The sequence below is a fragment of the Sphingomonas flavalba genome, assembly GCF_004796535.1.
Taxonomy (GTDB): Bacteria; Pseudomonadota; Alphaproteobacteria; order Sphingomonadales; family Sphingomonadaceae; genus Sphingomonas_L; species Sphingomonas_L flavalba.
In genome coordinates this window covers 57672-111892 of record NZ_SPHY01000004.1, presented here as the reverse complement: position 1 = coordinate 111892, position 54221 = coordinate 57672, and the positions used below count along the sequence as shown (strand labels likewise).

The window sequence follows — 54221 nt, the reverse complement described above, 5'->3', positions numbered from 1 at the left end:
TATGAGGCATCGCTTTGCCCACGGCTTCCTTGATCCATGCCGGCTGCACGGCGAAATTGGAGTTCATCAGACGAAGGCTGCTCAAGTCGGTTTCCTTGAACGTCGGATGGGTGATCAAGTCCTGCATGATGGTGACGAAACTGGGGTAGGCGATCGTCGCTTTCTCGCGCCCCAACATTTCCAGCGCGATCCCGGCTTCGAAGCGCGGGATTGTCATGTAGGCGCCGCCGGCGTCGAGGATCATCGTCATTGGCAGGATGCCGGCAATGTGGAAGATCGGCAGGGGGGACCACACTTTATCTCGCGACGACACACGATAGCGCACGCCAAGGTTGCGACTGTTGCCGACCTGAGCACGGTGGCTGATCAAGGCCCCCTTCGGATTGGCGGTCGTGCCCGACGTATAAAGGATCATGGCTGTATCGAGCGGATCGACCGCGTCGATACGTGCATCGACTGCTTCGTCCGAGATCGTGCGGCCTAGCGCGAGGGCAGCGTTTGCATTGAACAAATAGGGCGGCGCCGGTGGGTCGAGGCAGATAATGCTTTTCAGCAATGGTGCTTCGTCGAGAGCGAGCGCCTCCGGGTCATTTGCACGTTCGAGTGAAGGGAGAGCGGCAGTCAGTCGCTTACCGAAATCCAGGCTATCGGCAACGTGCCCGGTTGTGATGAGCAGAACCAGATCGGCATCCTGGATAAGGAAGCTTAGTTCACCGGCCTGGTAACGCGCATTGACGGGCACAGCGACGGCGCCGGCCATCATGATACCGAACAATATTGAAATGAAGTCTGGGCGGGTCGTCAACAGAATGCCGACGTTTTGGCCCGGCTGCACACCTTTTGCGATAAGCGCCTTGGCCCAGTTTCGGGCCGACTGATTAAGCTGCTGATAGCTGAGGCGGCTGTCGGGAAAAATCAACGCCTCGGCACTTGGTTGCTGCATCGCTGACGCCCTCAGCATGGCTCCCATAGTGTATATCGGCGTGCTCACCCTTGTCTCTCCCATACCGCGGCACCTGTGCTTTGTGCTTAAACGCGAGAACACGCCATCGGTCAGGCCGTCCGGCCATTCCGACGCACGCGTTAAAAACAATCGTACATGTTTTTTTATTTGGCTCAAGCGGCGGTGAAGGTAAGGAGGACGAATAGAAGGTCATAGTGCCAGGGAGAAAGGCATGGGTGCGCTGGACGGGAAGGTTGCGATCGTTATCGGTGCCGCTGGCGAAGGCAATATGGGCCAGACGATCGCCCGTCGATTCGCGGCGGAAGGCGCGACGCTGGTAGTCGCCGGTCGCGATCGGCAGGCGCTTGATGTGCTCGCGGGCGAATTGAATGGTGCTGCGGTGGCCTGCGACATCACCGATGAAGGCGATCTGGCCAGTCTGGCGCAAGTCGCGGTCGACCGCTTCGGTGGGATCGACATCGCGGTGAACGCGACCGGCTGGGGTTTGCTCAAACCCTTTCTCGACACGACGAAAGCGGAGATCGAGAGGATTACGGCCCTGCAGTTCACCGGCGCGATATTATTCTACCAGGCGATGCTGCGGGCAATGCGGGACGGTGGTGTGCTGATCCAGATCTCGTCGGCGACGGCGACGATCATGCTTGAGGATCATGCGGCCTATATGGGGACCAAGGCCGGAGCCGATCATGTCATACGCTGCATCGCCAACGAGTTCGGGCGACGGGGCATTCGCGCCAATTCGATCGCGCCGGGATTTACCATTACCCCGATGACGGCGAAGGCAGCGCGCAACCCGGCGATCATAGAAGCGTTCACGAAGGAGTATCCTCTCGGGCGGGTCGGCACGAGCGAGGATATCGCCGATGCCGCGGTGTGGCTGGCGTCCGATGGTTGCTTCGTCAGCGGGCAGGTGATCCAGGTGAATGGCGGCCTTACCCTGCGGCGCAATCCCACCAACGCCGAAATCGGCGCGGCGGTGAAGGCGGCGCGGCTGGCAGCCGAAGGCGGCAGCTAGGGCGATCGTGCGAGGCAGGCGCGCATCGCGTCAACGGCGCGACGGGCGCGGTCGAGCGCGCTGATCCCTGCCTTGCGCGCCGCGGTCTGGGGGACTTCCGCCTCGATGACGGCCTGAGGGGAGATCGGGCGGAGGATGTCGGCGAGGGGAAATTCACCGGTGCCCGGAAGCAGGCGTTCGCGCACGGCTTCGACCCAACCTTCCTGGTGGGTTATCAGGGGTCCATCGCAGAGCTGAACGTAGGTTATCAGGTCGGCGGCGTCGGCGACGCAGGCGACGTCCGCGCCGTTGCGCATCAGGTGGAGGGCGTCGAGCGCCACCGATCCGCAGCCGGCCTCGCGGATTATTTCGACTGCGGAACGAATATCCTTGACCGCCGAGAAGGCGTTGAATTCAAGCCCGCCGACGATGCCGTAGCGATCGGCGAAGGCGCAGAAGGCGGCGACCCGGCGGGCGGCGGCGGCGCGATCCTCACAATCGTGGATGTGGATCGTCGCACGGGTGGCGCCGAGCGCCGCGCCCATCTCCAGCCCGGCGGCGAAACGATCGAGATCGCCGTCGCGGTCGAGCGGAAATACTTCGAGATTGCAGACGCCGACCCCGGCCGCGGCGAGCGCGTCGGCGAGCGCCGGCACGTCCGCGGGGGCGACGCACGGGAACTTGCCGACCAGCTGTTCCGGCAGGTGCGTGAACAAGGTGACGTGCGCGCAGCCGACCGTGCCGGCGATCTCCGCCAGGGCGCGATGGGGCACGTCGATGACGGTCAGATGGTGCAGCGAGAGCGGGGGCATCGGCCGTCCTCTCAATAAAAAGTCAATCGTGATTGTTTTTATGTGCGGCTGTGATAGGAGGTTGTCAATCAGGAGCGGAAGATGAAGCTGAACGAGCAAGCCATCGATCTTGTCCATGAAAGGATGGAGTACGAACGCAGCCGCAAGGCGCCGCCGCCGGACTTCCCGGCTTTGCCGGACATTCCCGGCTCACGCTACGTCGACAAGCTGTTCCTGGCGCTTGAGCGGGAACGGATGTGGAAGCGGGCGTGGCTGTTCGCCGGCCATACCGACCAGCTTCCGAATCCGGGAAGCTGGTTCGTCACCCGCAATACCGGGTCACCCATCCTGGTCGTCCGTGACCTGAAGGGCGAGGTTCGCGCCTATTACAACACTTGCCGCCATCGCGGCGCGCCGCTGGTGACCGAGGAGTCCGGCGAAGCGCGCGGGTTCGTCTGCGGCTATCACGGCTGGAGCTACACGCTGGAAGGCGCGCTGACCGCGGTGCGCGACAAGCGCGATTTCGTCGGTCTCGATTTTTCCTGCCGTTCGCTGGTCGCGGTGCGCTGCGAGCGGTTGGGCAACCTGATCTTCATCAACGAGGACCCGGAGGCATTGCCGCTGCGCGAGCATATCGGGCCGATGGCCGACGAGCTGGAGCAGTACGAGCTGGACAAGCTGCGCTGGGTCGATTCGCGTAGCTACGAGGTCGAGTGCAACGTCAAGGTTCTGATCGACGCGTTTCTGGAAGTCTATCACATCAAGTCGATCCACCAGAACACGGTGGACCGCTTCCTCGACCATCGCGGCATGGTCGTGACCTTGTGGCCGAACGGGCATAGCCGGATGCTGACCCCGAACAGCCGGCCCGACTGGCGTGATCCGGGCACGATCAACATGCCCAAGATCCAGAGCATCACGTCGGTGCCGGCCAACAACAACGTCAGCTACCATATCTACCCCAACTTCGTGATGCCGGCGTCCGACAGCGGTATTCCGCTGCTGCAGTTCTGGCCGATAACGAAGACCCGGACCCGGGTGGTGTCGAGCTGGATCGCGCCGGATTACGACCCGGAAAACCCCGACCCGCTGTGGGAGACCCGCCTCGCCAACTGGGAGCGCATCCTTTACGAGGACCTGCAATACGCGCCGCAGATCCAGGAGTCGCTGCAGAGTCCCGGCTTCCAGGGGATGCCGCTCAACTACCAGGAGCGGCGCATCTACCACTGGCACGAGGAGCTGGACCGGCGGATCGGACTGAACCAGGTGCCGCCGGAACAGCGGGTGGCGCAGGTGCTGCACGATCAGGTGGTGCGCGCGTGACGCCACGGGTGGGCGCCGGCGCGGCGGCCCTGCCGCATGGCTGACGCCGGCGGGGTCGACGATCCCGCCACCGAACGCCGGATGATGTTCGCGTTCGAGACGGTCGGCGCCGATCGTTTCCGCCTGCCCCCGGTGCCGAGCCGCCTGTTGCGCCTGTATGGCGGGCAGGTGATCGCGCAGGCGCTGGCGGCGGTGCAGCGCACGGCGCCGCCCGGTCGGCCGGTCCATAGCTGCCACGCCTATTTCGTCAGCGCCGGCGACAGCGCCCGGCCGATCGACTTCATCGTCAGCCGCGATCGCGACGGCCGCAGCTTTTCCGCCCGCCGGGTGGCGGTGGAGCAGGACGGCCGGCTGATCCTGAGTATGGCGGCGTCGCTGCACGCCATTGAGGCGGGCGCGCAACACCAGTTCGCGATGCCGGAGGTGGCGCCACCGGAAAGCCTGCGGCCGATGGAAGACGCCATCGCGGCGTTCGGCGACACGCTGCCCCGGCGGCACTGGCCGTTCTGGCGGCGCGAACAGATGATCGACTGGCGCCCGGTCGAGCCGTTCCGGATCATGAACGGGCCGCCGGAGCCGTCGCCGCGCCATTTCTGGCTGCGGCTGAAGGCGCCGCTGGGCGACGACCCGGCGGAGCATCAGCGCTTCCTGGCCTATGCGTCGGATCTGCACATCCTTCACGCCGGGCTGGCGCCGCTCGGCATCGGCTGGGCCGATCCCTATCTGCAGACCGCCAGCCTCGATCATGCGATCTGGTTTCACGACCGTTTCCGGGTTGACGAGTGGCTGCTCTATGCGCTCGACAGTCCGGCGGCGGGCCATGCCCGCGCGCTGGGGCGCGGCAACGTCTTCGCGCGCGACGGCCGGCTGGTGGCGACCGTGGCGCAGCAGGGCCTGATCCGGGTTCGCACGGAGCTGCAGGACGAAAAACTCTGACGCCGAGCGGGAGCGAACATGGCCGAGACCCCCTTTGCCGCGGCAACGCCGCATCGCTGCTTCGAGGATCTGAGCGTCGGCGAATATCGCGCTTCCCGCGAGAAGCGGGTGACGCGCGACGAGATACTGGCGTTCGCGCGGACCTATGACCCGCAATGGTTCCATGCCGATCCGGAACGGGCGAAGCAGTCGGTGTTCGGCGAGCTGGTCGCCAGCGGCATCCATGTGCTGGCGCTGTGGCGGCAGCTGGACCACGAGATCAATTCGGACATCGATTTCGTGTGCGGCGTCGGGTGGGACGAACTGCGCCTGAAGCGCGCGATCCGCGCCGGAGACATCATCCATGTTACCTCGGAGATCGTCGACCTGCGCCCGTCGACGACCAGCGCCGACCGGGGCACGGCACTGACCCGCTATGCGGTGGTGACGCAGGACGGCGAGGAAGCGGTGACCTTCACCAGCATCAACCTGGTCTACACCCGCGAAGGGCGGGCAAGAGCCGCCGGCTGAACCCGCGCCGCCGCAACCCGATCGGGACAAAGAGAAAAGGGGGATTCCCGCTTACGCAGGAATGACGAGGGGGGGCGGATGCCGGAAGCGCGGCCCTTCCCTTCATTCCTAGCGGCGCCGTGGCGATCCGCGCGGGTGGTTCCCGTGGAATGGCTTCGCCGCCTGCCGGGCCGTGTCGCGCGCCGTTTCGCAGGGGCGCGATGCTGCCTGAAGCGGACAAGCTCCCGACCCCGATGCCATTGGAATGCCCCCATCGTCATTGCGAGCGAAGCGAAGCAATCCGGGGCGGTTTCACGCGCCCTGTGGATTGCCGCGTCACTGCGCTCCTCGCAATGACGATCCATCATGCTTTAGCGGCGCTGGTCGAAGCGACGGCCGAGCATGGCGCCGGCGATGTTGACCTTCTGGATGTCGATGGCGCCGCCGGCGATGCCCCAGCCCCAACTGTCACGTAGGCGCCGTTCCATCGGAAATTCCTTCGAATAGCCATAGGCGCCCATCAGTTGCAGGGCATCGCCCGCCACCTCGCGCGCGATGGTGTTGGCGAAGCATTTGCCGACCGAGCTGTCGAGGACCGACGGCAGACCTTCCTCCGCGTTGGCGGCGGCGCGCCAGATAAGCAGGCGTGCCGCGTCGCATTTCATCTGCATTTCCGCGAGCTTCAACTGGACGGCCTGGAATTCGGCGATCGGCTTGCCGAATTGCTTGCGTTCCTGGACATAGACGCAGACGTCTTCCAGCGCGCCGGAAGCCTGGCCGAGCGCCATCGTCGCGTTGCCGCAGCGTTCCAGGTCGAACGCCTCCATCAACTGCTTGAAGCCGCCGGCGGGGACGATGATGTTGCCGACCGGGACCGCGCAGTCGTCGAAGTTGAGATCCGACGACGGGATGCCCCGAAAGCCCATCAACTGTTCGGGCGGGCCGAAGCTGAGACCCGGCGCGCCCTTTTCGACGAGGACCGCGCCGATGCCCTTCGCGCCGGGCGCATCCGACAGCCGGCAATAGACGACATAGGCGTCGGCATGACCGCCGCCCGAACACCAGCGCTTGGTGCCGTTGAGGACAACCGTGTCGCCGGAAATGACGCCCTTGGTCTTGAGATCGGTCAGCGCGCTGCCCGCGTCCGGTTCCGACATCGATACGGCGACGACCATATCGCCGGCGCAAACCGCGGGCACGATACGCTTCCTGAGCGCGTCGGGCGCAAAATGCTCGATAGCGCGCACCGGGCCGACCGACGATTCGAAGATCGGGAAGCCGACCGCCGATGATATCTTGGCGAATTCCTCCAGAACAATCAGTGCCTCGATATTGCCGAGGCCAAGGCCGCCAAGCTCCGTCGACACGTTGATGCCGAGAAAACCCTGCGCGGCATAGCGGTGGATGAGTTCGCGACTGGGCGGCCGGTTGTCGCGCTCCAGTTCCGCTGCGATGGCCGGCAGTTCGGCGCGCGCGAATTGGCGGGCGGCGGCCTGAAGCTCGCGCTGGTCGGATGTAAGCGTGAAGTGCAAGTCGGTCCCCCTCGGGCTAAAGCAGTTCAGGCTGCTCGATGAGTGCTGCGAGCGCCACCATGAAGCGGCCTGCGTCGGCGCCGTCGATGGCGCGATGGTCGCACGACAGCGACAGGTGCAGGACCGGCACGATCCGGATGGCGCCATCGTCGTCGATCGGTTCCGGCCGAGCGGTGCCGACGGCGAGAATGGCGCCTTGCGGCGGGTTGATGATCGCGTCGAACTGTTCGACCCCGAAGCCGCCGAGATTGGACAGCGAGAAGCTGCCGCCGGTAAACTCCTCCAGCTTCAGCGTGCCGGCCCGGGCACGCTGAGCAAGCGCCGCCATCGTCGCGGAAATATCCGCCAGGCTGCGTTGATCAGCGGCAGTGACGATCGGCGTGACCAGGCCGCGCTCGGTCGCCACCGCGACGGCGATGTCGGCGGAGGCGAAGCGGTGGATTTCGGTGCCATGAACCTGGATGTTCAGCCGTGGCACCTCGCGCAGCGCAAGCGCGCAGGCCTTCACCAGATAATCGTTGACGCTCGGCCGCTGGCCCTGGACGGCGGCGCGCAACGCCAGCAACCGGTCTGCCCTGACGCGGCGGCGGACATAGAAATGCGGGATCGTGCTCTTCGCTTCGGTCAGTCGGCGCGCGATGGTGCGGCGCATCGACGACATCGGCGTGACGGTGATCTCGCCGGGCGCGGGCGGGGGGGGCGCTGCGTCCGCAAGGCGGGCGAGCACGTCCGCCTTGCGAATGCGGCCGCGTGGGCCGGTGCCGGTGATCTCGTCCAGCGCGACCGCGTGGAGGGTCGCCAGGCGCCTGGCCATCGGTGACGCGAAGGCGGTTCCGCCTGGCGACAGCGGATAGGGGCCGGCCAAGTGCGGCTCCGTCGGTGCTCTGGCCGCCTGATCGACATCCTGCGCGGTGATGCGGCCACCGCGCCCGGAGCCGCTGATCCCGGTCACGTCGACACCGGCATCGGCGGCGCGGGCGCGAGCGGCGGGGCTGATCGCGACGTCATCGGGTACGGGCGGCGGCGCCGGCGTGGCTGCTGGCGCGGGGACAGGGGCGGGGGAGGGGACGGGAGTGTCGGGCTCGAAGCTGGAGTCTGCCGGCTTGAACGCGGCGACGACCGCGTCGATTTCCGCCGCGCTCGCCTCTCCGCCATCGCTGAGCACGGCGAGCAGTGTGCCGACGGGATAGGTCTCACCCGCCTTGGCGATGATGCGGACGAAGCGGCCGGGCGCCTCCGCCTCGACCTCGTTCGTGATCTTGTCGGTTTCGATCAGGGTGAGGAGCGTGCCCTTGTCGAACGGCCGGTTCTCCTCGACCAGCCATTCGGCGATCGTCCCCTCGCTCATTTCGATGCCCCATTTCGGCATCGGGAACGGCTTCAGCTTCGCCATGATCGCGCTCCTCAGCGGAAGGCGAGGGCGCGGCGGACGGCGTCCTCGATCTTCTGGGGCGACGGGACCCAGGCGCGCTCAAGCTCTCGCGCGAATGGAATCGGGGCGTGCGGACCGGTGACCATTTGCGGCGGTGCCTTCAGGCTGGTGAACGCCTTGGCGGCGACAAGCGCAGCGATGTCGGCCGCGAGGCTGCACCGCGGCGGGCTCTCGTCCGCGACGATCAGGCGACCGGTTGCCTCGACCGAATCCAGGATCGCCTCTTCGTCGAGCGGGCTGGTGGTGCGCAGGTCGATGAGGTCGATGCCGATGCCGTCGGCGGCAAGCTTGTCGGCCGCCTTTTCACCGAAATTGACCATCCGGCCACAGGCAACGACAGTGGCGTCACCCCCTTCGCGGACCATGCGCGCCTCGCCGAAGCGCTGGCGGTGCTCGCCGTCGGGCACCTCGCCCTTCACGCCGTAGAGGGTCTTGTGTTCGAAGAACATGACGGGATCGTCCCCGCGCAGCGCCTCGGTCAGCAATCCCTTGGCATCGGCGGGCGTCGTCGGCAGGACGACCTTGAGGCCGGGCATCGCGGTCAGCATCGCATAGACCGACTGGCTATGCTGGGCAGCGGTATTCATGCCGGCACCGTAGATGAGGCGGACCACCGCCGGGCAACGGGTCTTGCCGCCGAACATGTAGCGGAACTTCGCCATCTGGTTCCATAGCTGGTCCAGGCTCACGCCGACGAAATCGGCGAACATCAGTTCGGCGACCGGCCGCTTGCCGGCCAGCGCCGCGCCGGCGGCAGCGCCGATGATCGCGCTTTCCGAGATCGGCGTGTCGATGACGCGGTCCGCGCCGAACTTGGCATAAAGGCCGGGCGTGGTGCCCCAAATGCCGCCGATGGCCTCCGGCCCGCCGGCGGTGCCGGCGCCGCCGACGATGTCCTCACCGAGCACAATGATGCTCGAATCGCGTTCCATTTCGGCCATCAGCGTCGAACTGATCGCTTCGCGGATGTTCATGATCGCCATGGGTCCGCTCCCCTTCAATAGTCGACGTAGACGTCTTGGGCGACGTCGGCGGGGTCTGGCGGCGGCGCCGCACGCGCTTCGGTCACTGCCTCTTCGATCAACTGCGCGACCTCCGCATCAACCCTGTCGAGATCGGCCGGATCGAGCAGCTTCGCTTCGCCGACGCGCGCGCGGAACGCCTTCAGGCAATCGCGGGTCTCGCGCAGGCGGTCGACTTCGCCGGGGCCGCGATAGCGTTGCGGATCGCCCTCGAAATGGCCGTAGAAGCGTTCGGTATCCAGTTCGATCGCTGCCGGGCCGTTGCCGGCGCGGACATAGTCGAGCAACTCGCGCATTGCCTCGTAGGTATCGAAATAGTCGCAGCCATCGGCGCGCCATGCCCGCATGCCGAACGCCTCCGCCCGGCTGGCGATGTCGTTGCTTGTACCCACCGCATAGGAATCGCCGGTGTGTTCGGAATAATGGTTGTTCTCGAACACGAACACCGCTGGTGCCTTCACGACCACGGCGAGGTTCATCGCTTCGAAAGTCGTGCCCTGGTTGCATGCGCCGTCGCCCGAGAAGGCGAGACCGACCCGCCCCTTGCCGTCGAGCCGGGCGGCGATCGCCGCACCGACCGCCTGCGGCGCGCCGGCGCCGACGATGCCATTGGCGCCGAGCATGCCCACCGAGAGATCGGCGATATGCATCGAGCCGCCCCGCCCCTTGCACAGGCCGTCCCGGCGCCCGTAAATCTCCTTCATCATCGCCTTCACGTCGCAGCCTTTGGCGATGCAGTGGCCATGGCCGCGATGCGTCGACACGATCATGTCCTCGTCGGTCAGATGATCGCAGACGCCGACCGCCGCCGCTTCCTGCCCGCAATAGAGGTGGGTGAAGCCGACGATCTCGCCAGTCTTGATCTCTTCGTGCAGACGTTCCTCGAACGCCCGTATCGTCGCCATGCGACGATAGGCGCCGATCAGTTCGTCCCTGGGCAGTTGCATCAACGCACTCTCCCTAACACTGCGCGGAATGTTGCGCGGTCAGACATCGCCCGGCTTCTTGCCGTCCGGATACACGTAATCGCTGATAACTTTGTGGAAATGACGGATGCGCAATTCCTGATCGCCAATCCACAACCCCTTGAACGCGCTGTTGTGCATGCCGCTCTGCACCGTCGGCAGGTTGAACGCGTCCTGATCTAGCACGCTGCCGATCGATTTCTCGCCATGCCTGAACTGCTTGTGCTTTGGCCGCTCAGGCCATTCCGAACCGTTCGGAACCAGCTCGAACATCCAGATGTCGTAGAACATCTTGTTGGGATCGGTCGGATGCGGCCGCTGGCGGAACATCATGACGTCGTCGGCATGAACGTTCATCGAGACGTTCGGGAAGATCGTATAGTGATAGTCGTCGGTTAGCTGATCGTCGTTCAGTTCCGAATAGTCCTTGCCCCGTTCCAATCCGTGCTTGCGCTTGAAGAGCTGGACATCGCGACGGATGTCGCTGACCCGCCCTTCATACTCGGCCGGGTCCATGCCCGCCTTGACCATGATGTCATGGATTGCCGGCGGAATCGCCGACGGCAACGCGACGCGCGGGCTGACGGTGGCGAACGGGATCAGGTAGCGGTTATGTCGCTCGTAGCAGTCGATCTGGACGTTGACGTCGTCGAGATACCATTTGAGCTGCGGATGTATGCCCTGGACGTGATAGGCCTCGCTGAAGGCGTCGACACTGGCTTTCCAGTTGCAGTCCCACTCCACGGTGATGTCGCGCGTCCAGGCCATCCGTTCCATGTGATACGGCTCGAGGTGCTGCTGGAGCGGAGCCAGATAATCGGCCAGCGGCTCGACATCCGGATTGAGCGAGAACCAGACAAAGCTGCCCCACTCAGCGCACGGATAATTGGGTAGTCCGCCCGTCGGCGGGCCGCCCTGAGGAAAGCTGTCGAGATCCGGAATATGCTCCAGGCGCCCGTCGAGGCCGTAGACCCAATGATGATACATGCAGCGGAATTTTTCCGTCGTGCCGCAACCGGACGGCCGCAACTTGTTCCCGCGATGCAGGCAGACGTTGGGAAAGGCGCGGACCGATCCGTCGGGCTGACGGACGATCAGCACCGATTCCTTGCCGATGTCCGTGCAGATATAATCGCCCGGCGACCGAAGATCGTCGGACCGGCCGCCCAGCAGCCAGACCTTCGACCAGATATGCTCCCATTCCAGCTTCATGAATTCTTCGCTGGTGTAGCGAGCGGCCGGGATCATCTCGTGACCGAGATCGGGCTCCTCCTCCTTCTGCGCCGGAGTGCCGTCCGGCCAATCCTGCGGATTCACCCGGATGATGTCGACTTTGCGCTTGACGTCCATCGTTCGCCTCTTCGCCGTGCGGCCGCCTCTAGAAATGCGTGCGGTTGGTGAAACCGCCGTCGACGACGAGGTGCGACCCGTTGCACCAACTGGCCGCCGGGCTGGAGAGAAACGCGATTGCCCGGGCTATTTCCTCCGGCGTGCCGAGACGGCCGGTTGGTTGTTGACGCAACTGGGCGTTGTAGAACTTTTCCATCGTGCCCTTGATCATGTCCCAATTTCCGCCCTCGAACTCGACGGGGCCGGGGGAGACGACGTTGACGCGGATACCGTCCTTGCCGTGGAACAACGCCAGCTGCTTGCCCCAGGTGACGAGCGACGCCTTCATCGCATTATAGGCTTGCGGCCCGCCCATCGCCTCACCCGCCGAAGTGGTGGCGATCAGCACGATCGAACCGGACTGCTGCTCCGTCATCGTCGGCAGCACCGCCTCCACCGCGCGCACCGGCCCCATCACGTCGACTTCGAAGGCGTTGGCCCAATATTTCTCGCTGCCCATGCCGCCGCCGGCGGAGGTGATCGGGATCAGGATGTCGCAGCCGCCCAGCTCCGCGACCGCCCATTCGAGCCAGGTTTTGTAGTCGTCCGCCTTCTTGACGTTGACCGGCTTGCCGATCACGCGCGTGCCGTAGCGGCCGAGGGCGGCTACGGCATCCTTCACTCCGTCTTCCGAGCGGGCGGTGATCGCCAGGTCGCAGCCCTCGCGCGCAAGCACTTCCGCCGTCGCCATGCCGATCCCCCGCGCCGCGCCGATGAGGATCGCCTTCTTGCCTTGTAGTCCCAGATCCACCTGACCGCTCCTTCGTTCAGCCCTTGAGTTCGCTCTTGCGCGGCAGCCGGCATAGCTGCGCGCCCCCGCTGACCTGCGTGATTTCGCCCGTGGCGTAGCAATCCGCCGCCGCGAGATAGGCGACCGCCGCCGCCACCTGCCCAGGCTGGGTCAGCGCGCCTAGAGCCGTTTCCCGTTCGTAGAGGGTGCGTAGCCGGTCGTCGCCGAGGAAGGCGTCCGTCATCGGCGTGTGGACGAAACCAGGCGCGATCGCATTGACCCGGATGCCGAGCGGGCCGAATTCGAGAGCCGCGACCCGGACGACGTGGTCGAGCGCCGCCTTCGCCGCGGAGTAGGCAACGAGACCGGCGCCCGCGCGCTGGCTGACCACCGACGAGAACAGGATAATGCTGCCGCCGCGAGGCATGCGAGGGCCGAAATGCTTCAGCAGCAGGATATTGGCGGTGACGTGCATCGCCAGCTGCGCTTCTATTTCCGCCCGGCTGATATTGACGATGGAGCGGCCCATCGTCGTGCCGGCGGTGTTGACCAGTACGTCCAGTGTGCCCACCGCTGTCGCCGCCGCCGCGATCGATTCCTCGTCCAGCACGTCGCAGACGCGTGCCTGGCCGCCGATCTCTTGGGCGAGGGAGTCGAGCCGTCGGGCGTTGCGGCCGGAAACGGTGACGGCGAAACCGTCCGCCGCCAGGCGCCGCGCCGACGCCTCGCCGAGGCCGCCGGGGCTGGATGCACCGATAACGAGAGCCGATCGCTTCTGCATGACCGCACAATGGCGAAGGTGGATCGGCATGACAAGTAAGAAACAAGCATGACTGTTTTTTATAAGATGCGGTTGATCGCCGGGCGTCGCGGAGGCCGTCCCGGCCCGGAAGGCGACTGGCGCGATGCCGGAGGAGCGTGACGGTTCTCGCGGTCGTGTGAGCGGCGCGCCATTCGGTCGTGGTGTTCGCGCGACCCGCCTCAGCCGATGTCGCGGCGCGCGGGATCGCGGATTTCCGGTGCCGGATCGGATAGTTACCGGCCGGCCAGCGAACCGGAGTAAACATTGGAAATGCGACCCGCCGATATGCTATCCGCGCGACCGTGCCCTTGACATGGCGCGTAAAAGACATTCAAGATTGTTTTTTGAAAGGATGATCGATGGCGCTTGCGACCGTGCGCTCTGCTCCGGGCCCGAGGGCGAGTCGTCCGCCGTCCGCCAAGGGACCGACCCAGCAATCCCTGAAAAGCGCGCAGACACGCGCCAGACTGATCGACGCGACGATCCGCTGCATCGTCAAATACGGCTATGCGGACACCACGACGCCGCAGGTCGCGGCCGAGGCCGGCCTGTCGCGCGGCGCGATGCTCCATCATTTCGAGAACGGCGTGGCGCTGATCAAGGCCGCGATCGTCGAGTTGCACGAGAAACGGCTGCGGGCGTTCCGCCGGGCCGCCGAAGGGGACGATCACGAACCGGCGGCGATGGTCAAGACCTATTGGCGTCAGTTGCAGAAGCCCGCTTTCATCGCTTTCCACGAACTGGCGCTGGCGGCGCGGACCAATGCCGATCTGGCGCGCATCCTCCACCCGCTGCAGGTCGAGTTTCGCGAGAAGTTCAATCAGCAGGCGGTGCAGTTGTTCCCGGAGTGGCAGAGCGATCCCGAACGTTTCGCGATCGCGATGAGCTTTTCGCAAACGATGATGGAGGGCATGGCGATCGGCATGCTGACCGGGGCGATGAACGAAGCGATGGTCGAGCCGATGCTTCGCCAGATGGAGCTCCAGATCATCGCCCTGAAGGATGAGGTGATGAAGGCTCAGCCGAGTTGAGACAGGCCCCAGCGTATGCCGCGCCGAAGCAGTTCGTAGAACACCGGATAGTTCCACGAACAGCGCTGCGGGTGCGGCCAGAAATCGGCGACCGGCCGCAGATCGTAATGGCCGCGGCAATGGCCGAGCGTCAGATACAGTACGGCGCCGTCGCCGACGCGGCGCTCGTAAAGGACCGGCACTTCCGCCTCGTCCCAGTCGGCATCGCGAAATTCGGCGCAATGACCGGTGAAGCGGGTGTGCAGCAGCACATCGATGTCGGCCGTGCGGCGGTTCAGGTACATCTCGTCTTCAACCCGGAAATCGCGCAGGCCGGCCGTCATCGGATGATCGGGCCGGGTCACGAAGACCTTGAACGGCTCGATCGGCGGGTGAGCGGTGAAGCGCGAGCCGAGCAGTTCCATGAACTCGGGCGCTTCGTCTGGCGTGTCGACGATGCCGTCCGCGGCGAAGCGGAGAACGGCATTGGTGCCGTGCAACGCCAGCCAGCGCCCCCCGCCTTCAAGAAAGCGGCGTAGGAGGATGGTCTGATCGGGTGTCGGAATGAGGTCGCAGGTATAGGTGATCAGCAGGTTTGCGGCGGCGATACGGTCGGTGTCGGCATAGTCGGAGGAAACGGAGGTGCGGATTTCGGGATGTTCGGCCAGCAATTTCAGCAATTCCAGGCGCGCGAAGTCGATATCGTGATACTTGCCAGCCGCCACCAGATGCGCCTTCATCACCATCCCTTTCGCTCACGTGCGTGTGCGATGGTAGGCGGGGGAGCGGGCCTGGCAAGAGGGAAGGCCGGGCGATGAGCGGGCGGGGACAAGGGCCGCTGGCGGGCATTCGCATCCTTGATCTCACCAGCGTGCTGATGGGGCCATACGCCACCCAGGTCTTCGCCGATCTGGGCGCCGACGTCATCAAGATCGAGGGGCCGGGCGGCGATACCACCCGCTTCCTGCCGCCCGGGAACGATCCGGCGCGTGGCGGCATGTTCCTGAACGTCAACCGCGGCAAGCGCAGCCTGGTGCTCGACCTGAAACAGCCGGCCGGGCGCGATGCCCTGCTGAAGCTGGCCGAGGGGGCGGACGTGTTCGTCCATTCGATGCGTGCGCAGGCGATCGACCGGCTTGGCCTGGACTATGCCGCGCTGAAGGCGGCCAACCCGCGGATCGTTTACGCCAATCTCTACGGCTTTGCCCGGTCGGGTCCCTATCGCGACTATCCCGCCTACGACGACATCGTGCAGGCCGCATCGGGTATCGTCGATTTGCAGGCCCGGCTGTCCGGCGGGGAGCCGACCTATCTGGCGACGGTGGTCGCCGACAAGGTCGCGGGATTGACCGGCGTCTACGCGATCATCGCCGCGCTGTTCGCGCGCGAACGTACCGGCGTGGGGCAGGAGGTGGAAGTGCCGATGTTCGAGACGTTGGTGTCGTTCGCCGCCACCGAGCATCTGTGCGGATCGCTGTTCGTGCCGCCGCTGGGCCCGCCCGAATACCCGCGCGCGACGTCCGCCTCGCGCCGGCCGTACAAGACCAGCGACGGGCATATCGGCGTGATGATCTATAACGACAAGCATTGGCGCGCCTTCTTTCATGCGATCGGCGATCCCGAATGGTCGACCGATCCGATGTTCCAGTCGATGCGCAGCCGCACCGAAAATATCGGCGCGGTGCTCGCCAAGGTCGCGGAAGTGCTTGAGCAACGCAGCACCGCCGAATGGCTGGCGCTGTTTCGCGACGCGGAGATTCCGGCAATGGCCATCGCCAGCCTGACCGACCTGCTCGACGACCCGCATCTGGTGGAAACCGGCTTTTGGCAGGTGCGGGAGACGGAAGCCGGCACCCTGCGCTATCCCGGCATTCCGACCCGCTTTTCGGAGACACCGGGAGAAATCGGTGATCCCGGCCCGGCATTGGGAGCGGATAGTGAGACGATCCTGACGGAGGCGGGGCTGGATGCCGCCGCGATTGCCGCGCTCGCGGCGAGCGGCGCCGTCCGGCTGCCCGATACGCCGTGAAAGACGCGGGCGGCGCGACGAGCGACGCGGCCGAGGCCCATTGGCGGGCGGCGCTCGCCGAAGGCCGTTTCCTGCTCCAGCGCGCGGTGAACAGCGGCACCGTCGTTTTTCCGCCGCGCGTGGCCGAGCCGGGAACCGGCGACCCCGATCTGGAGTGGTTCGAGGCGTCGGGCATGGGAACCGTCTATTCGGTGACGATCGTCGCGCAGCGGCATCCCGAGGCGCCTTATAATGTCGCGCTGATCGATCTGGATGAAGGGGCCAGGATGATGAGTCGGGTCGACGGCGTGGCGAGCGATGCCGTGCGGATCGGCATGCGTGTGCGCGCACGCATCATCGCTGAAGGCGATGCGCCCCTGATCGTTTTCGACCCGGTAGGTCGATAGCGATGGGTGGGCATTTTCCACGTGGCAGTAGCGCTATTGCAGGGCTCGCCACATATGGCATCGGCGAAGCGCCGGGGTTCAGTTCCCTGGAACTGGCGGCAAAGGCGGGGTTGCTTGCCGTCGCTGATGCCGGGCTGACGCTGGGCGATGTCGACGCGCTGTTCATATGCCTCCCCGACGACTTCTTCGCGGGGCTGACCTTCGCCGAATATCTCGGGCTGACGCCGCGCTTTACCGACAACAACCGCACCGGCGGTTCCGCGTTCATGAGCCATATGATCACGGCGGCGCTGGCGCTGTCCGCCGGCTATATAGACGTGGCGCTGATCGCCTACGGATCCAACCAGCGCACGAATGGCGGCAGGCTGGCGACATCGATCACGAGCAATCGCTGGGATGCCCCGTATCGGCCGCTGTTCCCGTTATCCTCCTACGCGCTGGCCGCCGCGCGCCATATGCACGAATATGGCACGACGCGCGCCCAGTTGGCCGAGGTCGCGGTTGCGGCGCGCCAGTGGGCGAACGGGAACCCGGAAGCGTTCGCGAAGGGGCCGCTGACGATCGAGGACTGTTTGGCGTCGCGGATGATCAGCACGCCCATCGCGCGGCACGATTGCTGCCTGGTGACGGACGGCGCGGCGGCGATCGTCATGACTCGAGCCGATCGCGCGCGCGACCTTGCCCGTCCATCGGTGCCGGTGCTCGGCGCGGCCGCCGCGACCTGGTGGAACTCGATCGCGCAGACGGGCGACATCACGACGACGGCAGCGGCGGAATCGGGCGCGCGCGCCTATACCGCCGCTGGGATCGGCCCGGCCGATATCCAGGTCGTGCAGCTTTATGATGCGTTCACGATCAACACTATTCTGTTCCTGGAAGATCTGGGTTTTTGTCCAAAAGGGGAGGGCGGGCGGTTCGTGTCTGACGGGCGTATTGCGCCGGGCGGCGCGTTGCCGGTCAACACCAATGGCGGCGGCCTGTCGTGCTGCCACCCCGGCATGTATGGCCTGTTCGCGATCGTCGAGGCGGCGCGCCAGATCAGGGGCGAAGCGGCGAACCAGCTTCCGTCCGTGGATGTTGCGCTGGCGCATGGCAATGGAGGCACCCTGTCCAGCCAGGCCACCGTGATCCTGGGCAGCGCCGCGACGGTCTAAGATTGTCCGGCGGCGATCGAGCGTTGCCGGGCCCAGCGGCTTCCACCGTCCGACGCAACCCAGCGCAAGGCGTTGCCGACGAGCCTGCGATAATGCGGATTGGCATAGGTCTGCGGATTGTCGCCCGGCTGGAGATAGACCAGCGGACTGGTGCCGGCGGCCTTGGCCCAGCCGAGTAGCGGGCTTTGTGCCGACGGCACCCATGGCGGGGCGTCGTCTTCCGCGAGATGGCGGACCGCGCGCATGGCGGAATGAAAGCAGTCCGATGGTATCGGTGTTTCACGATATAGAAGCGGCATCAGCGTGGGATCGTCGAACAACTCGTTCAAATACAACTCGTCAACGAGATCGAACCGGCCCGGCATGTCTTGCAGGATCGGGTGCCGATTGTCGGCGAGCCGGGCCGTATAGCGGACGTTGCCGATATAGCCCGATTCCGGACGCAGTCGGCCGCGGACCAACTGAGGCTTGTAGAGAAACAGGCCGCCCAGCGCCTCCGCGTAAATCGGCCATGCCGGCCAGCCGGCGATAGCATGATGGAGCGCAACCATGCCCTTGCCCGCTGCGAGCAGTGCGAGAAAGCCGGCCTTGAACGCCGGATCGGGGTCGATCAGGGCGGGGAGCTCGGCGGCGGGGACGCGGAAATCCAGCCCCGGCATGTCGTAAAACAGAATGGCGTCGAAGCGGTGCATGGCATCGGGATTGAGCAGCATCGCTGCCGCGGGCTGATCGACCATCGTCGGTTCCACCCCGATCGCGCGTAACATCGCCTCGAACGGATCGCGCGCGAACGGGTGGCCTTTGACGACGACGAACACTTCCAGGCGTTTCCTGCTGCCCTGGGCCATATCCGTTCCCGTCACGATAGAAGCGACAATTCCGACATGGGGCGGCCGCAAACCGCCGAAATGCGAGCCGAGCCTAGCCACGAATAGAATAAAGACAATCCTGTTTGTTTTTTTATGGCGCTGGGCTAGACATCGGCAGACGACGACGGAGGGAGGCAGTGCATCGATGCGGCATCTGGGCGGACAGAAACCAGGCAGGGGGTCATGAACGAACCGAAGATATTCCGCCCGGACCTCAACGATCCAACCCGTCCGCGGCGAGGGCTGACCGACGATGCCCTGTCGACGCGTGAAACGGTGTACCGACCCGATCTTCTGGCCGGTCACACCATGTTGATTTCGGGCGGCGGCAGCGGGATGGGCAAGGCCGCTGCCTTCCTGGCGGCGCGGCTTGGCGCCAATGTCGCGATCTGCGGCCGCAACGAGGACAAGCTGCATAAGACTCGTGACGCGATCCTTGCGGCGACTGGCATCGAGATCTTCGTCCAGGCGATGACGATTCGCGACCCGGACGCGGTGGAGGCGCTGATCGGGACGGTGCACGACCGGTTCGGCGCGATCGATTCGCTGGTCAACAACGCCGGGGGACAGTTCCCGCAGGATGCGATCGACTTTACCCGCAAAGGCTGGCTCGCGGTCATCGACACCAACCTGAACGGTACATGGTGGATGATGCAGGAGGCGGCCAAGCGCTGGCGCGCCGATGGGAAGCCCGGCAATATCATCAACATTGTCGCCAACGTCGAACGGGGCATGCCCCAGGCTGCCCACACGTGCGCCGCGCGCGCGGGTGTGATCTATCTGTCCAAGACCCTCGCTACGGAGTGGGCGCCGTTCGATATCCGCGTCAATTGCATAGGCCCGGGCGTGATCGAAACCGAAGGGTTCGCGATGTATCCGGAGGAAGCGCTGGAGCGATTCCACCTGGCCAATCCGATGAAGAAGCGGGGCGACGCGTGGGACGTTGCCGAGGCGATCGCCTATCTTGCTTCGCCGGCGGCGTCGTTCATCAATGGCGACCTGCTGATCGTCGATGGCGGGCAGGCCCAATGGGGCGTGATCTGGCCGGCGGGCATGCCCGACTATTTCAATGAGAGCGGCGCTGCTTGAACCGAAGGTGGCGCCGTTCGATCTGCACGGACGGCGGGCTACGCCGGTGCGCGCGCGCGTAGGAACGGAAAGGGATGGTCGGGTGTGATGGTCTGCAACAGTTCGACAACGTTGCCGTCGCAATCCCGGCCGTAGGTCGCGAGCATCGTGCCTGCACCGCCCGGCGGGCAGTGAAATTCCATGCCGAGCGCGGACAGTCGCTCGTATTCCGCCTGGGCGTCGTCGACGTAGAGGCAGAGATGGATCAGCCCGGGATCACACATTCGCCGTTCCGTCCGGTTGCCTACCGGCTTCAGGTACTGGAACACCTCGATATAGAAGCTTCCAAGCCGCAGCATCGCGTAACGGGCCGCTGAATCGGGCAACTGGACCATGCGGTCGATCCGCTCGTTGCCCGGTTCCCAGCCGCCATCGGCGACGCGCTCGAAGCCATACCAGCGCTGATAATGGTCGATGAAGCGCTCGAGATCGGGAGTGGAGATTGCAACATGATGGACTCCGGCGATCATGCCTGCCTCCTTTCGACGGGAACGAAACCGTGTGCCACGACATAATAAAAAGCAATCGTGATTGTTTGTTGATATGGTGGTTCATGCAGGCGAGAGGCGGGGCGCGGGAGAGGCAGGCGTGAGGACAAGGGCGATCGGGGCAAATGGGATGCATGCGCCACCACTCACCGATCGACGCGGCCGGCATAAGGCGTCCCGGGCGAATGGTTGCGGATGTGCGGATGACGGGATGTAGCGTTGATCGAAGCCGGTCGATGAGCGCGCTACAGCGGGATGCCCTTGGTGTTGTTGTAGTGAAACCAGCTCATCAGGGCGGCGGCGCCGCGGTGCGGGCGCCATGCCTCCGCCGCTGCGCGCACCAGCTTCTCGCTTGGGCGTTCCGGATGGCCGAGCATGCGCCCGACCTCGATCTGGATGACCAGGTCCCCGGCCGGCCAGATGTCCGGCCGGCCTTCGGCGAACAGCAGGTAGATTTCGGCCGACCAGCGGCCGATGCCCTTGATCTCGACCAGCCGCGCGATCGCCGCTTCGTCGTCTTGCGGGAGATCGAGCAGGTCGAGCGCACCGCTGGTCACCAGCCCGGCAAGGCTGCGGGCATAGCCGACCTTCTGCCGCGACAGGCCGCTGGCGCGCAATGCCTCGTCCGGGGCGGCGAGCAGGCGGGCCGGGTCGGTGGCGTTGCCGATCTGGGCGTCGAGCTTGTTCCAGACGGCGGCGGCCGCTGCGACGCTGACCTGCTGACCGACGATGGTGCGCAGCAGCGTTTCATAGCCGCGGGCGCGATCACGCGGCGGCGGGTAGCCGACGCGGGCGAGCGAGTCGGCAAAGCGAGGTTCGAGCCGGGCAAGCGAGTCGATCGACGCGTGAAGATAGTCGACGGACTTGAGCATGCGGCTTGATCATCCCCCTGGCGCACGACATAGGGCCAGCAAGCGCTGTTTAATGCGACTGGAAGGGAAGGCAAATGCCGAAGTTGATCGTTGTCACCCGGGACGGGACCGAGCATGTCGTCGAGGGGGATGACGGCCTGACGGTCATGGAAGTGATCCGCGACAACGGCTTTGACGAGCTGTTGGCGCTGTGCGGCGGTTGCTGTTCCTGCGCGACCTGCCATGTCCATGTCGACCCCGCCTTTGCCGACAGGCTGCCGGACATGGGCGAGGACGAAAACGATCTCCTCGACAGTTCCGATCATCGCACCGGACAGTCCCGGCTGGGTTGCCAGATCCCGTTCGGTGCGACGTTGGACGGTTTGAAAGTGACGATCCCGCCGGAGGATTGAGCGGCGCCGCGTCTGTTCAGGCGAAGCGGGCGCGCACCACCTTTTCCAGAATGGTGAGCGGCATCGCGCCGAGCCGAAGCACTTCGTGGAACCGGCGCAGGTCGAAGCGCTCGCCCTGCGCCGCCTTCGCCTCGTCGCGCAGGCGTTCCCAGACGGTGTGGCCAATCTTGTAGCTGCATGCCTGGCCCGGCCAGACGGTATAGCGGTCGATCTCGTTCTGGCTGCGGCCGCGCGCGATACCGGTCGTCGCGATGAAATACTCGGTCGCCTGCTCGCGGCTCCAGCGTTTGCGGTGCATGCCGGAATCGACGACCAGCCGCGTCGCCCGGAACAGGAAGGACTGGAGGTAGCCGGCGACGCCGATCGGATAATCCTTGTACATGCCGAGTTCGTCGGCAAGCTGCTCCGAATAGAGCGCCCAGCCTTCCGAATAGCCGGAGAAGCCGCCGAAGCGGCGGATCAGCGGAATGTCGCCGGATTCCTGAGCGATGCTGACCTGCAGGTGATGGCCGGGCACCGCTTCGTGATAGGTCAGGGTCGGCAGGCCGAATTTCGGCCGGTCGAACGTGTCGCGCAGGTTGATATAGTAGATCGCCGGGCGCGATCCATCGAGCGGGGCGCTGTTGTAATAGCCGCCCGGCGCGCCGGCCTGGATGAATTCCGGCACCCGCCGCGCCTCGACAGGCGCCTTGGGCAGGGTGAGGAAGGCCTGTGGCAGCCGTTTGTAGCTGGCGGCGATCTGCAGGTTGAGCGCGTCGATCAGCGCGGCGCGGCCGGCGTCGGTGTTGGCGAACAGCTGCGCAGGCTGCGTGTTGAGCGCGACCAGCCGTTCGCCGACGCTGCCCTGCGTCATCCCCTGGTCGCGCAACACCCGGTCGAGCCGGGCACTGATCTGGGCAACCTGTTCGAGACCGAGTTCGTGAATCGCGTCGCCGGTCAGTTCCGCGGTCGTCGCCGCCCGTGCGGCGGCGTCGTAATAAGCATCGCCGTCCGGCAGGCGCCACACCCCGGCGTCGTGGCTGGCCTTTGCCCGGAACGCGGCGACGGCGGCGATCTGGCGGTCGAGCGCGGGGGCGATCTTGTCGGCGACGATCCGTTCGGCGCGTTCGGCGGCGGCGCCCGGCAGGCCGGCCTTTGCCAGCTTGGCGGCAAAACCGGACACCAGGATGCCGTCGGCGGGCGGCTGATCGCGCAAGTGGCGGAGAAGCCGGCTGGTCGTGTCGAGAATGTAGTCGGGCGCGATGACGCCGCGTTCGGCATCTTGCCGGGCGTGTTCGAGATTCTGGTCGAGTGCCGTCGGGAAGGCTTCCAGCCGTGCGAGATAGGCGTCGGCGTCGGCGACGGTGGCGACCGGGTGCTTCGAAGCGAGGAAATCGGGGATGTCGCGATAGGCGCCGGTCAACTGGCTGATCACATACGGCGCGAAGCGGCCACCGACCGAGCCGTAGGCGAAGCGCTCCGCCCCGGCGACGGCGGTATCGAGCTGCCAGGTGACGACATCGTAATCGATCGCCGCCGCGTCGCCGAGCGCGGTGCGGTCGACCGCCGCAAGTTGCGCGCGCTCCGTCTTCAGTCTGGTAATGGTATGGGCGCGATCGGCCGGGCTATAATCGTCCAGCTGGCTGCGCAGGGCCGCACGTGCGCCGGCGTCCAGCCCCATGCTCGTCGCGCGAGCGGGCGAGCCGTCGAGGCGGGCGTAGAAGATCCGGTCGAGCAGCGCGTGGAAATCGGCATCCGCCGCCGATTTCGAGGTCGCTGGAAGCTGGGCGGGCAGGCGGGCCGCGATGGCGAGGGCGCCAGCGCTGGCAAGGAAGGATCGGCGGTTCATCTGCGGCCCCATCATCATGCGTTCGAATGAGGCAGGGGTATCGCGGCGGGCCGGCGCTGTCCATCGTCGCTACCCGCTGGATCGGGGCGGGGATTCGCGGCTATGGTCGCGACATGGAGTTCGCCGCGGTGGATGCGGCGCCCGGCGAGGCGCTGCGGATCGAGATCGACGGGTGGGAGGGGCCGCTCGACCTGCTGTTGGCGCTGGCGCGGACGCAGAAGGTGGATCTGCGCGAATTGTCGATCCTGGAACTGGTCGAGCAGTATCTGGCCTATCTGGCCGACGCGCGGGCGCTGCGGCTGGAGATCGCGGCCGATTATCTGGTGATGGCGGCGTGGCTGGCCTACCTGAAATCCTGCCTGCTGCTGCCGCGCGACGAGGCGGTCGACCCCAGCCCGGAGGAACTGGCGCTGCGCCTGCAATTGCGGCTGCAGCGGCTGCACGCGATGCGCGAGGCCGGCGCGCGTCTGCTCGGCCGCGACCGGGTGGGCCGTGACGTGTTCGTGCGTGGGGCGCCGGAGGGGCTGCGCACCGTCAAGGCGACGGCGTGGTCGGCCGACCTGTACGACCTGATCGCCGCCTATGGGCAGATCGCGGCGCGGCGGCAGCCGGCGGTCCACCGGGTCGAGCGCCGGCAGGTCATGTCGCTGGACGCGGCGCTGAGCCGGGTGATGGCGATGCTTGGCGAGCGAATCGACTGGACGCGGATCGAGGCGTTCCTGCCGGTCGGCGAGGATGCAACCTATCGCCGCTCCGCCCTGGCAGCCAGTTTCGTCGCGGCGTTGGAACTGGCGCGGCAGGGGCGGGTGGTGCTGCGCCAGGACGACGCCTTCGCCCCGCTTTGGTTGAAGGCGGGGGCATGACCGGCGGTTTCACGGCCGAGGACGAGCTGTCGCGCGCGGTGGAAGCGGTGCTGTTCGCCGCCGCCGAGCCGCTGAGCATCGCCGACATCAAGGCGCATGCGGGGGATTTCGATGTCGGTGCGGTGCTGGTGCGGCTGCAGGGCGCTTATCGCGGGCGCGGGATCGAACTGGTCGAGCGCGGCGGGCGCTGGCAGTTCCAGACAGCGGCGGACCTGGCCCACCTGCTGCGCCGGACCCGCGAGGAGCCGCGCAAGCTGAGCCGGGCTGCCGTTGAGACGCTGGCGATCATCGCCTATCACGAGCCGGTCAGCCGGGCGGAGATAGAGGCGATCCGGGGCGTGCAGATATCCAAGGGCACGCTGGATGTGCTGATGGAGGCGGGGTGGGTGCGGCCGGCGGGACGGCGCGAGGCGCCGGGTCGGCCGATCACCTACGCAACGACGCCCGGCTTCCTGGTGCATTTCGGCTTGCAGTCGCGCCGCGACCTGCCCGGAATCGACGAGTTGAAAGCCGCGGGCTTGCTTGATCCGGTCGATCTGGCGATGAGCGCGGTTCAACTGGAAAGCGATGACGATAGCGCCTAAGATAAGGCGAGTTCCCGGGAGAAGACGGAATGGGTGGTTTCAGCCTCTGGCATTGGCTGGTAGTCGGGATCGTGGTCCTGCTGCTGTTCGGAAAGGGCCGCTTTTCCGATATGATGGGCGACGTCGCCAAGGGCCTCAAGAGCTTCAAGAAGGGGCTGGCCGAGGATGACGAGGCGCCGAAACGAATCGATGCCCCGGCCCGCCCGATCGACGGGCAGCGCACGCCGGAGGCGGAGCGCCAGCCGGAGGACACGCGGCCCAGTTGAGCGGGCCGGGCGGCTGGTGAGCGAAGGCGATGTTTGACGTTGCGCCGACCGAACTGATCGTGGTCGCGGTGGTCGCCCTGCTGGTGATCGGCCCGAAGGATTTGCCGCGCGCTCTCCACCACCTCGGCAAATGGATGGGCAAGATGCGCGGCATGGCCCGGCATTTCCGCACCGGGCTGGACACGATGGTGCGCGAGGCCGAACTGGCCGAGATGGAAAAGAAATGGGCCGAGGACAATGCGCGGATCATGCGCGACTATCCCGACGCCACGCCGGCGGCGGAGCCGGCGCCGCCGCCCGCCGACGCTGAGCCGGCGGCGATCGCGCCGCCGCCCCCCGCCGCCGAAGAGGGTGGGCGGTGAAGGACATCGACGAGACGACGGCGCCGCTGCTCGACCATCTGATCGAGCTGCGGCGGCGGCTGCTGTGGTCGGTGGCGGCGCTGGTCGCGGCGTTTGTCGGCTGCCTGTATTTCGCCAAGCCGATCTTCGCCTTCCTCGTCCAGCCGCTGCTGAAGGCGGGGCAGGGCAAGCTGATCTACACCAACATCTTCGAGGCGTTCTTCGCCGAGGTGAAGGTGGCGTTCTTTGCGGCGCTGATGATCGCGTTTCCGGTGATCGCCAGCCAGCTATGGAAGTTCGTGGCGCCGGGGCTTTATGCCAAGGAGAAGCAGGCGTTCCTGCCGTTCCTGCTGTTGACGCCGGTGCTGTTCCTGCTGGGGGCGGCGCTGGCCTATTATTTCGCGATGCCGGTCGCGCTGCATTTTCTGCTGAGTTATCAGGGCAATGTCGGCGGAGTGACCCAGGAAGCCTTGCCGGGTGTCGGTAACTATCTGGATTTCGTGACGAAATTCGTCTTCGGCTTCGGCGTCGCGTTCCTGCTGCCGGTGCTGCTGATGCTGTTGGAGCGCGCCGGGATCGTTACGCTGGCGCAACTGCGCGCCGGGCGACGCTACGCGATCGTCGCGGTGGTCGCGGTGGCGGCGGTGCTGACCCCGCCCGACGTGTTCTCGCAACTGCTGCTCGCCGTGCCGCTGATCGCGCTTTACGAGTTCACGCTGATCGCGATCTGGATGACCGAGCGCCGGCGGCAGCGCGAGCGGGCCAGGGCCGATGCCGAGGCGGCGGCCGAATAAGCAAAAAAGGGGGGAATGCGATGATCCTGTATGGCGCCAGCCTGTCTCCGTTCGTGCGCAAGGTGCTGATCTACTGCGCCGAGAAGGGCATCGCGATTGAGCGCAAGTCGATCGGCCCGGGAGACGCCGACCCCGATTTCCGCCGCGCCAGCCCGTTCGGCAAGATCCCGGCGCTGATCGACGGCGATTTCGCGCTGGCCGATTCGTCCGCGATCGTCACCTATCTGGAAGCGAAGCACCCGGAACCGTCGATGACCCCGGCCGCCCCGCGCGAGCGGGCGCAGGCGGTCTGGCTGGAGGAGTTCGCCGACACCATCCTCGCCCCGGCCGGACTGGTGGTGTTCTTCAACATGTTCATCGCGCCGATGGTCGGGGTGACGCCGGACATGGCGGCGGCCGACAAGGCGCGGCGCGAGACGCTGCCGCCGATCCTCGACTATGTCGAGACGGAGCTGCCGGAGGACGGCGGCCCGCTGGCCGGCGGCATGGTGACCGTCGCCGACATCGCCATCGCCTGCCAGATCGCCAACATCGCCTATTGCGGCATCGACCTGGACGACGGCGGGCGGCGGCCGAAGCTGGCCCGATTCCACGCCGCCTGGTGCGAGCGGCCAAGCGCGCGCGAGCTGGTGGCGGGCAACCGCGCGGTGCTGGCGCAGGGGTAGGCGCGGGTCCGACGCCGGTACGGGTGGGCGGTGCGATGATGGGCGGCTGGCGGGTGCGGGGGATTGCCGCGCCGCCGGTGGCGGCTCGCAATGACGGACGGTTTGCGCGGGCGGTCGGGCGTGGGCGATCCAGCCGCGCCGGGTGAAGGCGGCGTAGAACAGGCTGGGGTCGGCGAAGCCGCCGGCGCGCAGGATCGCCTCGTCCTGTTCCGGGCTGACGCTGTTGAGGCTGGCGGCGACAGGCGGCCACTCTCGCCGCGGATATGACGGCCTGTAGAGCCCGTCCACTTTAGGACGGATCGGCATTTAACCCTGACGGCCTGCAAATGGCGGCGTTCCGCGCTTCCGGTGCTCGCGGACCTGTCGTCCGCTGCACTCCGGGTCACGGAAAACCGCCATTTTCGGCTCGTCATCTTCTAAATGTCGATCCGTCCTAGCGCTATAGCGGATCTGGAAGAACATCTTGCCAGCAGCATCCGCAAGCCAGCCCTTGCGGACATGGCGCGGAACATCGATGCGGACTTTCCCGCCCGCTGCGCCGGGCAAACCGCGTTTGATGGGCTGGGGCGGATGGTGCGCGCGGTCATGTCCCGTGGTTGCGGGGGCGCGAGATCCCGGCTTTCGCCGGGAGGACGAGGGGTTTTATTGTACAGAATAACCAAATTGGTACAAATTCCTTGACATCGTAACGCTGATATGGCACACGGAGCGATGGTGAGAGGATGTGAGTCGGGGCGGGCATCCCGCCCGTATCGGCTTTCCCCGGCATTGGCGGTCCGGTCGGGGCGGCGGGCAGGGGATGGCCGCGCCGCCTGCGGGGGCTCGCAATGACGGGGCGCGGGGGCGTCCCGCTGGTGCCGTTTTTTCGGTCCTGGTGAACTGGCTTGCATTGGGCGGTGGATTGCCGCGCCGCCTCGGGCGGCTCGCAATGGCGGGTGCGTGAGGGGGGTGCCGGGAGATTGCCGCGCCGCTGCGCGGCTCGCAAGGACGGGGTGGGCGTGCGCGGTGGGGCCAGGCTCGGGCGATCCAGCCGTGCCGCTGCGCGGCTCACCATGACGGCGGGGTGCGGGGCGGGTGCGGCGGAGTGTGCCGGACTGGTCTATTCGGGGGGAGCGCGGATGGCGGAGCCGGGGGCAGGAGCAAAGACGCCGGCTGCGCGGGCGGCGCGGCGGGTGGAGACGGCCGCGCGGGCGCGGGTGCCGCGGGCGCACGAATGGACCGGAGAGAAACGGGCGCTGTTCCTGGAAACGCTGACGCGCACGCTGAACATATCGGCGTCGGCGCGGGCGGCGGGGATGTCGACGGTGTCGGCGCGGGCGCTGAAGCGGCGCGACCCCGGCTTTGCCGAAGCGTGGGCGGAGGCGATGCTGACGTTCAGCGTCGACCTCGACCTGGTCCCGGCGCTGTCGGAGGACCGGGAACGGCTGTGGAAGGCGCTGACCGCCGCCGATTTCCTGAGCGATGCCGAGAAGCGCGAGATGCTGGGGTTCGACAATGGCTGAGGATGCGGTGCTGGCGCAGCTGCTGCGCCAGGCGGAGGCGCGCGGCGCCGATATCGGCACGCTGCGCGCGCTGGTCGAGGAGGCGAGCGAGCGCGGCGCGCGGCGGGCGCTGGCGTCGATCGGGCTGGCCGATGCGGGGGCGGGAGGAGACATCATGCAATTGCGGGAATTGTTGCGGGCGTGGCGCGACGCGAAGACATCGGCGTTGCGCGCCGCCGTCGGTTGGGTGGTGCGGCTGCTGCTGGCGCTGCTGCTGCTCGGCATTGCGGTCAAGCTGGGTTTCTGGGGCGCGGCACGGTGAGGTTCGCCGGCTATGCCGCGGTGTTCGACGCGGTCGACAAGGGTGGCGACGTGGTGCGGCGCGGCGCCTTTGCCGGAGCGAAGGCGGCGGTGCCGCTGCTGTGGCAGCACCGGCGGGCGCTGGGCACCGTCGAGATGCTGGCCGAGGACGGGCGCGGGCTGCGGGTGATCGGCCGGGTGCCCGACGCCGACCCGGCGGCGGCGCTGGTCAGGGGCGGAGAGGTGACCGGCCTGTCGTTCGGATACCGGGTGAAGGCGGCACGGGGGTGCGCGCCGCGCGAGCTGATCGCGCTGGAATTGCTGGAAATCAGTCTGGTGACGGCACCGATGCAGCCGCTGGCGCGGGTGCATGCGGTGGAGGGGTGAGGTTCAATGGGCGAGGAGACGAGCATGGTTGAGGTGAAGGCGGAGACGCTGGAGGCGTCGTTCGACGCGGTTGTTGGCGCGGGCGCCGGGGTGGCGCTGATGCGGCCGGCGCTGGCCGGGGCGGTCGACGGCGGCACGCGGCAGGCATTTGTCGACGGTTACCTGCGGCGCGGCGCGACGGCGGAGCTGAAAAGCTTCAGCGGGGCGAGCGGCGGCGATGGCGGCTATGCGGTGCCGCGCGAGATCGACACGGCGATCGACGCGACGCTGAAGGACATTTCGCCGATCCGCGCGATCGCCAATGTCGTGCGGGTCGGATCGAGCGGTTACCGCAAGCTGGTGACGTCCGGCGGGACACGGTCCGGCTGGGCGACGGAGACCGGGGCGCGACCGGAAACCGACACGCCCGATTTCCACGAGATCGCGCCGCCGATGGGCGACCTTTACGCCAACCCGGCGGCGAGCCAGGCGATGCTGGACGATGTCGCGTTCGATGTCGAGGAATGGCTGGCCGGCGAGATCGCCCGCGAATTCGCCGCCGCCGAGGGCGCTGCCTTTGTCAGCGGCAACGGCGCCGGCAAGCCCAAAGGTTTCCTGTCCGGCCCGATCAGCGACGAGGCGGACGGCGCGCGGGCGTTCGGCACGCTGCAATATATCGCGTCGGGCGCCGCCGGCGGTTTCGCCGCCAGCAACCCGCAGGACCGGCTGATCGACCTGATCCAGACGCTGCGGGCGCCGTACCGGCAGGGTGCCGTCTTCGTGATGAACGCGGCGACCTGCGCGCGCATCCGCAAGTTCAAGACGTCTGACGGCGCCTTCCTGTGGCAGCCGGGGCTGGCGGCGGGGCAGCCGGACACGCTGCTTGGTTATCCGGTGGTCGAGGCCGAGGACATGCCGGACATTGCCGCCGACGCCTATGCGATCGCGTTCGGCAACTTCAAGGCCGGTTGCCGCGCCGGTCGGCGTCGGCGCGATCGTTGGCGCGCTGACTGGCGGGGCGGTGCGCGGCGAAGTGCCTGTGGCGTTCGGCGGTTTCGCCGCGTCCGGCGACAGCGTGCGCGCGGTGATCGACAGCATTGCCGATGCGGTGCCGCTGTCGCTGCGCGACGACGGGGCGGTGCTGACGCTGGCCGGGGAGGCGCCGGTGGCGGTGATCGGCACTGAGGAGCGGCGGGCGGCGGCGGGCGGCGCCGACGATGAGCAGGACAGTCGGGCGGCGGCGGGCAGCCTGCCGGCGGAGGTGACGGTCAGCTATTACGAGCCGGCGCGGGATTATCAGGCCGGGTTGCAGCGGGCGCGGCGGCCGGGGCCGGGCGGGCGCGCGCTGAGCATCGCCCTGCCGGCGGCGCTGGATGCGGCGGCGGCGAAGGCGCTGGCCGAGGCGCGAATTGCCCGTGACGGCGCCGGGCGGCTGCGGCGGCGGGTGGCGCTGGGCTGGCGGCGGCTGGCGATCAGGCCCGGCGACCGCATCGGCTTTGCCGGCGAGGGCGGGCGCTGGCGGGTGGCGGGATGGACGCTGGAGCGGATGGCGCTGGCGCTCGACCTGGTGCGCGAGGCGAGCGCGCCGATGCTGCCGCCGCCCGCCGCCGAGCCGGGGCGCGGCAACGGCGCGCCGGACCTGGTGCATGGGCCGACCGTCGTCCACCTGCTCGACCTGCCGCCGATCGAGGACGTGGCGCCGGGCGAGCCGCGGCTGTTCGTCGCGGCGGCGGGGCCGGAGCCGGGCTGGCGCCGGGCCGCGCTGCTGCTGTCGACCGATGACGGCGGGCGCTGGCAGCCGATCGGCGCGACGGCGGCGCCGGCGGTGATCGGCGTGGCCGAGGCGGCGTTGCCGGCGGGCAGCGCGGCGCTGTTCGACGCGGAAAACGTGGTGACGGTGGCGCTGCTGAACGACCCGATGGCGCTGGCCGGCGCCGACGACGCCGCGCTGATCGGCGGCGCCAATCTGGCGATGCTGGGCGAGGAATTGATCCAGTTCGGAGCGGCCGAGCCGCTGGGCGGCGGGCGTTGGCGGATCGCGCGGCTGCTGCGCGGACGGCGGGGGACGGAATGGGCGATCGCCGACCACGCGGCGGGCGAGTGGTTCGTATTGATCGAGGCGGAGGCGCTGGCGCGCTTCACCCCGCCGGCCAGCGCGGTTGGCGGCACGGTCAGGGTGATGGCGAGCGGGGTCGGCGACGGCACCGACGCGGTCGAGGCGCGGGCGGAGGCGGCCGGTTGCGGGATGCGGCCGCCGGCGCCCGTGGGGTTGGCGGCCGAGCCGCTGGCGGATGGCGGATTTGTCCTGCGCTGGACGCGGCGGAGCCGGGACGGCTGGTTGTGGCGCGACGGCGGTGATGTGCCGATCGGCGAGCCGGAGGAGGCGTATCGCGTCACCTTCACCCGTGCCGACGGCAGCGTGCGAACGGTGGCGACGGCGGTACCGATGCTGGCCTATCCCGCCCCCGCCGTCGCCGGGGATGCGGTGCACGGCGCGCAGGTGACGATCGCCGTCGTCCAGCAAGGCGGGCTCGCCGCGTCGCGCCCCGCCGCCCTTGTTCTGTCGATAGGCTGAGGAGACGGTGCAATGAGTGAGATGACGAGCGCGCGGCTGGGCCTGCCCTATCTGGCCGCCGGGCAGGCGCAGAAGGAAGTGGCGCATAACGAGGCGCTGGCGCTGATCGACGCCGCCTGTATGGCCGCCGTGGAGTCGATGGACCTCGCCGTGCCGCCGGGCGACGCGGCGCCGGGACAATGCTGGATCGTGGCGGCCGGCGGCACCGGTGGCTGGGCCGGGCGCGACGGCGCGATCGCCTGCATGACCGACGGCGGCTGGCGCTTCCTGCCGCCGGTTGCGGGTATGCGGCTATGGGTTGGCGACCGCGGGCTGTGGGCGAGCTGGGCCGGCGGCTGGACGGCGGGGATCGAGCCTGTGGCGGAAATCCACGTCGGCGGTGTGCAGGTCGTCGCGGCGCGGCAGGCGGCGGTCGCGGTGCCGGGCGGCGGCGCGACGGTCGACGAAGAGGCCCGCGCGGCGATTGCTGCGCTGATCGGCCGCTTGCAGGCCCACGGACTGATTGGGTGATCGGATCGCCGTCGAAATGGACCCGATGCACACCCAAAAGACACGAAACTGCGACATTTCCGCAACAATTGGGTGAATTGGGCGCTTGCGTGGAAACCAAGCTGACGGTAACGAGTTACGGCTGTCCTTGGTGACACACGAGAAAGGGGATTGTTATGCGGAACCTTGCCGTTGCGATGGCGCTCGCCACCACGGTACTTGCTTCGCCCGCTGTGGCGAAGGACAAGGCGTGGTATGTGGGCGTCGAAGGCGGCGCGATGATCGTGGAGGATGTCAATCTCGACATCGCCGGGATCAACAACGCGGTCAAAGTCGATCATCATTACGGTTATGATGTCGACGGCATCATCGGCTACGATTTCGGCCCTGCCCGACTCGAAGCCGAAGTCGGTTATCGTCGTGCCACGCTGACCGGCCTTACCAGCACTGTCGCGGTGCCTGTCGGCAGTCAGACTGCTCCGAGTGGCACCTATGATCTGGCCGGTGGCTCGACCTCTGCGCTCAGCTTCATGGTCAACGGCATGCTCGATTTCGGCGACGACGACAGCCTGAACGGCTTCATCGGTGCCGGTGCCGGCGTGGCGCGGGCGAAGTTCGACTATGCGGTTGCGCGTAGCGGCGGCTTCCTCGACGATTCCGACACCAGGTTTGCCTGGCAGGTCATCGCCGGCGTGCGTGCGCCGCTGACCGACCGGATCGACGTTGGTCTGAAGTATCGCTACTTCAACGTCAGCAACGTCAAGCTCGTCGATGCGATGAACCGCGACGTCCGCACCTCGCTGCGGACCCACAGCGTGCTGGGCAGCTTGATCTTCAACTTCGGCGATGCGGCACCGCCGCCTCCGCCGCCCCCGCCGCCGCCTCCCCCGCCGCCTCCCCCGCCGCCTCCGCCTCCGCCGCCTCCGCCGCCGGAAGTGGTGTGCACGCCGGGGCCGTACATTGTCTTCTTCGAATGGGACAAGGCGGACATCACGCCCGAGGCCGCGTCGATCCTCGACAACGCCGTCACGGCGTATGGCAGCTGCGGTCAGGCCCAGGTCATGGTGGCGGGTTACACCGACACTTCGGGCACGCCGCGCTACAACCTCGGCCTTTCCGAGCGCCGCGCTGCTGCGGTCAGCAACTACCTGCAGCAGAAGGGCGTGCCGGACGGGGTGATCTCCGCCAAGGGTTACGGCGAGACCAATCTGCGCGTCGAGACCGCCGATGGCGTGCGCGAACTGCAGAACCGTCGGGTGGAAATCACCTACGGTCCGGGTTCGGGCAACTAAGCGCTCGACAAGCCAAAATCGGGAGCCGGCGTTCGCGCCGGCTCCCTTTTTTGTGTCTATCGTCCGGTGGGCCGGTGAAGATTGCCCGGTAATGGCGGGGGCTTTGCCGGGGCTTGGCGGGGAGTCAGCGGCATGGGCGGCGTCACGTTACAGGCGTGATACGCGGCCGGCGTGATGTGAGAGAGGCCGCCGATGATTTTTCGCGGGGCGACGCGTTGAAGGCACGCGATGCGTACGGCGCGTCCTCTGGCGAAGTAGGATCCAACGATCCCGCGAGGCGCTCCGTGCGGCTTGGGCTCTCGCTGGCGTGAGAGCACGGAACGGTCGGACGAGCGCCGAGGATGTTATCGCGCCGAAGATTGCTGACGGGTGTTATTTCCGTGCGGCGTTGCGGCGGCGGGTGACCCAGCCTTTGCGGGCAGCGGCGGAGCGTTGTTCGGCCGAGCCGGACTTGTGCGCCCGCCCGCCGCGCGCGGCGGATTGATGGGTGTCCGGCACGCCCCGCCCCGACCCCGATTTGTTGCCGCCGCCGGACTCCTTGTTAACGGTGGCCCAGGCGCGGCGTTCCGCCTCATCTTCCGGCACGCCGCGCTCTTCATAGCCTTGCGCGATGTGCTGCGCCTTGCGCTTTTGCTTGTCGGTATAGGCGTCCTTGTCGCCGCGGGGCATGGTCTCTCTCCTGCTGATCCCGCTCCGGGGCGTGAACGCATGATCGCGCGACGCGTATCCCTGGCGGGCGGACGAAAAAAGGGGGAGGGCGCCGATACCCGGCGGGCGGGCTCGCGGCGGCCGCTGCGGCGCGTGAGGGTGCGGGTTTCGGGCCGGGTGGTGCCGGGTGAGGGGATCGAACCCCCGACCTTCGGTTTACAAAACCGCTGCACTACCGCTGTGCTAACCCGGCCCGCGCGCTCCCATGCGTCAGACGACGCCGAAGGTCCAGCCCTCGGTTGCGGCAATCGCGGCGGTGAGCGGCGGCGGCTGCCACAGCGCCGGCCGGCCGGCGTTACGGCGTAACCAGGCGGCGGCGAGCAGCGCGTCGGTGCTGTGATCGTCATAGCGGATAAGCGGCGCGTGGGGACGGCTGCCCATCGCCGCCAGAGCCGCGTCGAGCGCGACCGGGTCGCGCAGCTTGCTTCGCCCCTTGCGCAGCCCGGCGGCGCGCGCGGCGATGGCGGTATAGATCTCGACGACCAGCGGGCCATCGGTCGGCGCCGGGTCGAACGGCCAGACGGGCAGGCGCCGGGCCAGGTGATGGAGCACGCGCATGCCGGCGAAACTGGCCTTCGCCACCTGTGCCGCGCCGATCGCGTCGTAGACGGTCGACGGCTTGCCGCCGCCGCCGGCATTGTAGTGCGCCTCGCAGCGCCGCAAGTGCATATAGTCCGCCTTGCGGCCGTCGGCGGCGCCGAAATAGAAATGGCGGCGGTGGTGGGTTTCGAGCAGGCTGGCCGCTCCCAGATCGACATCGTCGCACAGCCGTTCGACATAGGCCCAGAACGGCTTCGCCCGATCGGGCACCGGATCGCCGGGCAGATAGGCGCCGCGTTCGATCAGCGGCGGCGCGAAGCTGAAGTCGAAGCCGATCAGCACCGGATCGCGTTGCGCCAGCACCCAGTCGCGGATCGCGGTGCGCGACCAGGCGCCGCCGGGCGGCGGGACGAGAGCCGGCGCCGTGTCGCTTTGTTCGCATACCGCCAGCGCGATGCCGGGATGGCGCGCGCCCTTCGCACCGGACCAGTCGATTGCGGCGAAGCGGGTGAAGCGCGGAATCACGCCTTGCCGCGTCGCCGGACCTTCGGCCGCGCCGCATTCCAGTCACGGGCCTGGCCGATCATCGCCAGCACTCGTCCCGGGTCGGCGGTGGCGTAGCGGACCAGCACCGCCGGCCAGCCGGCATAGTGGGCGGTCTGCCAATAGGTGTCGGGATCGGACTCCTTCAGCATCTCCACCATGTCACGATCGATGTGCAGGCAGAAGGAGCCGTCCTCCCGCCCCGGCGACAGGAAGACGCGGCCGTTGCCGGCGACCTTGACCGCCGGCGCGCCATAACTGGTACCCCGCTCGGCATCCGGAAGGGTGAGCGCATGGTCGACCACCCGGTTCCAGTCGAGCGTCATTCCCCGGCGCCCGGCGCCTGCAGGGTCGCCAATATGGCGGCGGTGAAGCGGTCGATGGCGAAACGCGCCCTGGTGGAGTCGAGGCCGAGGCGGACGACGACGATATTCCGGTCGGGCACGATCATCACATACTGACCGCGATTGCCCTGCGCGGCGTAGCTGCCGGCGGGCAGGCCCTGCGCCTCGCCGAACAGCCAGAATGTCGCGCCGTAGCCGGGCCCTTCCGCCGGCTGCGGCCCGGCGGGCTTGCGGACATAGGCGGCCCAGCCTTCCGGCAGGAGGCGTTCACCCTGCCACATGCCGTCCTGCGCGTAGAGCAGGCCGAAGCGGGCGAGGTCGCGCGCCGTCGTCCACACCTGGCTCGACAGGATGAAATTGCCCTGCCAGTCGGTTTCGGCGACGGTGCGGGTCATGCCCAGGCGCTGGAACAGCGTATAGGGGTAGGACAGCATCCGCGCGTCGCCCAGCCTGGCGCGCAGCCCCCGGATCGCCAGCAATATGTCGTTGTTGGCGTAGCGGAAACGCTGCATCGGCGCGGCTTCCAGCGGCCAGCCTGGCGCCTGCTCGGTCACCGTGGTGCCGCCGAAATAGAGCGCGTCGGTGCGGTTGCCGGCGCTGTCGCTGTGCAGGCCCGACGCCATGCGCAGCAGCATGTCGGTGGTGATCGCGGCGCGCGGATCGCCCGGTGCCTGCCATTCCGGCACCGGCGCCGGGGTGGCGGGGTCAATCAGGCCGTCCTGCGCCGCGCGCCCGATCAGCGTTCCGGCAAGACTCTTGCCGACCGACCAGGTGCGCTGGGCGATATTCTTGCCGAAGCCGTCGCGATACTGCTCGGCGACGATCCGCCCGTCCTGCAGGACGATGACGGCGGTGGTATCGGTATCGGCGCCATAGCTTTGCCGGTCGAAGGCGGCGGCGACCGCCTTGTCCAGCGCTGCCTCGTCGCCATGGGCCGGCGCGCCTGCCCCCATGTCGCCCATCGGCCAGGGCCGGTTGTCCTGTGGGCCGCCGCCCAGCGTGGTCAGCCGCGGCACCTTGCGCCCGGTCGCGGCGTCCGCGCCGATCGGCAGTGTCGCGCAGCCGAGCAGCGGGCGCCAGACGGCGATGCGCGGCGGCAGCGCGTCATCGAACGCGACCGAGACCGTCTTGGCGGCGCTGTCGACCTTTGCCGCGAGCGCCGGGATGACCGGCTCCAATTCCGGGTAGATGCCAACCAGTTCCTCCGCCTCGACCTGCGCCTGGGTGCGGCCGGCGACGAACAGGCCGCTGCACAGGAAGGCGGCCTTGTAGCCGGCGGCGAGGGCGCGGGCGTAGGGCGCCTGCTCCGGCGCGGGCGGTTGCTGGGCGGTGCCGGTCGTCGGCAGCAACAGCAGGGCCGCGGCGGCGAGCGCCGGGGCAAGGCGGCGGTCAATCGCGTTTGCGCGCACGCAAATCCTCCCAATAGGCGATCCGTTCGGCGATCCGCTTCTCGAAGCCGCGCTCGACCGGGCGGTAGAAGGTCTGCGCCTGCATCCCTTCCGGCCAATAGTTGGCGCCGGAGAATCCGTCCGCCTGATCATGATCATAGGCGTAATCCTTGCCGTAGCCGATGTCTTTCATCAGCCGGGTCGGCGCGTTGAGGATATGGGCCGGGGGCATCAGCGATCCGCTATCCTTCGCGCTGCGCCACGCCGCCTTCTGCGCCCGGTAGGCGGCATTCGATTTGGGCGCGGTCGCCAGGTAGAGGCAGGCCTGGACGATCGCCAGTTCGCCCTCCGGCGAGCCGAGGAAGTCGTAGGCGTCCTTGGCGGCAAGGCACTGGACCAGTGCCTGGGGGTCGGCAAGGCCGACATCCTCCGACGCGAAGCGGACGAGGCGGCGCAGAACGTAGAGCGGCTCTTCGCCGGCGACGAGCATTCGCGCCAGGTAGTAGAGCGCGGCCTGCGGGTCTGACCCGCGCAGCGATTTGTGCAGGGCCGAGATCAGGTTGTAATGCCCCTCGCGGTCCTTGTCGTAGGCGGCGAGGCGGCGGTGGAGCAGCGCCGACAGCCCGGCCGGATCGAGCGGTTCCGGCAGCGCGACGGAGAACAGCGTCTCCGCCTGGTTGAGCAGGAAGCGGCCGTCGCCGTCGGCGCTGGCAACCAGCGCCTCGCGCGCCGCCGGGGTCAGCGGCAGCGGCCGGCCCTCCGCCGCCTCCGCCCGGTCGAGCAGCGTCATCAGCGCCGCCGCGTCCAGCCGGTGGAGGATCAGCACCTGCGCCCGCGACAGCAGCGCCGCGTTCAACTCGAAGGACGGGTTCTCGGTCGTCGCGCCGACCAAGGTGACGGTGCCGTCCTCGACATAGGGCAGGAAGCCGTCCTGCTGGGCGCGATTGAAGCGATGGATCTCGTCGACGAACAGCAGCGTGCGGTGGCCGGCGCGAGCATGGTCGCGGGCCTGCGCGAACACCTTCTTCAGGTCGGCGACGCCGGAGAACACCGCCGAGATCGCCTCGAAGCGCAGGCCGACCGCGTCGGCGAGCAGCCGCGCGATCGTCGTCTTGCCGGTACCTGGCGGCCCCCACAGGATCATCGACGATAGCCGCCCGGCGGCGACCATCCGGCCGATCGCCCCTTCGGGCCCGGTCAGATGGTCCTGGCCGACGACCTCCGCCAGCGCATGGGGGCGCAGGCGGTCGGCAAGCGGGGCGGCGGCGGGTTCGGGGTCGGAAGCGAATAGGTCGGCCATGCCGGGCCAAGATAGCGCACTGCCCGAAAAATGCATCGGGGGTTGCGCGGCGAGGCGCCCGCCGGCTGTCAGGCGGTGGGGGCGCTCAGCAGCAGCGGCCGCCGCCTTTTCCGCCGTAACGCATTTTTTCGCGGTCCCGGAAGAATTCGACGCGGCTCATCGGCCGACGACCGGGGTGGCGTTCGGCCATGTGCGCCAGATAGACACGGTAGCTGGGCTGACCGACCATGAGCAGCGCGGTCTCGCGCACGAAGCGGAGCATCCGCCTCACTCCGCCGGCACCGCGTGCGGCGGGACTTCATGCGCGGTGGGCGTGTCGGCCCGCCTGGCCGCGACGATCGCGCGGATCGTGAATACCAGCAGGCTGAGCACGACGGCGAGGAACAGCACGCACAGGCCGGCATCGACCCAGTCGTTGAAGATGATGCGCCGCATCTCGTCCATCGAGACCGCCGGCGCCAGCACCTCCCCGCGCGAGGCCGCGTCGGAGAATTTCAGTGCGTGCGCGACGAAGCTCACCGCCGGATCGGCGGAGACCAGCTTCAGCAATCCCGCGCTGACGGTGCAGACCAGCAGCCAGAGTGTCGGCACCACCGTAACCCAGGCGTAGCGGTCCTGCTTCATGCGGAACAGGACGACGGTGCCCAGCATCAGCGCGATGGCCGCCAGCATCTGGTTCGAAATCCCGAACACCGGCCAGAGGGTGTTCACCCCGCCCAGCGGATCGGTGACGCCCTGATAGAGGAAGAAGCCCCAGGCGGCGACGCACAGCCCGGTGGCCACCAGCCCGGCGACGAAGGAGTCGGTCGACCGGAACGAGGGCGCTACCAGCCCGATCAGGTCCTGCAGCATGAAGCGCCCGGCGCGCGTGCCGGCATCGACGGCGGTCAGGATGAACAGCGCCTCGAACAATATGGCGAAATGATACCAGAAGGCCTTCATCGCCGGGCCGCCGACGACATGGCTGAAAATCTCCGCCATGGCGACGGCCAGCGTCGGCGCGCCGCCGGTGCGCGAGATGATCGAGGCTTCGCCCACGTCCCTCGCGGTTTGCGCCAGCATGTCGGGCGCGATCGGGAAACCCATCGCCGTCACCGCGGCGGCGGCGGTTTCGGGGGTCGCGCCCATCAGCGCGGCCGGGCTGTTCATCGCGAAATACAGGCCGGGATCGAGGATCGACGCGCCGATCAGGGCCATGATCGCGACGAACGCCTCCATCAGCATGCCGCCATAGCCGATGAGCGGCGCATCCGCCTCGGTGGCGATCAGCTTAGGCGTGGTGCCGCTCGCGATCAGCGCGTGAAAGCCCGAGACGGCGCCGCAGGCGATGGTGATGAACAGGAAGGGAAACAGCGCGCCCGACCACACCGGCCCGCCGCCGTGGACGAACCGGGTGAGCGCCGGCATCTGCAGCGGTGGCGCCATGATGACGATGCCGATCGCCAGGGCGGCGATGGCCCCGATCTTGAGGAAGGTGGAAAGATAGTCGCGCGGGGCGAGCAGCAGCCAGACCGGCAGGATCGAGGCCACGGCGCCATAGCCGACGAGAATCCAGCAGAGCTGCACCGGGGTGAAGGTGAACAGCGGCCCCCAGACGGGCGACGCGGCGACGCTCTGGCCATAGACGATGGCGAGCAGCAGCCCGGCGAAGCCGAGCAGCGAGACCTCGCCGATGTGCCCCGGCCGGATCCAGCGCGTATAGACGCCCATCAGCATCGCCAGCGGCACGGTGGCGACGACGGTGAACATGCCCCATGGGCTGTCGGCCAGCGCGCGCACGACGATCAGCGCCAATACGGCGAGGATGATCACCATGATGACGAACGTGCCGACCAGCGCGATGGTGCCGGCCACCGCCCCCATCTCCATGCGGACCAGTTCGCCAAGCGAGCGCCCGTCGCGCCGCATCGAGATGAACAGGACCATGAAATCCTGCACCGCGCCGGCCAGGACGACGCCGAAGATGATCCACAGCGTTCCGGGCAGATAGCCCATCTGCGCCGCCAGCACCGGCCCCACCAGCGGCCCGGCCCCGGCAATGGCGGCGAAATGGTGGCCGAACAGCACGCGCCGGTCCGTCGGCACATAGTCGAGCCCGTCGGCGCGATAGACGGCGGGCGTCGGCCTCGCCGGATCGAGCCGCATCACGCGGCGGCCGATGTAGAGCGCGTAATAGCGATAGGCGACGAGGAAGCAGGAGACCGAGGCGGCGACGATCCACAGCGCGCTGACCGGCTCCCCGCGCGAAACCGCAAGGACGAGGAGCGCGACGAAGCCGACGATCGCCAGCGCGATCCACGGGATGTGCTTCGAAATTCCTCCCCGCATCGTCCGATCCTCCCCGCCTGCTCCCGACAATCGGTCGCCGCGCGCCGATGTCGTGGAGCTGGATATGCAGTTTTAGCCCGGCCGACACAAAAAGATATGGCTTCTCCCTGATCCCGGCAGGTGCGGGGGAACCGCCTTCGGCGACCAGCGCGCCCCAGCTATCGATGATCGCCGCCAGCGTGCGCCCCGGTTCGCCTTTCCCATATCGTGCAGGTGGGCGAGCGCGTGGAGCCGGGCACGATCCCGGGCCGAAACGCCGTGGCCGGCGACGTGCTCGCCGCGGCCCGCCCACTGCATATTCCCGATCAACGCTTCGAATAGGCTCGCGACATCGGCGCCTCATCGACCAAATATGCCGTCGATATAACGACATCCGGCCGTGCCCGGCCGTTCCAATAGAACCGCCACATTATGGAAGCATTACGGATCAACCGCTTGCGGTATAGCCCGAATCCCCCGCAAGAGGACTCTGGTGACCCCTACGGGAATCGAACCCGTGTTTCAGCCGTGAAAGGGCCGCGTCCTAACCGCTAGACGAAGGGGCCTTGCCGAAGGCCGGTTGCGGTTATTCGGTTCGGGCGCGGGGGTCAATGGCTCAATCGAGCCAGGCGGCATCGTCGACGTGCAGTTCCGCCGCCGGCCGCGCGCCCCAGTCGTCGATCTTCGCCCGACCGGCCAGCCACAGGCGGCGGTCGGGCGGGGCACCGAGCAGCGCCTGGCCGAGCGCGCTGTCGGCGGCGCGGAAGGCGACGGTCTTGATGCTGCGGCCGTCGTCGCCGGAGACGATCGCACGGACATGGCCGGCACCGACGACGCTGGCCTTGACCACCCGGACCGGCCCGGCGGCGACGCGCGGCGCCGGCCAGCCCATGCCGTAGGGGCCGCCAGCCTCCAGCGCCTCGACCAGCGTCGGAACAACGCCGCCCGGCGCGACCACCGCGTCGAGTAGCAGCACCCGCCCGTCGCCGGCGCGGGCGACATCGGCGGCCAGCCGCGCGTCGAGGAATTCGGCCAGCGCGTCGACCCGGTCGGCGGCGACGGTCAGCCCCGCCGCCATCGCGTGGCCGCCGCCGGCGACCAGCAGGCCGCTGTCCTTCGCCGCCAGCACCGCCGCGCCCAGGTCGACGCCGGCGACCGAGCGGCCCGATCCCTTGCCGATCCCGTCGGCATCGAGGGCAATGACGATCGCCGGCCGGCCCAGCTTTTCCTTCAACCGCCCGGCGACGATGCCGATCACCCCGGGGTGCCAGCCCTGCCCGGCGACCAGCGCGACCGCACGGTTGCCCTGGCCTGTCGCCAGTTGTTCCGCCTCCGCCTGCACCGCCGCCTCGATCGCCCGGCGCTCCTCGTTCAGCCGGTCGAGCTCGGCGGCGATCGCCCGCGCTTCCTCCGGGTCCTCGCTGGTCAGCAGGCGGACGCCGAGGTCGGACTTGCCGACCCGGCCGCCGGCGTTGATCCGCGGGCCGAGCGCGAAGCCGAGGTCGTGGCACAGCGGCGCGCGGTTCAGCCTTGCCGCGTCGGCGAGCGCGGCGAGGCCGGTGTTGCGCCGCCCGGCCATCACCTTCAGCCCCTGGGCGACGAAAGCGCGGTTGAGGCCGCGCAGCGCCGCGACGTCGGCGACGGTGCCGAGCGCGACCAGGTCGAGCAGGTCGAGCAGCTTCGGCTCCGCCCGCGTCGCGAAGAACCCCCGCGCGCGCAGGGTGCGGAGCAGGGCGGCGCCGAGCAGGAAGGCGACGCCGACTGCCGCCAGATGGCCGTGGGCGGCGCCCTCCGCCTCGTCCAGCCGGTTCGGATTGACCAGCGCATAGGCTTCCGGCAGCGCCGCCGCGCATTTGTGGTGGTCGACGACGATAACGTCGACGCCGGCCGCCCTGGCCATCGCCATCGCCTCGAACGCCTGCGCGCCGCAATCGACGGTGACGATCAGCCGGGCGCCGCCCTCGGCGATCCTGACCAGCGCCTCGCCCGACGGGCCGTAGCCTTCCATCAGCCGGTCGGGGATGTAGACCGCCGGCGCCAGCCCAAGCGCGCGCAGCAGGCGGACGAGCAGCGCGGCGGAGGTCGCGCCGTCGACGTCATAGTCGCCGAACACGGTGACCGCTTCGCCCGCCGCCACCGCGTCGGCCAGGCGCTGTGCCGCCTTGTCCATGTCGCGGAAGATCGACGGATCGGGCATGAACGCGCGGATGCTCGGCGCGCGGTAGGCGTCGACCGTCTCGCGCGGGCAGCCGCGGCTGAGCAGCAGGCGGGTGACCAGGTCGTCCGGCGCGAAACCGGCGTCGGCGCCGGCATCGCCCCCGGCGCGCCAGCGCCATGGCTGGCCGAGGATCGATCGGGTGACGTTCAGCGCGAGCGACATTTCCCACCTCTAGAGGGTGATCGCCGCGCGTGGAAGCGGCGCCCACAATCTTCGCTTTGCGGCGAAATAGATTTCGTTCCTCCAACATCTTACCGATCGTTCTAGTCTAGGCTGCAGTGGCCCTTGCGCTGCCGCCCTCCGCATGGCGACGCGCGCCGCGCCCCCATTCTTGTGAGGAGGACTGACGTGTCTCTTAAATTGTCCGATACCGTGCCGAATTTCGTCCAGGATTCGACCGAGGGTAAGCTCGATTTCTACGAATGGGCCGGGGACAGCTGGGTCATCCTGTTCTCCCACCCGAAGGACTATACGCCGGTCTGCACGACGGAACTCGGCGCCGTCGCCAGGCTGAAGCCGGAATTCGACAAGCGCGGCGTCAAGGTGCTCGGCCTGTCGGTCGACCCGGTCGACAGCCATCACGGCTGGGCGAAGGACATCGCCGAAACGCAGGGCACCGCGCTCAATTATCCACTGATCGCCGACCATGACCGCTCGGTTGCTACCACGCTCGATCTGATCCACCCTAACGCGTCGGACACCAACACGGTCAGGACCGTGTTGGTCATCGATTCGGCGAAGAAGCTGCGGATGACGCTGACCTATCCGGCGTCGACCGGCCGCAACTTCCCGGAACTGCTGCGCGTGATCGACAGCCTGCAACTGACCGACAACCACAAGGTCGCCACCCCGTCCGACTGGAAGCAGGGCGAGGACGTAATCATCGTCCCCTCGGTCAGCGACGAGGAAGCGAAGAAGCTGTTCCCGGACGGCTGGACCACCCACAAGCCCTATCTGCGCACCACGCGCCAGCCGGGCGCCAAAACCGCGGCCTGAACGGGCCGTCTATGGGGGGGGCGCGGCACACGCGCTCCCCCCATAGCCCTCTAGCGGAATGGCGGCTCGTTGAACGCGCGCAGCTTGCGGCTGTGCAGGCGGGTGCCCTCGCGGCGCAGTTCCTCGCAGGTTTCGATGCCGATCCGCATATGCTCGCTGATCGCCCGCTCGTAGAAGCGGTTGGCCTGCCCCGGCAGCTTCAGTTCGCCGTGCAGCGGCTTGTCCGACACGCAGAGCAGCGTGCCGTAGGGCACGCGGAAGCGATAGCCCTGCGCCGCGATCGTCGCCGATTCCATGTCGATGCCGACGGCGCGGGATTGCGAGAAGCGCAGCGCCGACCGGCTGTAGCGCAATTCCCAGTTGCGGTCGTCGGTGGTGACGATGGTGCCGGTGCGCAGCCGCCGTTTCAGCGCCTCCGGCGTCTCGCCTGAAACCGTTTCCGCCGCGCGGGCCAGCGCCTGCTGCACCTCGGCGATCGCCGGGACGGGGATTTCGGGCGGCAACATCTCGTCCAGCACATGGTCGTCGCGCAGATAGGCGTGGGCCAGCACATAATCGCCGATCCGCTGGCTGGGGCGCAGGCCGCCGCAATGGCCGATCATCAGCCACGCCTCCGGCCGCACCACCGCCATATGGTCGGTGATCGTCTTGGCGTTGGACGGGCCGACGCCGATGTTGACTAGGCTGATCCCCGACCGGTCCGGCGCGATCAGGTGATAGGCCGGCATCTGGTGCCGGCGCCAGGCGCTGTCGGAGATCACCCGCTCCGGGTCGGCATCGTCGCGGGTGACGTACAGCCCGCCGGCGCCGGACAGCGCGGCATAGTGGTCGTTGCCCTTCAGCTCGGCGCAGGCCCAGCGGACGAATTCGTCGACATAGCGGTGATAGTTGGTGAACAACACGTAACGCTGGACATGCTCCGGCGGCGTGCCGGTGTAATGGCGCAGCCGTGCCAGCGAGAAATCGGTGCGCAGCCCGTCGAACAGCGCCAGCGGCCGGGGCGTGCCGTCATCGCCGCTGAACGTGCCGTCGGCCACCTCGTCGCCGATATAGGCCAGCTCGGTCGCCGGGAACCAGCGCGCCAGCTCGGTCGGCTCCACCCCGTCCAGTGCCAGTTCGTGGCCCGGGTCCAGCACATAGGGGAACGGAATCTCCTGGTTACTGCGCCCGACCTCGACCGATACGCCGTACCCGTCGATCAGCAGGGCGATCTGCTCGACCAGATAGGCGCGGAACAATTCCGGGCGGGTGACGGTGGTTGTGTAGCGCCCCGGCGCGGTCAGCCGGCCAAAGGCGCGCAGCGGCGGCGGCACCGGCGCATCGCCGCGATAGGTGATCCGCAATTCCGGGTAGGCGAAGACGCCGGCGGCGCGACGAGTGGGATCGGGGCGTTCGCCGTGCGCGACAAACGCCTCGATCGCCTCCCGCAACGCCGCGACCGCCTCGTCGTAGATGCGGCTGAGCTGGTCGAGGATGGCTTGGCTGGTCTGTTCCGTCATGACCAGCATCTACCCCTCCCGTGTGACAGGCTCAAGCGACGCGGGTTCAGAAAGCGGCGCGCAGCCCGCCGTAAAGCGCCCGCCGTTCAACCGGATAGAAGGCGACGGTGCCGGCATTGGCGGCGATCACCGCCGAAATATCGCCGACCGCCTTCTTGCCGGTCAGGTTGCGCGCGTCGACGAACAGGGTGACGCCGTCGCGCAGCACCGCCTCCGCGCCCAGCCCGAACAGCGCATAGCCCGGCGCGCGGACGCTGTTCGCATAATCCGCCCAGCCGCCGCGCGGCGTCCACTCGATGTTCGGCGACAGGCTCAGCCGGTCGGTCCCCAGCCGCAATTCGGCGCGGTACTGGTGGCGCGGCACCACCGGCAGGCGGTTGTCGCCATATGCCGCGTCGGCGCGGAAGCGGAAATCATTATACTGGTACACCTGCCGCAACCGCGCCCATGGCGCCAGCGCCAGCTCAAGCCCGGCCTCGATACCCTGATGGCGGGTCCGCCCGGCGTTGAAGGCCGCGGCCGGCACGTCCGGCGTGACGAGGAATTGCAGCATCTCGCCGCGCACATTGGCGCGGTAGAGGCTGATGTCCCAGCGGGCGATGCCGGCATGGCCGCGCGTGCCGATCTCCGTCGTCCAGGCGCGCTGGGCGTCGAGCGGCACGAAACCCTGCACCGGCTGCTGGACCAGCTCCAGGAAACCGGGCAGCTCGATCGAGCGGGCATGGTTGGCATAGACCTGCACCGCGTCGGCCGGCGCCCACAGCACCCCGAACTTGGGCGCGAACAGGTCGTAGCTGCGCGCGTCGCTCATCGCCGGGTTCAGCCGGTTGTCGACCGCGCGCCGGCCGTGGCTGTGGATGCCACCGGCGATCAGGGTCAGCCCGGCGACCGGCGTGACCCGCAATTCGCCATAGCTGTTGATCGTCCGCGCCGTCTGGCGGGCGTCGCCGGTCTGGGCGCCGCGCTTGCCGCCGACGTTCAGATACTGGCGCGCCGCGACGATGCCGAACCGCGCCTGGCTGCCCAGGGTCAGCGCGACATCGACGCCGCCGACCCGCCCAGCTAGGTCGAGGCTGGCGAACACGCCCCGGTCCCGCGCCTTCTGGTCGAGCAACTGGAAGATCGGGTGATAGAGCTGCTTGGCGTTGTAGAAGGCACCGAACGCGATCGCGCCGCCCTCCAGCGTCACCACGGTGCGGTTCTGCAACCGCAGCGAATCGATGTCGCGTTCCTGATCCTTCACGATATTGTCGGGCAGCGACAGCGCCGGCGTGGTCAGCGCCTGGTCGAGCGTCAGCGCTCCCGGCAGATTCTGGCGAATGTGGCTGAGCGTGGCGTAGAAGCGCGTCTCCACCCGCTCGCCCAGCCGCAGCCCGGCATTCCCGGTGAAACGCATCGCGTGGCGGTCGGCATGGGCGCGGTCGCCGTCGGAGCGGTCGGTGGTCAGCGCCAGATAGGCGTCGCCGCGTTCGGTGGCGAAAGCGGCCGCCGCCTTGGCGCGGACAGTAGCGAAACTGCCGCCGTCGATCCGCAGCTCGGCGGTGGGGGCGGTGCGCCCGGTCGGCGTCACCGCGTTGATCGCCCCGCCCAGCGTCGACCCGCCGAGGCGCAGCGCGTTGGCGCCGCGATAGACCTCGATATGCTGGAAGACCTGTGGATCAAGCTCCTGGAAATCGCCGTTGTCGTCGGCCAGGTTGATCGGGATGCCGTCCTGCAGCAGGGTCAGGCCGCGCATGTGGAACCCGCGGCTGATCCCGGAACCGCGGATCGACAGCCGCACCTCCTGCCCGAAGCGCGGCTGGGCGTAGACGCCGGGGGAAAAGGCCAGCGCGTCGCGCAGCGACACCGCAACGGTGTCGGCGAAGCTGGCGGCATCGATCAGGTCGACGCCGCCGGGGCTGAGCGCGAGCGTGGCGCGAGCTTCGTCGATCGCGTCCTGCGCGGTGACGACGATCGTCGGTGCATCCGCTTCGCTTTCGGCACGGGCGGGGGCGGACAGGGACAGCGAAACGGACAGGGCGAGCACGGACGCGAAGGCGCCGCCCGCCAAACGGGTGATGGTCTGCATGATGGAAATACCTCGAACCGGGCGGACGCCCGGCCGGGCGCTCGCCTCTCAACAAACAACCGCGCCGCCCGAACGGGGTTCGGGTCGGCACGGCGGCGGTTCAGAGGCGGTGGGGCGGGCCGGTCGGCGGTGGCGGCGGGGCGGCAAGGCCGCGCCCGATCGTCCCGCCGTCGAACAGCGCGACCGGCAGCAGCGCGGCGGCGATCGCCACCGGCACCGCCGGGGCGGCGATCGCGTCGGGCAGGGTCAGCGCCGCGGCGAAACCGGCGAAAATGCAATGGCCGTCGCCGCGCGAATCGATCGGCGGCTTGTCCTTGTGGATCTGCCCGTCGGCGTCGACCCAGGCGGACACCGCGCCCATGCCGGTGCATAGCGTGATCGCGTAGCCGCCGCCCGCCATCGGCATCCAGCCGGCCGGGATCATCACGCGCAGCAGCAGGGCGAGGACGACGAGCAGCGGCGCCAGCCCAGCGCGTGCCCCGCTCATCCGCTGTGACCACCCTCGCATGGCCCGGGCCCTTAGGCCGTCACCCGGCGCTTGTCGACCGTCAGCGCGCCGACGGCGGCGGCGCCGGCACCACCCGCCGCGCCGACAGGATGGTGATGCGCGGCGACAGCATCTGCCCGATCATCGAACCCTCGCCCTCGGTCGGCGATGTCGGCGCCGCCAGGATGCCGCGCACGACGTCCATGCCGGCGATGACATGGCCGAACGCGGCATAGCCGGCATTGTCGCCGGGCTGGCTCGGATCGGCATCCATCGACGGCATGTCGCCGACAGTGATGAAGAAATCGCCGGCGGCGGTGCCCGGCTCGGCCCGCGCCATTGAAATCGTGCCGTCGGTATGGGTCAGGCCGGTGGTGCTGGTCGGCTCGTGTGCGATCGGCGGCAGCGTCCGCTTCGCCTCACCGATCGTGCCGCCCTGGATCAGGCCGAAATCCGCCACGACGTTGACGGCGCGATAGAAGGTCGTGCCGTCCAGCTTCTTCTGGTCGACATAGCGCAGGAAATTGGCGGTGGTGACCGGCGCACGCTCCTTCTCCAGCGCCAGGGTGATCGCGCCCGCGCTGGTCTCCAGAACCACGGCCACCGTCTCGGCGGGCGGCGGGGTGGGTGTGGGCGCCGGTGCGGCGTCCTGGGCGAAGGCCGGCGCGGCGAGGGCGAGGATCAGGGCCAATGCGGCGAATCGTCTGGTCATCGCGCCAGTCTAGGCGATCGCGCGCCAGAATGGAGGCGCGCTTTCGCATCGGCGCGGCGCCCGGTTGATGTATCCATAATCATGATATATTGTTTCTACTGATGCAAAAAATCATCCGGACGGACTGGACGGTTGGGGACAATATCGTATACGATAATCACGAATCTCCCGTCCGACCGGGATTCAGGATCGTCACGCAGACCGGCACGCCGCGTTTTCGCGGATGGCCCCTGTCATGCCGGCGAAACGCGGTCGCGGGAGGGTGGGCCGCGTCGCTCCCCGGCGCGGCCTCTCCAGGTTGAAAGGGTTCTTTATGGCGTCCGGAAATTCCCCGCTCACTGGTGAAATGCTGATCGGCGCCACGCCGGTCACCGGCGGCGGAGAACCGCTGCGCGGGATCAACCCCGCCACCGGCGAGGCGCTCGACCCGGTGTTCGGCGGCGCCACCGCGGCCGACGTCCAACAGGCATGTTCGCTCGCTGATGAAGCGCTGATAACCTACCGCGAAACCAGCCTCGCCGATCGCGCTGCCTTCCTCGAAACCATCGCCGACAATATCCTGAAGCTCGACGACGCGCTGATCGAACGGGTCATGGCGGAAAGCGGCCTGCCCCGTCCCCGCGTCGAGGGCGAACGCGGCCGCACCGTCGGCCAGTTGCGCCTATTCGCCGATCTCGTCCGCTCCGGCACCTGGCTCGACGCGCGCATCGCCCCGGCCCAGCCGGACCGCAAGCCGCTGCCCCGCGTCGACCTCCGGCTGCGCAACGTCGCGATCGGGCCGGTCGCGGTGTTCGGCGCGTCGAACTTCCCGCTCGCCTTCTCGGTCGCTGGCGGCGACACCGCCTCCGCGCTTGCCGCCGGCTGTCCGGTGGTGGTGCGTGCCCATCCCGCGCACCCCGGCACCTCGGCGCTGATCGGCACCGCGATCCGCGACGCGGTCGCCGCCTGCGGCCTGCACGAAGGCGTGTTTTCGCTGCTCCAGGGGCCGGGCAACGCGGTCGGCCAGGCGCTGGTCAACGATCCGCGGATCAAGGCGGTCGGCTTTACCGGATCGCGCGCCGGCGGCCTGGCGCTGATGGCGACGGCGGCGGCGCGGCATCAGCCGATCCCGGTCTATGCGGAAATGAGCAGCGTCAACCCGGTGCTGCTGTTCCCCGGCGCCCTTGCCGAACGCGGCGAGGCGATCGGCGAGGCGTTCGCCGCCGCGCTCCAGCTTGGCGCCGGCCAGTTCTGCACCAATCCCGGCGTCGTCCTCGCGCTCGACGGGCCGGGGGTCGACAGCTTCATCGCTGGCGCGCAGGCCAAGCTGGCGGAAAGCGGCGCGCAGACGATGCTGACCGCCGGTATCCACGCCGCCTACGACCGGCAGGTCGGCGCGCTCGCCGGCCATTCAGCGGTCGCGACGCTGGTTCGCGGCGCGGCCCCGTCCGGCCCGCATCAGGCGCAGGCGGCGCTGTTCGAGACCGACGCTGACAGTTTCCTCGCTGACCCGCGTCTTCAGGAAGAGACCTTTGGGCCAAGCTCCGTGCTCGTCCGGGTGCCGGACATGGCGATGCTGCGGCGGATCATCGAGGCGATGGAGGGACAGCTGACCATTGCGCTGCACCTGGCCGATGCCGACCTGCCGGCGGCACGGACGCTGCTGCCGGCGCTGGAGGACAAGGCCGGCCGGCTGCTGGTCAACGGCTTCGGCACCGGCGTCGAGGTCAGCCCGGCGATGGTTCATGGCGGCCCGTTCCCGGCGACATCGGACGGGCGTTCGACGTCGGTCGGGACGCTGGCGATCCGCCGCTTCCTGCGCCCGGTCTGCTACCAGGACATGCCGCAGGCGCTGCTCCCCGACGCGTTGCGCGACGGCAGCGCCGTTCCACACGATTTGGTGAACTGACAAAGCGAAGAACGAATGAGGGAGAGGAACATGAAGGCTGGCGGCTCCGGAGGCCGGGCTGTGCGCGCCGTAGACCCGGCCGTGGTCGACCACATGGTCGACAACTGCACCGGCCAGACTGACGAAACGCTACAGGCGCAGTTCGGAATCAGCTACAACACCTGGCGCAAGCTGCTGTCCGGCCAGCCGATCCGGCGCTCGCTGGCCGACCGGCTTGAGGACCGGGTCAGCCGCCGCTTCAGCCGCCCGGTAACCAACTGACGGCACCGCCCTCCAGCCCCCCGCCCGGCGTCCCAACGCCGGCATCCCGGAAGGGAGATGGCGGGTGGTTGGGGGGCTGGGCGGGCACCGCACACTCTTGCTAGACGTCGTCGTCGCCGACCTGGCCGCCTTCGCCTTCCCATTTGTTGAGAACGCGGACGTCGCCGCTGCTGAAACGCAGGCGGACGCCGATGCCCCCGCCACCATTTTCGGGGATGAACACCGCACCCCCTGATTCCAGCGCCTGGCGCAGCCGCCGGCGCGCCTCGTCATCAAGGCTGCCGATGCCGGCTTCGAAATCGGCGAGCGCGGCGACGGGAATATGCGCCCGCGCCGCGACATGATCGCGCGGCCATTCGACCAATGCCCGCGCCGCCCGGCATTGCGCGCCGGTCACCGGATGGTCCGCCGGCTCAGACATGGACCGCCTCCGCCGTGCTGGTGGTGATCGACGGCGTTCCCTCGAGCGTGCGGTGCACCGGGCATTTGGCGGCGACGTCGATCAGTCGCCTGCGCTGGTCCTCGCTCAGCGCATCGCCGCGGATCGCGACCGTCTTGTGGAATATGTCGCCGGGGCGCGCCTGCCCCTCGATCGGGCCTTTCTCGTGCGTCACCTCGACCGCGACATGCTCGACCGGCCAGTCGTGCTGCCGGGCGTACCAGCGCACCGTCATCGCCGTGCACTCGGCCAGCGCGGCGCTCAGCAACTCATAAGGGTTGGGGCCAAGCCCGCCGCCGCCCATCGCCACCGGTTCGTCGCCGACGAAGGCGATGCCGCCCGCATCCACCCGCACGCTGAACGCGCTGTCGCCGTTTTCTGAAACGCGGGCTCTGACCTTGTCGCTCATGTTCTGCTCCTTTCCACGAACGCCGCGAACCCGGCGAGAAAGCCGCGCAGCCGTTCCGCCACCGTATCGTCGGTCAGATTGCCTTGCGCGTCAAAGGCGGCGCCGGCGCGGGAAACGAGCAGCCGCCCCTCGAACCACGGCCGGGTGCCAAGGGTGCGCAGAACGCTGAGCCACGAATCCTGGGCGAGCAGCGTGCCGAAGCCGCCGGGCGAGGCGCCGATCACCGCCACCGGCTTGCCGCCGAACACCCGACCGATGTCGTCGGCGGGGCGCGAAGCCCAGTCGATCGCGTTCTTGAACACGCCGGGAATGCCGTTGTTGTATTCCGGCGTGACCAGCAACAGCCCGTCCGCCCCGGCGATCGCTTCCTTCAGCGCCGCGACGGCAGCGGGAATGCCTTGCGCCGCCTCGTCGTCGGCGTTGTAGAGCGGCACCCCGGCGATCGATGCCGTGGTCAGCGCCGAACCGGCCGGCATCGCCTTCGCCGCCGCCCGCAGCAAGCCGCCGTTGAACGAGTGCCGTCTGAGGCTGCCCGACACGCCGACGATTGAAACCACGCCCGACTCCTTCGCTCCATGTGCCCACGCGCGCCGCGGTGCCCGCACTTCATATAGTGCCTTGTCCCCACCGCGCCATGCCGGGCCGCCCGGCTGCTCGCGTACCGTGCAATCATCGCTAGGCAAGTCGATGCAATTTGGCCATTCTCGCCATGGCGCAGGTGATACGGGGACGACGATGCGATATCGACTGATGCTGTTGCTGGCCGGGCTGTCGACGCCCGCTTTCGCCCAATCCGCGCAAGGCGATCTGTCGGTCACCATCTACAACAACAATCTGGCGCTGGTGCAGGACACGCGCCAGCTGAGCGTCGCCGCCGGCCGGTCCCGCCAGGAATTTCCGGACGTTTCCGCCCAGATCCGGCCGGAAACCGTCACCCTCGCCGGCGCGGGCATCGCCATCGTCGAGCAGAATTTCGATTTTGACCTGCTGTCGCCGGACAAGCTGATGGAAAAGGCGGTCGGCCAGACGATCACCATCGTCCGCACCAACCCGGCGACCGGCGCCGAAACCCGCGAACAGGCGAAGGTGCTGGCCGCGAACGGCGGTATCGTCCTGCAGATCGGCCAGCGGATAGAGGTGCTGCGCGACGACGGCCTGCCGGTGCGCGTCGTGTTCGACAAGGTGCCGGACAATCTGCGCGCCCGCCCGACCCTGTCGGTGACGATCGACGCCGCGCGGGCCGAAACGATCCCGGCCCGCCTGTCCTACCTGACCCCCGGTCTCGGCTGGACCAGCGACTATGTCGCCTTGTTCGACGAAGGCAAGGGCACGATCGACATGCAGGGCTGGGTGACGCTGACCAACAATACCGGCACCAGCTTTGCGCGGGCGGACACCCTGCTTGTCGCCGGCAACGTCAACAGCGGCAGCGGCAACACCCGCCGCATGGTCCGGCCGATGCCGGTCGACAGCCTTGAGGAGGCCGGCACCGAAAGCGGCACGCGCGAGCGGCTGGGGGATTACTATCTCTACCCGCTGAAGGAACGCACGACGATCGCCAATGCCCAGCAGAAACAGGTCAGCTTCCTCGACGTGAAGGGCGCGCCGGCGCGCAAGGCCTATGAGTTCGTCAACGGCTGGCTGGGCAGCAACGACCAGCCACGCAGCGCGGTGACCGCGCTCAAATTCTCCACTTCCGCACAGGGCGGGCTTGGCGACCAGCTGCCGGCGGGGACGGTGCGCGTCTATCTGCGCGACGCGCGCGGCAACCCGCAGTTCATCGGCGAGAACCGGATCGACCATACGCCGATGGGGTCGAGCATGGCGGTCCGCACCGGCGAGGCGTTCGACGTCAAGGTCAAGACGGTGGTCGAGGAACGGACCCGCCTGTCCAGCCGCCGCTGGCGCACCCGGATGCGCTATACGCTGACCAACGCTCGGCCGGATGCGGTGACCGTCGATCTGGCGCAGGCCGGCCTGTGGGGCGATGCGCGGATCGAGGCGCAGAGCCTGACCGGCGACCGGGTGTCGGCCGACCGCGTCGAGTGGAAGGTGCCGGTGCCTGCCAACGGCTCTGCCGAACTGACCGTGACCTTCGACACCCGCTATTGACGATGCGGGCAACTGCCCTGCTGCTGGTTCTGCTGTCCGGCGCCGCGCCGGCAACCGCCGGGACGGTGGTGTCTGACAGCGTATCCGACGTGTCCATTACCATCTACCGCGACCCTGGCCGGCGCGAAGGCGCGATGAATCATGCGTGGCCGGGCGGCTACGCGCTGGTCAGCGAGACACGGACGCTGCGCATCCCGGCGGGCGAATCGGTGATCCGCTTCGTCGGGGTCGCCGACGGCATGCTGCCGGAAACCGCGATCGTCTCCGGCCTGCCCTCCGGCGTGCGTGAGAAGAATCGCGACGCCCGGCTGATCTCGCCAGCCGGGCTGGTCGACGCCAATCTCAAACGCCGTGTCACCCTGCAACGCACCGATCGCCGGACCGGCGAGCTGCGCGAGCAGGAGGCGATCATCCAGGCTGGGCCGAACGGCGGCGTGTTGCTCCAGACCGACGAGGGCATC

At 68.0% G+C, this 54221-nt stretch carries 57 protein-coding genes and 2 tRNA genes (2 of these 59 cut by a window edge); 28 read left to right on the top strand and 31 right to left on the bottom strand.

Going from position 1 to position 54221, the window contains the following annotated elements:
- On the bottom strand, nucleotides 1-943 hold the 5' portion of the coding sequence (locus E4A53_RS05935; protein WP_239018152.1) for a class I adenylate-forming enzyme family protein. 650 nt of this gene lie to the left of the window's left edge; 943 of the gene's 1593 nt are visible here — the first part of the coding sequence; the start codon lies at nucleotides 941-943; its stop codon lies off the left edge, out of view.
- A gap of 232 nt (nucleotides 944-1175) precedes the next feature.
- On the opposite strand from E4A53_RS05935, the gene E4A53_RS05930 reads away from it, so the two are divergent.
- Nucleotides 1176-1979, top strand: coding sequence for an SDR family oxidoreductase (locus E4A53_RS05930; protein ID WP_136162177.1), 804 nt, complete (start codon nucleotides 1176-1178; stop codon nucleotides 1977-1979).
- Here the strand turns inward: E4A53_RS05930 and E4A53_RS05925 are convergent.
- Nucleotides 1976-2770, bottom strand: coding sequence for a sugar phosphate isomerase/epimerase family protein (locus E4A53_RS05925; RefSeq protein WP_136162280.1), 795 nt, complete (start codon nucleotides 2768-2770; stop codon nucleotides 1976-1978). The genes E4A53_RS05930 and E4A53_RS05925 overlap by 4 nt on opposite strands.
- 81 nt (nucleotides 2771-2851) lie before the next feature.
- Between E4A53_RS05925 and E4A53_RS05920 the strand changes: the two genes are divergently transcribed.
- Genes E4A53_RS05920 through E4A53_RS05910 form a run of 3 tightly spaced genes read left to right on the top strand, consistent with a single transcriptional unit; the run spans nucleotide 2852 to nucleotide 5518 of the window.
- Nucleotides 2852-4072 carry an aromatic ring-hydroxylating oxygenase subunit alpha gene (locus E4A53_RS05920; protein WP_136162176.1) on the top strand — a complete coding sequence of 407 codons (1221 nt, stop codon included), beginning with the start codon at nucleotides 2852-2854 and terminating at the stop codon, nucleotides 4070-4072.
- Between the two features lie 36 nt (nucleotides 4073-4108).
- A complete protein-coding gene (locus E4A53_RS05915) occupies nucleotides 4109-5008 on the top strand; it encodes an acyl-CoA thioesterase (RefSeq protein ID WP_136162175.1) in 900 nt (299 codons plus the stop codon).
- Between the two features lie 18 nt (nucleotides 5009-5026).
- Nucleotides 5027-5518 carry a MaoC/PaaZ C-terminal domain-containing protein gene (locus tag E4A53_RS05910; RefSeq protein WP_136162174.1) on the top strand — a complete coding sequence of 164 codons (492 nt, stop codon included), beginning with the start codon at nucleotides 5027-5029 and terminating at the stop codon, nucleotides 5516-5518.
- 350 nt (nucleotides 5519-5868) lie between these two features.
- Here the strand turns inward: E4A53_RS05910 and E4A53_RS05905 are convergent, their stop codons facing one another.
- Genes E4A53_RS05905 through E4A53_RS05875 form a run of 7 tightly spaced genes read right to left on the bottom strand, consistent with a single transcriptional unit; the run spans nucleotide 5869 to nucleotide 13348 of the window.
- Nucleotides 5869-7029, bottom strand: coding sequence for an acyl-CoA dehydrogenase family protein (locus tag E4A53_RS05905; protein ID WP_136162173.1), 1161 nt, complete (start codon nucleotides 7027-7029; stop codon nucleotides 5869-5871).
- Nucleotides 7030-7045: 16 nt separating this feature from the next.
- Nucleotides 7046-8422, bottom strand: coding sequence for a dihydrolipoamide acetyltransferase family protein (locus tag E4A53_RS05900; RefSeq protein ID WP_136162172.1), 1377 nt, complete (start codon nucleotides 8420-8422; stop codon nucleotides 7046-7048).
- An 11-nt stretch (nucleotides 8423-8433) separates the two neighbouring features.
- Entirely contained in the window at nucleotides 8434-9444 is a 1011-nt protein-coding gene (locus E4A53_RS05895; RefSeq protein WP_136162171.1) for an alpha-ketoacid dehydrogenase subunit beta, read from the bottom strand.
- A gap of 14 nt (nucleotides 9445-9458) precedes the next feature.
- A complete protein-coding gene (locus E4A53_RS05890; protein ID WP_136162170.1) occupies nucleotides 9459-10430 on the bottom strand; it encodes a thiamine pyrophosphate-dependent dehydrogenase E1 component subunit alpha in 972 nt (323 codons plus the stop codon).
- Between the two features lie 39 nt (nucleotides 10431-10469).
- Nucleotides 10470-11798, bottom strand: a complete 1329-nt coding sequence (locus E4A53_RS05885) for an aromatic ring-hydroxylating oxygenase subunit alpha (RefSeq protein WP_136162169.1) — start codon at nucleotides 11796-11798, stop codon at nucleotides 10470-10472.
- A 28-nt stretch (nucleotides 11799-11826) separates the two neighbouring features.
- Complete coding sequence (locus E4A53_RS05880; RefSeq protein ID WP_136162168.1) at nucleotides 11827-12588, bottom strand: SDR family NAD(P)-dependent oxidoreductase; 762 nt, start codon at nucleotides 12586-12588, stop codon at nucleotides 11827-11829.
- A gap of 16 nt (nucleotides 12589-12604) precedes the next feature.
- Nucleotides 12605-13348, bottom strand: a complete 744-nt coding sequence (locus tag E4A53_RS05875) for an SDR family NAD(P)-dependent oxidoreductase (protein ID WP_168694319.1) — start codon at nucleotides 13346-13348, stop codon at nucleotides 12605-12607.
- A 380-nt stretch (nucleotides 13349-13728) separates the two neighbouring features.
- Here E4A53_RS05875 and E4A53_RS05870 point away from each other — a divergent pair, with 380 nt between their 5' ends.
- Nucleotides 13729-14400 carry a TetR/AcrR family transcriptional regulator gene (locus tag E4A53_RS05870; protein WP_136162166.1) on the top strand — a complete coding sequence of 224 codons (672 nt, stop codon included), beginning with the start codon at nucleotides 13729-13731 and terminating at the stop codon, nucleotides 14398-14400.
- Here E4A53_RS05870 and E4A53_RS05865 read toward each other — a convergent pair.
- Nucleotides 14388-15119, bottom strand: a complete 732-nt coding sequence (locus tag E4A53_RS05865; protein ID WP_136162165.1) for a ThuA domain-containing protein — start codon at nucleotides 15117-15119, stop codon at nucleotides 14388-14390. The two genes, E4A53_RS05870 and E4A53_RS05865, sit on opposite strands and share 13 nt — an antisense overlap.
- Nucleotides 15120-15193: 74 nt before the next feature.
- Here E4A53_RS05865 and E4A53_RS05860 point away from each other — a divergent pair, with 74 nt between their 5' ends.
- From E4A53_RS05860 to E4A53_RS05850, 3 genes are read left to right on the top strand one after another with little or no spacing between them, the layout of a single operon-like run.
- On the top strand, nucleotides 15194-16408 hold the full coding sequence (locus tag E4A53_RS05860) for a CaiB/BaiF CoA transferase family protein (RefSeq protein ID WP_136162164.1): 1215 nt from the start codon (nucleotides 15194-15196) through the stop codon (nucleotides 16406-16408).
- Nucleotides 16405-16794, top strand: coding sequence for a Zn-ribbon domain-containing OB-fold protein (locus E4A53_RS05855; RefSeq protein WP_136162163.1), 390 nt, complete (start codon nucleotides 16405-16407; stop codon nucleotides 16792-16794). Before E4A53_RS05860 ends, E4A53_RS05855 begins: the two co-directional genes overlap by 4 nt.
- A 2-nt stretch (nucleotides 16795-16796) precedes the next feature.
- Nucleotides 16797-17948, top strand: coding sequence for a thiolase (locus tag E4A53_RS05850; RefSeq protein ID WP_136162162.1), 1152 nt, complete (start codon nucleotides 16797-16799; stop codon nucleotides 17946-17948).
- On the opposite strand, the gene E4A53_RS05845 is transcribed toward E4A53_RS05850, so the two are convergent.
- Nucleotides 17945-18796: a ThuA domain-containing protein gene (locus tag E4A53_RS05845; RefSeq protein ID WP_136162161.1), complete on the bottom strand. Its 852-nt coding sequence runs from the start codon at nucleotides 18794-18796 to the stop codon at nucleotides 17945-17947. The genes E4A53_RS05850 and E4A53_RS05845 overlap by 4 nt on opposite strands.
- Before the next feature lie 204 nt (nucleotides 18797-19000).
- Here E4A53_RS05845 and E4A53_RS05840 point away from each other — a divergent pair, with 204 nt between their 5' ends.
- Nucleotides 19001-19906 (top strand): SDR family oxidoreductase, encoded by a 906-nt coding sequence (locus E4A53_RS05840; RefSeq protein ID WP_136162160.1) that lies wholly within the window; start codon nucleotides 19001-19003, stop codon nucleotides 19904-19906.
- Nucleotides 19907-19944: 38 nt separating this feature from the next.
- On the opposite strand, the gene E4A53_RS05835 is transcribed toward E4A53_RS05840, so the two are convergent.
- Entirely contained in the window at nucleotides 19945-20415 is a 471-nt protein-coding gene (locus E4A53_RS05835) for a VOC family protein (protein WP_136162159.1), read from the bottom strand.
- Nucleotides 20416-20678: 263 nt separating this feature from the next.
- Nucleotides 20679-21305, bottom strand: coding sequence for a DNA-3-methyladenine glycosylase family protein (locus E4A53_RS05830; protein WP_136162158.1), 627 nt, complete (start codon nucleotides 21303-21305; stop codon nucleotides 20679-20681).
- 74 nt (nucleotides 21306-21379) lie between these two features.
- On the opposite strand from E4A53_RS05830, the gene E4A53_RS05825 reads away from it, so the two are divergent.
- Complete coding sequence (locus tag E4A53_RS05825) at nucleotides 21380-21697, top strand: 2Fe-2S iron-sulfur cluster-binding protein (RefSeq protein WP_136162157.1); 318 nt, start codon at nucleotides 21380-21382, stop codon at nucleotides 21695-21697.
- 16 nt (nucleotides 21698-21713) lie between these two features.
- Here E4A53_RS05825 and E4A53_RS05820 read toward each other — a convergent pair whose 3' ends face one another.
- Complete coding sequence (locus E4A53_RS05820; protein WP_136162156.1) at nucleotides 21714-23525, bottom strand: DUF885 domain-containing protein; 1812 nt, start codon at nucleotides 23523-23525, stop codon at nucleotides 21714-21716.
- 113 nt (nucleotides 23526-23638) lie between these two features.
- Here E4A53_RS05820 and E4A53_RS05815 point away from each other — a divergent pair, with 113 nt between their 5' ends.
- From E4A53_RS05815 to E4A53_RS05750, 13 genes are all read left to right on the top strand, one after another.
- Nucleotides 23639-24388, top strand: a complete 750-nt coding sequence (locus tag E4A53_RS05815; protein WP_136162279.1) for a segregation and condensation protein A — start codon at nucleotides 23639-23641, stop codon at nucleotides 24386-24388.
- Nucleotides 24385-24972 carry an SMC-Scp complex subunit ScpB gene (gene scpB / locus E4A53_RS05810; RefSeq protein ID WP_136162155.1) on the top strand — a complete coding sequence of 196 codons (588 nt, stop codon included), beginning with the start codon at nucleotides 24385-24387 and terminating at the stop codon, nucleotides 24970-24972. The genes E4A53_RS05815 and scpB overlap by 4 nt, the downstream gene beginning before the upstream one ends.
- Before the next feature lie 29 nt (nucleotides 24973-25001).
- Nucleotides 25002-25238: a twin-arginine translocase TatA/TatE family subunit gene (locus E4A53_RS05805; protein WP_136162154.1), complete on the top strand. Its 237-nt coding sequence runs from the start codon at nucleotides 25002-25004 to the stop codon at nucleotides 25236-25238.
- A gap of 29 nt (nucleotides 25239-25267) precedes the next feature.
- Nucleotides 25268-25600 (top strand): Sec-independent protein translocase protein TatB, encoded by a 333-nt coding sequence (gene tatB, locus E4A53_RS05800; protein ID WP_136162153.1) that lies wholly within the window; start codon nucleotides 25268-25270, stop codon nucleotides 25598-25600.
- Nucleotides 25597-26373, top strand: a complete 777-nt coding sequence (gene tatC, locus E4A53_RS05795) for a twin-arginine translocase subunit TatC (protein WP_136162152.1) — start codon at nucleotides 25597-25599, stop codon at nucleotides 26371-26373. The genes tatB and tatC overlap by 4 nt, the downstream gene beginning before the upstream one ends.
- 20 nt (nucleotides 26374-26393) lie before the next feature.
- Nucleotides 26394-27038: a glutathione S-transferase family protein gene (locus E4A53_RS05790; protein ID WP_136162151.1), complete on the top strand. Its 645-nt coding sequence runs from the start codon at nucleotides 26394-26396 to the stop codon at nucleotides 27036-27038.
- Nucleotides 27039-28156: 1118 nt separating this feature from the next.
- Nucleotides 28157-28540: a hypothetical protein gene (locus tag E4A53_RS15090; RefSeq protein ID WP_420822605.1), complete on the top strand. Its 384-nt coding sequence runs from the start codon at nucleotides 28157-28159 to the stop codon at nucleotides 28538-28540.
- Nucleotides 28533-28841, top strand: a complete 309-nt coding sequence (locus E4A53_RS05775; RefSeq protein ID WP_136162149.1) for a DUF6127 family protein — start codon at nucleotides 28533-28535, stop codon at nucleotides 28839-28841. The genes E4A53_RS15090 and E4A53_RS05775 overlap by 8 nt, the downstream gene beginning before the upstream one ends.
- Nucleotides 28838-29206, top strand: a complete 369-nt coding sequence (locus tag E4A53_RS05770) for an HK97 family phage prohead protease (RefSeq protein ID WP_239018151.1) — start codon at nucleotides 28838-28840, stop codon at nucleotides 29204-29206. Before E4A53_RS05775 ends, E4A53_RS05770 begins: the two co-directional genes overlap by 4 nt.
- Before the next feature lie 24 nt (nucleotides 29207-29230).
- Entirely contained in the window at nucleotides 29231-30370 is a 1140-nt protein-coding gene (locus tag E4A53_RS05765) for a phage major capsid protein (RefSeq protein WP_136162148.1), read from the top strand.
- On the top strand, nucleotides 30261-31760 hold the full coding sequence (locus E4A53_RS14865) for a phage tail protein (RefSeq protein WP_239018163.1): 1500 nt from the start codon (nucleotides 30261-30263) through the stop codon (nucleotides 31758-31760). Before E4A53_RS05765 ends, E4A53_RS14865 begins: the two co-directional genes overlap by 110 nt.
- Nucleotides 31761-31772: 12 nt before the next feature.
- Entirely contained in the window at nucleotides 31773-32270 is a 498-nt protein-coding gene (locus E4A53_RS05755; protein ID WP_136162146.1) for a DUF2793 domain-containing protein, read from the top strand.
- A gap of 155 nt (nucleotides 32271-32425) precedes the next feature.
- Nucleotides 32426-33541, top strand: coding sequence for an OmpA family protein (locus E4A53_RS05750; RefSeq protein ID WP_136162145.1), 1116 nt, complete (start codon nucleotides 32426-32428; stop codon nucleotides 33539-33541).
- A gap of 372 nt (nucleotides 33542-33913) precedes the next feature.
- Here E4A53_RS05750 and E4A53_RS05745 read toward each other — a convergent pair whose 3' ends face one another.
- The 10 genes from E4A53_RS05745 to recJ form a co-directional block, all read right to left on the bottom strand.
- Nucleotides 33914-34210: a plasmid stabilization protein gene (locus E4A53_RS05745; RefSeq protein WP_136162144.1), complete on the bottom strand. Its 297-nt coding sequence runs from the start codon at nucleotides 34208-34210 to the stop codon at nucleotides 33914-33916.
- Between the two features lie 157 nt (nucleotides 34211-34367).
- A tRNA-Thr gene (locus E4A53_RS05740) sits at nucleotides 34368-34442 on the bottom strand.
- A 17-nt stretch (nucleotides 34443-34459) separates the two neighbouring features.
- Complete coding sequence (locus E4A53_RS05735; RefSeq protein ID WP_136162143.1) at nucleotides 34460-35314, bottom strand: hypothetical protein; 855 nt, start codon at nucleotides 35312-35314, stop codon at nucleotides 34460-34462.
- Complete coding sequence (locus E4A53_RS05730) at nucleotides 35311-35658, bottom strand: MmcQ/YjbR family DNA-binding protein (RefSeq protein ID WP_136162142.1); 348 nt, start codon at nucleotides 35656-35658, stop codon at nucleotides 35311-35313. Before E4A53_RS05730 ends, E4A53_RS05735 begins: the two co-directional genes overlap by 4 nt.
- Entirely contained in the window at nucleotides 35655-37085 is a 1431-nt protein-coding gene (locus tag E4A53_RS05725) for a serine hydrolase domain-containing protein (protein ID WP_239018150.1), read from the bottom strand. The genes E4A53_RS05730 and E4A53_RS05725 overlap by 4 nt, the downstream gene beginning before the upstream one ends.
- Entirely contained in the window at nucleotides 37066-38364 is a 1299-nt protein-coding gene (locus tag E4A53_RS05720) for a replication-associated recombination protein A (RefSeq protein ID WP_136162141.1), read from the bottom strand. Before E4A53_RS05720 ends, E4A53_RS05725 begins: the two co-directional genes overlap by 20 nt.
- A gap of 85 nt (nucleotides 38365-38449) precedes the next feature.
- Nucleotides 38450-38626: a YbdD/YjiX family protein gene (locus E4A53_RS05715; RefSeq protein ID WP_136162140.1), complete on the bottom strand. Its 177-nt coding sequence runs from the start codon at nucleotides 38624-38626 to the stop codon at nucleotides 38450-38452.
- Nucleotides 38627-38631: 5 nt separating this feature from the next.
- The gene (locus tag E4A53_RS05710) at nucleotides 38632-40692 is read right to left on the bottom strand and encodes a carbon starvation CstA family protein (RefSeq protein WP_206366256.1); all 2061 of its coding nucleotides are present in this window, start codon (nucleotides 40690-40692) and stop codon (nucleotides 38632-38634) included.
- A 470-nt stretch (nucleotides 40693-41162) separates the two neighbouring features.
- Nucleotides 41163-41237, bottom strand: a tRNA-Glu gene (locus E4A53_RS05705).
- Nucleotides 41238-41287: 50 nt separating this feature from the next.
- Complete coding sequence (gene recJ / locus E4A53_RS05700; protein ID WP_136162139.1) at nucleotides 41288-43051, bottom strand: single-stranded-DNA-specific exonuclease RecJ; 1764 nt, start codon at nucleotides 43049-43051, stop codon at nucleotides 41288-41290.
- 186 nt (nucleotides 43052-43237) lie between these two features.
- Between recJ and E4A53_RS05695 the strand changes: the two genes are divergently transcribed.
- Nucleotides 43238-43885 (top strand): peroxiredoxin, encoded by a 648-nt coding sequence (locus tag E4A53_RS05695; protein WP_136162138.1) that lies wholly within the window; start codon nucleotides 43238-43240, stop codon nucleotides 43883-43885.
- Between the two features lie 50 nt (nucleotides 43886-43935).
- Here E4A53_RS05695 and E4A53_RS05690 read toward each other — a convergent pair whose 3' ends face one another.
- From E4A53_RS05690 to E4A53_RS05675, 4 genes are all read right to left on the bottom strand, one after another.
- Entirely contained in the window at nucleotides 43936-45384 is a 1449-nt protein-coding gene (locus tag E4A53_RS05690; protein WP_136162275.1) for an AMP nucleosidase, read from the bottom strand.
- Nucleotides 45385-45430: 46 nt separating this feature from the next.
- Nucleotides 45431-47452, bottom strand: coding sequence for a TonB-dependent receptor family protein (locus E4A53_RS05685; protein WP_136162137.1), 2022 nt, complete (start codon nucleotides 47450-47452; stop codon nucleotides 45431-45433).
- A 100-nt stretch (nucleotides 47453-47552) separates the two neighbouring features.
- Complete coding sequence (locus E4A53_RS05680) at nucleotides 47553-47939, bottom strand: DUF2946 family protein (protein ID WP_136162136.1); 387 nt, start codon at nucleotides 47937-47939, stop codon at nucleotides 47553-47555.
- Between the two features lie 61 nt (nucleotides 47940-48000).
- Nucleotides 48001-48651 (bottom strand): peptidylprolyl isomerase, encoded by a 651-nt coding sequence (locus E4A53_RS05675; protein ID WP_136162135.1) that lies wholly within the window; start codon nucleotides 48649-48651, stop codon nucleotides 48001-48003.
- 313 nt (nucleotides 48652-48964) lie between these two features.
- On the opposite strand from E4A53_RS05675, the gene E4A53_RS05670 reads away from it, so the two are divergent.
- Both E4A53_RS05670 and E4A53_RS05665 read left to right on the top strand, forming a co-directional pair.
- A complete protein-coding gene (locus E4A53_RS05670) occupies nucleotides 48965-50539 on the top strand; it encodes an aldehyde dehydrogenase (NADP(+)) (protein ID WP_136162134.1) in 1575 nt (524 codons plus the stop codon).
- Between the two features lie 60 nt (nucleotides 50540-50599).
- Nucleotides 50600-50800: a hypothetical protein gene (locus E4A53_RS05665; RefSeq protein ID WP_239018149.1), complete on the top strand. Its 201-nt coding sequence runs from the start codon at nucleotides 50600-50602 to the stop codon at nucleotides 50798-50800.
- 100 nt (nucleotides 50801-50900) lie between these two features.
- Here E4A53_RS05665 and E4A53_RS05660 read toward each other — a convergent pair whose 3' ends face one another.
- Genes E4A53_RS05660 through E4A53_RS05650 form a run of 3 tightly spaced genes read right to left on the bottom strand, consistent with a single transcriptional unit; the run spans nucleotide 50901 to nucleotide 52205 of the window.
- Nucleotides 50901-51221 (bottom strand): helix-turn-helix domain-containing protein, encoded by a 321-nt coding sequence (locus E4A53_RS05660; protein WP_136162132.1) that lies wholly within the window; start codon nucleotides 51219-51221, stop codon nucleotides 50901-50903.
- On the bottom strand, nucleotides 51214-51648 hold the full coding sequence (locus tag E4A53_RS05655; RefSeq protein ID WP_136162131.1) for an OsmC family protein: 435 nt from the start codon (nucleotides 51646-51648) through the stop codon (nucleotides 51214-51216). The genes E4A53_RS05660 and E4A53_RS05655 overlap by 8 nt, the downstream gene beginning before the upstream one ends.
- Nucleotides 51645-52205, bottom strand: a complete 561-nt coding sequence (locus tag E4A53_RS05650; protein WP_206366255.1) for an NADPH-dependent FMN reductase — start codon at nucleotides 52203-52205, stop codon at nucleotides 51645-51647. The genes E4A53_RS05655 and E4A53_RS05650 overlap by 4 nt, the downstream gene beginning before the upstream one ends.
- A 178-nt stretch (nucleotides 52206-52383) precedes the next feature.
- Between E4A53_RS05650 and E4A53_RS05645 the strand changes: the two genes are divergently transcribed.
- Together E4A53_RS05645 and E4A53_RS05640 are read left to right on the top strand one after the other, a co-directional pair.
- Complete coding sequence (locus E4A53_RS05645; RefSeq protein WP_136162129.1) at nucleotides 52384-53760, top strand: DUF4139 domain-containing protein; 1377 nt, start codon at nucleotides 52384-52386, stop codon at nucleotides 53758-53760.
- A 2-nt stretch (nucleotides 53761-53762) separates the two neighbouring features.
- A protein-coding gene (locus E4A53_RS05640) for a DUF4139 domain-containing protein (RefSeq protein WP_136162128.1) crosses the window boundary here: on the top strand, nucleotides 53763-54221 show its beginning. Its footprint extends 1086 nt past the window's final position; 459 of the gene's 1545 nt are visible here — the first part of the coding sequence; the start codon lies at nucleotides 53763-53765; its stop codon lies beyond the right edge, outside the window.

Excerpts from the sequence above, each read along its gene's own strand:
- E4A53_RS05930 (WP_136162177.1), top strand. The coding sequence starts at position 1,176 with ATGGGTGCGCTGGACGGGAAGGTTGCGATCGTTATCGGTGCCGCTGGC.
- E4A53_RS05925 (WP_136162280.1), bottom strand. The coding sequence starts at position 2,770 with ATGCCCCCGCTCTCGCTGCACCATCTGACCGTCATCGACGTGCCCCAT.
- E4A53_RS05920 (WP_136162176.1), top strand. The coding sequence starts at position 2,852 with ATGAAGCTGAACGAGCAAGCCATCGATCTTGTCCATGAAAGGATGGAG.
- E4A53_RS05915 (WP_136162175.1), top strand. The coding sequence starts at position 4,109 with ATGGCTGACGCCGGCGGGGTCGACGATCCCGCCACCGAACGCCGGATG.
- E4A53_RS05910 (WP_136162174.1), top strand. The coding sequence starts at position 5,027 with ATGGCCGAGACCCCCTTTGCCGCGGCAACGCCGCATCGCTGCTTCGAG.
- E4A53_RS05900 (WP_136162172.1), bottom strand. The coding sequence starts at position 8,422 with ATGGCGAAGCTGAAGCCGTTCCCGATGCCGAAATGGGGCATCGAAATG.
- E4A53_RS05895 (WP_136162171.1), bottom strand. The coding sequence starts at position 9,444 with ATGGCGATCATGAACATCCGCGAAGCGATCAGTTCGACGCTGATGGCC.
- E4A53_RS05890 (WP_136162170.1), bottom strand. The coding sequence starts at position 10,430 with ATGCAACTGCCCAGGGACGAACTGATCGGCGCCTATCGTCGCATGGCG.
- E4A53_RS05885 (WP_136162169.1), bottom strand. The coding sequence starts at position 11,798 with ATGGACGTCAAGCGCAAAGTCGACATCATCCGGGTGAATCCGCAGGAT.
- E4A53_RS05875 (WP_168694319.1), bottom strand. The coding sequence starts at position 13,348 with ATGCAGAAGCGATCGGCTCTCGTTATCGGTGCATCCAGCCCCGGCGGC.
- E4A53_RS05870 (WP_136162166.1), top strand. The coding sequence starts at position 13,729 with ATGGCGCTTGCGACCGTGCGCTCTGCTCCGGGCCCGAGGGCGAGTCGT.
- E4A53_RS05865 (WP_136162165.1), bottom strand. The coding sequence starts at position 15,119 with ATGAAGGCGCATCTGGTGGCGGCTGGCAAGTATCACGATATCGACTTC.
- E4A53_RS05860 (WP_136162164.1), top strand. The coding sequence starts at position 15,194 with ATGAGCGGGCGGGGACAAGGGCCGCTGGCGGGCATTCGCATCCTTGAT.
- E4A53_RS05850 (WP_136162162.1), top strand. The coding sequence starts at position 16,797 with ATGGGTGGGCATTTTCCACGTGGCAGTAGCGCTATTGCAGGGCTCGCC.
- E4A53_RS05845 (WP_136162161.1), bottom strand. The coding sequence starts at position 18,796 with ATGGCCCAGGGCAGCAGGAAACGCCTGGAAGTGTTCGTCGTCGTCAAA.
- E4A53_RS05840 (WP_136162160.1), top strand. The coding sequence starts at position 19,001 with ATGAACGAACCGAAGATATTCCGCCCGGACCTCAACGATCCAACCCGT.
- E4A53_RS05835 (WP_136162159.1), bottom strand. The coding sequence starts at position 20,415 with ATGATCGCCGGAGTCCATCATGTTGCAATCTCCACTCCCGATCTCGAG.
- E4A53_RS05830 (WP_136162158.1), bottom strand. The coding sequence starts at position 21,305 with ATGCTCAAGTCCGTCGACTATCTTCACGCGTCGATCGACTCGCTTGCC.
- E4A53_RS05825 (WP_136162157.1), top strand. The coding sequence starts at position 21,380 with ATGCCGAAGTTGATCGTTGTCACCCGGGACGGGACCGAGCATGTCGTC.
- E4A53_RS05820 (WP_136162156.1), bottom strand. The coding sequence starts at position 23,525 with ATGAACCGCCGATCCTTCCTTGCCAGCGCTGGCGCCCTCGCCATCGCG.
- E4A53_RS05815 (WP_136162279.1), top strand. The coding sequence starts at position 23,639 with ATGGAGTTCGCCGCGGTGGATGCGGCGCCCGGCGAGGCGCTGCGGATC.
- scpB (WP_136162155.1), top strand. The coding sequence starts at position 24,385 with ATGACCGGCGGTTTCACGGCCGAGGACGAGCTGTCGCGCGCGGTGGAA.
- E4A53_RS05805 (WP_136162154.1), top strand. The coding sequence starts at position 25,002 with ATGGGTGGTTTCAGCCTCTGGCATTGGCTGGTAGTCGGGATCGTGGTC.
- tatB (WP_136162153.1), top strand. The coding sequence starts at position 25,268 with ATGTTTGACGTTGCGCCGACCGAACTGATCGTGGTCGCGGTGGTCGCC.
- E4A53_RS05790 (WP_136162151.1), top strand. The coding sequence starts at position 26,394 with ATGATCCTGTATGGCGCCAGCCTGTCTCCGTTCGTGCGCAAGGTGCTG.
- E4A53_RS15090 (WP_420822605.1), top strand. The coding sequence starts at position 28,157 with ATGGCGGAGCCGGGGGCAGGAGCAAAGACGCCGGCTGCGCGGGCGGCG.
- E4A53_RS05775 (WP_136162149.1), top strand. The coding sequence starts at position 28,533 with ATGGCTGAGGATGCGGTGCTGGCGCAGCTGCTGCGCCAGGCGGAGGCG.
- E4A53_RS05765 (WP_136162148.1), top strand. The coding sequence starts at position 29,231 with ATGGTTGAGGTGAAGGCGGAGACGCTGGAGGCGTCGTTCGACGCGGTT.
- E4A53_RS05755 (WP_136162146.1), top strand. The coding sequence starts at position 31,773 with ATGAGTGAGATGACGAGCGCGCGGCTGGGCCTGCCCTATCTGGCCGCC.
- E4A53_RS05750 (WP_136162145.1), top strand. The coding sequence starts at position 32,426 with ATGCGGAACCTTGCCGTTGCGATGGCGCTCGCCACCACGGTACTTGCT.
- E4A53_RS05745 (WP_136162144.1), bottom strand. The coding sequence starts at position 34,210 with ATGCCCCGCGGCGACAAGGACGCCTATACCGACAAGCAAAAGCGCAAG.
- E4A53_RS05730 (WP_136162142.1), bottom strand. The coding sequence starts at position 35,658 with ATGACGCTCGACTGGAACCGGGTGGTCGACCATGCGCTCACCCTTCCG.
- E4A53_RS05720 (WP_136162141.1), bottom strand. The coding sequence starts at position 38,364 with ATGGCCGACCTATTCGCTTCCGACCCCGAACCCGCCGCCGCCCCGCTT.
- E4A53_RS05715 (WP_136162140.1), bottom strand. The coding sequence starts at position 38,626 with ATGCTCCGCTTCGTGCGCGAGACCGCGCTGCTCATGGTCGGTCAGCCC.
- E4A53_RS05710 (WP_206366256.1), bottom strand. The coding sequence starts at position 40,692 with ATGCGGGGAGGAATTTCGAAGCACATCCCGTGGATCGCGCTGGCGATC.
- recJ (WP_136162139.1), bottom strand. The coding sequence starts at position 43,051 with ATGTCGCTCGCGCTGAACGTCACCCGATCGATCCTCGGCCAGCCATGG.
- E4A53_RS05690 (WP_136162275.1), bottom strand. The coding sequence starts at position 45,384 with ATGACGGAACAGACCAGCCAAGCCATCCTCGACCAGCTCAGCCGCATC.
- E4A53_RS05685 (WP_136162137.1), bottom strand. The coding sequence starts at position 47,452 with ATGCAGACCATCACCCGTTTGGCGGGCGGCGCCTTCGCGTCCGTGCTC.
- E4A53_RS05680 (WP_136162136.1), bottom strand. The coding sequence starts at position 47,939 with ATGAGCGGGGCACGCGCTGGGCTGGCGCCGCTGCTCGTCGTCCTCGCC.
- E4A53_RS05675 (WP_136162135.1), bottom strand. The coding sequence starts at position 48,651 with ATGACCAGACGATTCGCCGCATTGGCCCTGATCCTCGCCCTCGCCGCG.
- E4A53_RS05670 (WP_136162134.1), top strand. The coding sequence starts at position 48,965 with ATGGCGTCCGGAAATTCCCCGCTCACTGGTGAAATGCTGATCGGCGCC.
- E4A53_RS05660 (WP_136162132.1), bottom strand. The coding sequence starts at position 51,221 with ATGTCTGAGCCGGCGGACCATCCGGTGACCGGCGCGCAATGCCGGGCG.
- E4A53_RS05655 (WP_136162131.1), bottom strand. The coding sequence starts at position 51,648 with ATGAGCGACAAGGTCAGAGCCCGCGTTTCAGAAAACGGCGACAGCGCG.
- E4A53_RS05645 (WP_136162129.1), top strand. The coding sequence starts at position 52,384 with ATGCGATATCGACTGATGCTGTTGCTGGCCGGGCTGTCGACGCCCGCT.